The following is a 55,869-nucleotide window of genomic DNA, read 5'->3' on the forward strand; positions in this document are numbered from 1 at the left end:
TCGTCTCGCCGATCAGGTCCGCCTACAAGCTGACCGCCAGCCCCTCCCTGACCAGGTTCCTCGAAGGCGTCAGGGACGGCGTGTTCATCGGCTGCCGCTGCGGCGTCTGCGACAAGGTCTACGTCCCCTACCGCCTGTCGTGTCCCGAATGCGGCAACCCGATCACCGAGGAGGTGCCGCTGCCCGACACGGGCACCATCACCACCTTCGCGATCAACAACCTGCCCGACCCGCGCGCCCCCGAGGTGCCCTTCGTCTCCGCCTACATCCTGCTCGACGGCGCCGACATCCCGATGATCGCCCTGGTCGGCGGGATCCCCGCCCACGAGGTACGGCAGGGCATGCGGGTGCGCGCCGCGTGGGTGCCGGAGCAGGAGCGCACCCTCTCGATGTCGAACATCAAATGGTTCGCCCCCACGGGCGAGCCGGACGTGGAGTTGTGATGCGTGACGTGGCCGTCGTCGCCTTCGCCCAGACCAGGCACACCGCCCACGACACGGGCCTGTCGGAGCCCGAGCTGATCCTGCCGGTCATCAGAGCGGTGCGGGAGCAGTCCGGCCTGTCGGCGTTCGGCTTCACCTGCTCAGGCTCGTGCGATTATCTCGCGGGCGCGCCCTTCTCGTTCGTGTCAGCGCTCGACGCGCTGGGCGCGTGGCCGCCGATCTCCGAGTCCCACGTGGAGATGGACGCCGCCTGGGCACTCTACGAGGCCTGGGTACGGCTTCAGCACGGCGACGTCGACAGCGCGCTCGTCTACGGCTTCGGCAAGTCGTCGCTCGGCGACCTACGCACGATCATGACGCTCCAGCTCGACCCCTACTACCTGGAGCCGCTGGGGCTGGACCAGCTGTCCTTCGCCGCGCTCCAGGCGGGCGCGCTCGGCGCGGACCGCAAGGCGCTCGACGAGATCGCCAGGCGCAGCCGTACGGACGGGCTGAGCAACCCGAACGCGCTCCACCTGCCGCTCGACGAGGGCGAGCCGGTCGTGGAGCCGTTGAAGGAGTGGGACATCGCGCCGATCACCGACGGGGCCGCCGCGGTGGTACTGGCGGCGGGCGACCTCGCCAGGCGGATCCACGCCAGGCCCGCCTACATCAGGGGCATCGCGCATCGCATCGAGCCCCACTACCTGGGCATGCGAGACCTGGCCAGGTCGGCCTCCGCCGCCGACGCGGGACGCGCGGCGGGCGTCGGCAAGGGAGCCGTCGACGTGGCCGAGTTGCACGCGTCCTTCAGCCACGAGGAGATCATCCTGCGGGAGGCGCTCGAGCTGCCGTCCTCGACGGTGATCAACCCGTCGGGCGGGCCGCTGGCCGCCAACCCCGTCATGGCCACGGGGCTCATCAGGATCGGCGAGGCGGCCCAGCGGATCATGGACGGCACCGCCGGCCGTACCGTCGGGCACGCCGCCGGCGGCCCCTGCCTGCAGCACAACCTCGTGACCGTGATGGAGGCGGGATGAGGATCGGCACGCGTTCCAGTCGGACGAGGATCGGTGAGCGGCATGGGTAACCGATGTGCGGTGGTCGGCGTCGGCCAGACGCACTACACCACCAAGCGCAGGGACGTCTCCATCGCCGGTCTGGTGCGCGAGGCCGCGCTCAGGGCGCTGGAGGACGCGGGCCTGACGTTCAAGGACATCGACGCCGTCGTCATCGGCAAGGCGCCCGACCTGTTCGAGGGCGTCATGATGCCCGAGGCCTACCTCGCCGACGCCCTCGGCGCCGCAGGCAAACCGATGATGCGCGTCCACACCGCCGGCAGCGTCGGCGGCTCCACGGCGCTGGTGGGCGCGAGCCTCATCCAGGGCGGCGTGCACGAGCGCGTGCTGGTCGTCGCCTTCGAGAAGCAGTCCGAGTCGAACGCCACCTGGGCCCTGTCCACGCATCTCCCGTTCAGCGCATCCCTCGTGGTCGGCGCGGGCGGCTACTTCGCCCCGCACATCCGCGAGTACATGCGAAGGACGGGCGCCCCCGGCCACATCGGCACCCTCGTCGCCGTCAAGGACCGCCAGAACGCGCTCAAGAACCCCTACGCCCACCTGAGGATCCCGGGGATCAGCCGCGAGATGGTCGAGTCCACGCCCATGCTGTGGGAGCCCATCCGCTACCTGGAGACCTGCCCGTCCTCCGACGGCGCGTGCGCCGTCGTCCTCTCCTCCGAGTCCGCGGTCACCGGCCATCCCGCGTGGGTCCACGGTACGGCGATGCGCTCCGAGCCGATTTTCCGCGCCGGACGCGACACCGTGAACCCGCAGGGCGGCAAGGACTGCGCCGCCGACGTCTACCGCCAGGCCGGCATCGCCGACCCCCGTCGAGACATCGACGTCGCCGAGGTCTACGTGCCGTTCTCCTGGTATGAGCCGATGTGGCTGGAGAACCTGGGGTTCGCGGCCGAGGGCGAGGGCTGGAAGCTCACCGAGTCGGGCGCGACCGCGCTCGACGGCGACATCCCGTGGAACGCGTCGGGAGGCGTGCTGTCCTCCAACCCGATCGGCGCCTCGGGGCTGATCCGTTTCGCCGAGGCGGCGCTGCAGGTGCGAGGGATGGCGGGCGAGCACCAGGTCGACGGCGCCCGCCGCGCTCTCGGTCACGCCTACGGCGGCGGCGCCCAGTTCTTCGCCATGTGGATCGTCGGCTCCGACAAACCCTGACACCGCTCGTCCGCTCCACCCCCTTGAGACCACGCCAGGCCCCCGGCGAACCGGAACCTCGGACCCGAGGGCCACCCGCGGAGGAGGCCCCGATGGAGTTCAACCACGCCGACCTGTTCGAAGGCCTCGCCGACGCCATCGGGGACCGCGTCGCCGTGGTCTGCGGCGAGCGCAGGCTCACCTACGCCGAGCTCGACGCGCACGCCAACCGCCTCGCCCACCACCTCCACGACCAGGGGGTACGGCCCGGCGACCACGTGGGCACGCAGCTCTACAACGGCATCGAGTACATCGCCACGCTCCTGGCCACGCTCAAGCTCCGCGCGGTGCCGGTGAACGTGAACTACCGCTACGTCGAGGCCGAACTGCTCTACCTCTACACCGACTCCCGCATCGTCGCGCTCGTCTACGACGTGGAGTTCGACGAGCGGGTCGCCGCGGTCGCACCGCAGGCTCCGGAGCTGCGCCACCTCATCGCCGTGGGAGGGGAGTCGGCGATCGGTGCGGCGGTGCCGTACGAGAAGGCGCTGGAGGGCCGGCCGGACACGCGCGGGTTCGAACCCAGGTCGGGCCAGGACGTCTACATCATCTACACCGGCGGCACCACCGGCATGCCCAAGGGAGTGATGTGGCACTCGGAGGACCTGTTCATGGGCTTCGGCGGCGGCAACCCGTACGGCGAGCCGCGCGAGAGCCCCGAGCAGGTGATCGAGGAGGCGGCCAGGGCCGATCCGCTGATCATGATGGCGGTGGCGCCGCTGATGCACGGGGCGGCGCAGATGGCCACGTTCATCAGCTGGTGGATGGGCGCGACCATGGTGTACGTGCGCAGGTTCGAGGCCGCCGACGTGCTGCGCACGGTCGAGCGGGAGAAGGTGCAGTCGATGAACATCACCGGCGACGCCATGGCCAGGCCCCTGGCCGACGAGATCGCGGCGGGGACCTACGACCTGGGGTCGCTGTTCGTGATCAGCTCCACGGGGGCCATTCTCACCGGCGCGGTCAGGGACCGGCTGCAGGAACTCCTGCCGAACACGATGATCCTGGACAACTTCGGCTCGACCGAGTCGGGATTCACCGCCTCGGGGGTGGCGGGGTCCTCGCCGGAGAAGGGGCTGCGCTACCAGCCGAACTCCACGGCCAGGCTGGCGGTGCTGGACGAGCGGCTCCAGCCGGTGAAACCGGGCGTGCTGGGGACGGTGGCGAAGGCGGGAAGGATCGCGTTCGGGTACTACAACGACCCGGACAAGACGGCCAGGACGTTCGTGACGGATGAGGAGGGGACGCGCTGGCTGCTCACGGGCGACCTGGCGACGGTCGAACCCGATGGGACGATCAACATGTTCGGCAGGGGATCGCAGTGCATCAACACCGGAGGGGAGAAGGTGTTCCCCGAGGAGATCGAGGCCGTGCTCAAGGGGCATCCGGCGGTGTTCGACGCGGTGGTGACCGGCGTGCCGGACGAGCGGTGGGGCAACAGGGTCGCGGCGGTCGTCGAGGCGCGCAAGGGTGTTCCGGTCACGCGGGAGGAACTGGACGCGCACTGTAGGAACAGCCTGTCGGGGTACAAGGTGCCCCGGACATACGCGTTCGTGGACGAGATGGTGCGGTCACCGGCGGGCAAGGCGGACTACCGCTGGGCTCGGGAGCAGGTCCTGATCCAGGAATGACCCGATCCAGGGCCGGGTTCGAACGGATGCCTCGAAGCGGAGAGGCACGGAAACGAAGGGATCCCGCGCCGGGCGTCGGCGCGGGATCCTCGGGGCACAGGGTCAGGCCTTGGCGGGTTCGCCCGTGAACGCGGCGGCGGCGCCCAGACCCAGGTAGATGACACCGCTGCTCACGTCGAGACGGCGACGCGCGCGGGTGGAGCGGCGCAGGCGCCCTGACAGGGCCGAGGCGAGCAGGGCGTAGGCGCCGTCGCTGGCCATCCCGAGGGCGATCCACACCACGCCCAGCAGGATGATCTGCGGGGCCACGGGCCCGAGCTCGGGCTTCACGAACTGCGGCAGGAACGCCAGAAAGAAGATCGCGGTCTTGGGGTTGAGGACGTTCACCACGAACCCCTCCCAGAACACCCTGGAGCGCGAGTGGCTTCTCACCGTCGCGAGCTCGCCGTCGTCGGACCTGGTCATGAGCTTGCGGATGCCGAGCCACACCAGGTAGGCGACGCCCAGCCACTTGACGACCATGAACGCCGTCGCGCTCGCCGCCAGCAGCGCGCTGATGCCGAGTGCGGCCGCGGCCACGTGGACGATGGAGCCGGTGTGAATGCCGAGCACCGACACCAGCCCTGTGACCCGTCCTTGCGCGACGCTCCTCGTGACGATGAAGACCACGGCGGGTCCAGGGACGAGCAGCAGGGCCATGGTGGCCGCGCAGAAGACGGCGAGGGTTGCGAAGTCCGGCATTCCGCCATGGTAGGAACGTCCTTCTCCGCAGGACAACGGTATTTCGGCCACTGAGACGGACGTGACGCGCCAGGCGGCGCGCAGGGCGTGGACGAGGGCGGTCGTGACCGGGCAGGCCCGAGGGAGGGCGTCCGGGAGCGCGGCGGTGGCTCAGCAGGCGGCGCGCAGGGCGTGCAGGAGGGCCGCGGTGGCGGGCGGCAGGGGAGGGGCGCCGTACGTGGCCGCGTACACGTGCCGGGTGGAGCCGGGGATCTCGGTCGCCGACACCGCTTCGTGCCGGTGGGCGCGCAGCGCGAGCCCCGGCAGGACGGTCACCCCCATCCCCGCCGCGACCAGCGCCTGCACGGCCACGATGTCGTCGCTGGTGAACGAGATCGACGGTTCGAAGCCGACCTGCGCGCACAGCTGCAGCAGGTGGCTCCTGCACCTGTCGCAGCCGCCGATCCACCGTGACGTCGCATGGGAGGCCAGCGTTCCGTGGCCGTCGGGCGTGACGAGGTAGCTCGGGTCGTCCAGCAGGTGGGTCATGCTCGTCCCGACCTCCTCCGGTGCCGTGTCGTCGTACCTGAAGATCACCGCGACGTCCACGCGTCCCGCGCGCAGCAGCCTCAGCGCCTCCGGCGGTTCGGTCTCCGTGAGGGTGAGCTGGAGCCCGGGATGCGTGGTGGCCAGTCCGGCGGCCGCGGCGGGGATGAACGTGCCGAGCGCCGAGGGGAAGGCGGCCAGCCGTACCCGGCCCGTGCGCAGGCCGACGTGGGCGGCCAGCTCCTCCGAGGCGGCGTCGAGGCGGCCGATGATCTCCGCGGCGCGGTCGGCGAGCAGCTTGCCCGCCTCGGTGAGGCGGATGCCCCTGCCGACCCTCTCGATGAGCTTGGCTCCTGTCTCGGCCTCCAGCCTCGACAGGTGATGGCTTACTGAGGGCTGCGAGTAGTGCAGCGTCTTGGCCGCCGCCGTGAGCGAGCCGGTGCGCGAGACGGCCAGGAGTACCCGGAGTCTGACCACATCAAGCATATCTATCAATATGCCAAAAAACTTCTGTTGGACCTATCGGTCTATATAGAGGAGCGTGAAAGGTATGGACGAACTGCTGCGAGCAATCAGGAAGATCACCGCCAAGGGGCTCGACCCGCGGCACACCGCGTTCGCCGTCGCCGACCTGCTGAGGGCGAACCTCCCCGACCCCGCCGACCTCCTCACACCGGAGGAGCTGCTCGGCCATCCCGACCACTATGTCTCCACGGTTCGCCACGCCGAGAAGGACTTCTCGATCGTGACCGTGGTCTGGGGGCCCGGCCACGAGACGGTGATCCACGACCACGTGGCGTGGTGCGCGTTCGGCGTGCTCAGCGGGAACGAGTACGAGACCCTCTACCGCGACATGGGCGACCACCTGGTCGAGATCGGCCGCGCGGACAACCCGCCGGGAGACGTCTCGGGCTTCGCGCCGCCCGGGGACATCCACAAGGTGCGCAACACCAGCGGCGAGATCGGCGTCTCGCTCCACGTCTACGGCGCAGACCTGAGCGCCTCAGGCACCAGCGTCCGCCGCGTCTACGACCTGCCCGTCCGATCCCTGACCGCTTCGGGCTCCGCCTGACCGCGTACGGCGCGGCCGAGCCCTCGACGTCGGGCGACGCCCGCTCGACCTCGATCACGCGCGCCTCGACGGAGCCGCCAGGCGGCCCCGCCTCGTCCATGGCGCGCGCTTCCTGATCTTCCTCCACGCCTCGCGGTAGCGCGGACGGCGCCGTCAGTGTCCCGTCGGGAGGGCTTCCGTGAGCTTCATGGGCCCCTCTCCCGGCGCTTCGAGCTCGGGCAGGTCGGCGGCCTCCATGACCAGATCACGCGGCGGTGCCTCGACGGTCACCTTGGCACCCCACCCGGTGAAGCGCAGGTCGGCGCGCACGCCCATCCTGATGTGCTCGTTCGTCCGGTAGGAGAAGCCGGTAGCAAGGCGGGTGACCCTGCCCTCGGCGTCGAACCAGAGAGCCCATGCGAGCTTCCCGCCGGTCCCCGTCCGCACGCCGAGGGGCCGGCCGGGGATCTTGCGGATGTCGATGGCGCCCCTCGCCGAGCGAGGGCCCGTCGACGAGGCCGTGGCGAGCAGCGCCTTCAGTGCGCCGGGCTGGAAGAGATCGACGGTGAGATCCGCGGGACCGGGCGCGGAAAAGCGGTTGCGCAGCCACTTCTTGTCCAGCGGCAGCCTGCCGACCAGCTTCCCGCCCGAGACGTACTCCGTGCCCTTGACCCTGATGAGGAGGGTGGGGAAGCTGAACTCCGTGCCCAGGGCCTCGGTGCCTGGCGGCCTGTGGAAGGTGGTCGAGTCGTCGGTGTCGACGCCCCCTCCCTTGCGGAACCCGACGACGCGGTCGGTCCTGTACGTGTTGGCCTGCCTGCCGTCGAACGTCATGCGGGTGACCGCGGAGACGGTGACGCCCCTGCCGGGGGCCATCTCGGCCTGGAGCGCCTTGACCGGGTCGGGGGCGGCGGCGTGGGCGGGCAGCGGCGCGAGCGCGACGAGACCCGCGGCGAGGCCGGCGATGTAGCTCTTCATGCGGTTCCTTCGACATCCTGGGGGCGAAGAGGAATCGTGCCAAACGAAGATCACGAACCCGTCTCGAACCGGAGCGCGCGGGAGGGTCAGAAGTTGCTGATCACCGCGGTGAAGACCTGGTCGATGCTTCCCGTCTCACGGGAGTCGTAGGCGGCCGCGCTGGTGGTCTCCGAGATCTTCCGCAGCACGTCGAGGTCGGCGTCCTCGCCGTACGCGATGGTGAAGACCCTGATCGTCCGCCCGCGCAGCTCGGGCAGCAGCCTCTCCAGCGCGATGGTGTTGGTGACCTCGTTCTTGCCGTCGGTCAGGAACACCACGGCGTTGATCGCCTTGCCCTCCTTCATGGCCGAGACGTGCTGGTAGGCGGCCAGCGTCGTGTTGTAGAGCGCGGTGCCGCCCCTCGGCGCGAGCCCGCGGATGTCGTGGGTGAGCTCGGACCTGTGGGTCCTGGTCATGGGCCCGATCGGCGACAGCTCGGCGTGGTCGCTCGCGAAGTGCCACAGACCGACTCTGTCCTGGCTGCCGAACTGGGGGAGCGCGTTGACGGCGGCCTGTCTGGCCAGGTCCAGCTTGGTCCTGCCGGTGCCGGGCACGTCGGCGCCCATCGAGCCCGAGGTGTCGAGCACCACCAGCACGTTCGCGGGCTTGCGCAGCTCGCCCCAGCTCCGCAGCAGCTTGTCCAGCACCTTCGGCGCCGGAGGCCGCAGGACCACGGCCGGCTCGTCCGGGAGGAGGCCGTTCTCCTCGGTGATCAGCTTGCCTGCCTTGCCGTCGTGGCCGCGGAAGGCGTACTCGGCGAACCGCGCCTGCTGCTCGGGCTCGCGCAGATACTCGAGAAAGCTCCTGGCGGTCGCCCGCCTGGCCTTGTCGGCCCAGCTCAGCACCGCGTACGGGCTGTCGGAGAAGAGCGTGCCGTCCTTGGGGTAGACGGCCACCAGCGGGACCTTCGGCTTGTCGTGCTTGCCGAGCGTGGCAGGGTCGCCGGTGGGATTGCCCTGGTTGTAGTCCCACACGGACTTCTCCTCGACGGTCACCGCCGAGATGTAGCCGAGTCCCTCGCCCGCGTCGTCGGCGCGCTGCAGGTTCGACAGGAACGTCAGCGTGGTGTCGCCGTAGTGGACGATCGAGCGCTCGAGATCCTGGATGAAGCGGCGGGTCTTCGCGGCGGCGACGTCCTGCTCGGTCAGGTCGCCCGACAGGCCGCCGGTGGCGGCGAAGTAGGCACCGATGGTGGCGTTCATGCCGCTGGTGGAGAAGTTGGGGTTGGTCTTGCCGAGCCTGAACTGGCCCCACTCGGGGTGACCGTACGCGGCCCAGCCCTTGGGATCGGTGGCGAGCCTGGCCAGGTCGGCCCAGCCGATCGCCTTGTCCGGCCAGCCCAGGGCCTCGGCCATCGGCTTCGGCATCGCGATCACCAGCGGGGACGTGGCGATCGAAGGGTTGTCGGGGCCGACGATCCGGCCCTTGTCGTCGTTCTCGGCGCGCTGGCGGACCACGTTCAGCCAGCTGCTGCTGGCGGGCGACCACACGTCGGGACGGGGGCCGTCACGGCGGACGTCCCATCCACGGGCGAACGCCTGCAGCGCGGAACCGCTGGTGGTGATCCTGACGTCGGCGCAGTACTCGGCCTTGTAGGACTTGGCGAGCTCGCGTAACAGCCCCGCCTTCTCCACCGAGGCCAGCACCGTCAGCTTGGCTCCGCACGCCTGGGGCGGCGTTTTCTCGTCGTCGATGCCGCCGAAATACACCCGCAGGCCCACGATGAGGGCGCCTGCCAGGATGACCGCCACGACGAATGGTGCGAAGCTGCGCCTCATATCAGTTCTACGAACCTCTCATGGTCCGAAGTTCCGCGATCAGATCCCGCAATACCGACCAGCCGGTCATCTCCCCTGTGGTGACGTAGCCGACACTCCGCGTCGGTGGCTCCGCGCCCAGGTCATCCGTCGCCACCTTCGGCGAACAGCCGATCAGCGACAGCAGCGGGACGATCGCCGCCCCCAGCCCGTGGCCGACCATCGACACCAGCACACCGTCGTCCTCCACCGTCATCTGCCCCGCGGGCAGCCACTCCTGCCGCTTCCACCAGCGGCTCGTCTCGGCCGAGCAGTTCTCGTGCCAGTCGATGATCGGCAGGCCGCGCGGGTCGGGATGGCCCGCGGGATAGGCGAAGACGTACGGCTCGGCGAACAGCTCCTTGACCACCAGCCCGTCGACGTGGACCGGAAGGGTGGTGACGCCGATGTCCGCCCTGCCGTCGAGCACCTCGCCCGCGATGCCGCGCCCGATGTCCCGCACGATCCGCACGTCCACCGTCACCTTCGGATGGCGTGCCCCGAACCTGGCCAGCGCCGTCGGCAGCAGGTGGAAGGCGGCGCTGCGGAAGGCGGCCAGCCTGATCGTCCCGGTGGCCGGACCGCCGGCGGCGCCGTAGGCTTCGGCCTTCATCACCTCCAGCATGCGCAGCACCCGCCGCGCGTGACCCGCCACGACCTCGCCGGCGGGCGTCGGCGTGGCGCCATGCCTGCCGCGCTGGAACAGCACCGTGCCGATCTTCCTCTCGGCGGCGCGGACCGCGTGCGAGACGGCCGACTGGGTCAGGCCGAGGTCCACCGCGGCCGAGGAGAAGCCGCGCTCCCGCTCCACGGCGACGAGGGCCCGCAGCTCGCTGAGCGTGAGGTCGTCCATCCATGAATCCTATTCATGCAAGGGGCTCATGTATCGACGAAGCCCTCTACCTGGGCCTTTCGGCCGTTCGTAGCGTTGCCGTACCTGATCTCATCGAAGGGGGATGACGGCCGTGCGCGCTGTCCAGATCACGAGTCTCGGCGGACTCGACCGGCTCCACGAGGCGGAGCTGCCCGACCCTGTGCCCGGCGACGGCGAGGTGCTCGTCGACGTCGAGGCCGCAGGAGTGAACTTCGCCGACATCGAGCGGATCGCGGGCACCTACCTGCCGCCCGAGCTGCCGTTCGTGCCGGGCGGCGAGGTCGTCGGCCGCACCGCCGACGGCACCAGGGTGATGGCGTTCGCCAGAGGGGGATACGCGACCAAGGCGGTCGTCAAGGACCCCGTGGAGATCCCTCCTGCGATGGCGGCCGGCGAGGCGCTCGCGCTGCTCGTGCAGGGGCTGACCGCCTGGCACCTGCTCCGCACGGCCGCCAGGGTACGGCAGGGCGACAGCGTGGTCGTCAACGCGGGGGCGGGCGGGGTCGGCCACCTGGCCGTGCAGCTCGCCAAGGAGTTCGGCGCCTCACGGGTGATCGCGACCGCCTCCACCGAGGCCAAGCGGGAACTGGCGCTGTCCCTCGGCGCCGACGCGGCGGTGGACGGCTCGGCGGACGGGTACGCGGCGCGGATCACCTCGGCCAACGGCGGGCAGGGAGCCGACATCGTGCTCGACGCCGTGGGCGGCCCGGTGTTCGACGCCGCCGTCGACGCGCTCGCGCCCTTCGGCAGGATCGTCGCCTACGGGACGTCGTCGGGCGTGGACCCCTCTCCGGTCGACGTCGACCTGCTGACGAACAGGAACGCGTCGGTGACGGGGTTCTGGGTGGGTCCGACGCTGCGGATGCCCGGCATGCTGGACGAACCGCTGCGGGAGCTGGTGCGGTTGACGGTCGAGGGACGGCTGCGGCCGGTGGTGGGCGGGGAGTACAAGCTCGCCGACGCGCGGCCGGCGCTGGAGGACCTGGCGGCCCGCCGTACCCATGGGAAGATCGTCCTTCTTCCCTGACAGGCCCGGCCGCGCCTTACCGCACGCGTCCGTGCAGGAGCTCGACCAGGGTCCTGTGCGTCTCGTCGAGCGGGCGTTCGGGGTGCAGGGCGCGCCGCTCGATGGTGACCGTCAGCACCATGCCGAAGATCGCGGTCGCGGCGGTGTCGACGTCGAGGTCGTGCCGTACCGCGCCCTCGTCCACGGCCCTGCGCAGGACGTCCGCGTAGACGCCGAGCACCTCCTTGCGGAGCTTGGCCACGGCCTCCTGCCACGCGGTGCGCCACATCTCGGCCAGCAGCACCCTGGCCAGGGCGCCGTACCGTTCGAAGAACTCCAGCTGCCCGCGCACCGCCGCGTCGAGGGCGGCCAGGCCCGTGTCGCCGACCGCCGCCTCGCGCAGTGCCTGGGCGAGGCGCTCGATGCTGTGGTCGAGGAGGTCGGAGAACAACGCCTCCTTCGAGCCGAAGTTGTAGAAGACGGTGCCCTTGGCCACGCCCGCGCGCTCGGCGATCGCGTCGACCGTGGTGGCCGCGTAGCCCTGTTCGGCGATCAGCTCGATCGCCGCGCCGAACACCTTGAGGCGCGTCTCCGCCCTGCTCACAGCGACAGCTCCGGGTGCAGGCGCTTGACCGACCAGGTGCGGCCCTTGTTCACGGCGAGGACCGTGAGCGCGAGGCCGAGGACGAGGAACAGGGTGAGCACGCCGCCAGCCTGCCACACGACGGTCAAATCGCCGCCACTGATCAGCCGGCGCAGCGCCGACACCAGCCAGCTCATCGGCAGCCATGGCGAGATCGTCTGGAAGAAGCCGGGCGAGGTCTCGATCGGGTAGGTGCCCGCGGCCGACGTCAGCTGCAGCATCAGCAGGGCCAGCGCGACCACCCTGCCGGGCGCGCCGAGCAGCGCGTTGACCGCCTGGACGATCGCCATGAACGCGCCCGTGGCCAGCAGCAGCAGCCCCGCGACGCCCGCCCAGTGCGCCGCCTCCAGGCCGAGCGCGAACCTCAGGACGGCCAGCAGCACGCCGACCTGCGCCGCGCCGAGCGCGAAGGCGGGGATCCACCCGGACAGCGCCACCCGTAGCGCGCCTGCCGTACCGGCGAGAAGGCGCGGGTTGAGCGGACGCAGCACCATGTAGGCCATCATCGCGCCCACCCACAGCGCCAGCGGCACGAAGAACGGCGCGAATCCCGTGCCGTAGTTGGGCACCTCGTTGTCGACGGACGTGGCCAGCCGCACGGGGTCGCTCATCATGTCGGTGCGCCCGTCACGCTCGGACTTGCTGTAGTCGGGGATCTGCTCGGCCCCGTCGGACAGCCCGTCGGACAGGTCCTTGGATCCGTCGGTGAGCTTGCCCGAGCCGTCGTGCAGCTTGCCGACCCCCGTGTGGAGCTGGTCGGCGCCGTCGTTCAGCCGGCCGACGCCGGTGCGCAGCCGGGTCGCGCCGTCGGTCAGCTTGACCAGGCCGCCGCCGAGCTTGCCGAGCCCGTCGCTGACCTGCTGGGAGCCGTCGGCCAGCTTGCCGACGCCGGTCGTCAGCTTGCCCACGGCCGTGCCCGACTTGGTGATGCCGGCGTTCACCTGGGCCGCGCCGTCGGCGAGCTTGGCCAGGCCCGCGTCCAGCTGGTTGTACTGATCGCGCAGCGCCGCCACCTGCGGTCCCACCTTGGGCGCGGCCTCGGCCACCTTGCGCGCGTTCGCGGCCAGTTCCCTGGCCTCCCGCTGCAACGCCGCGAGACGTTCGCGCGCGTCGGAGCCCGTATCCTGCCGCTGACCCGCCGAGGACACCCTGTCGACGACCGACTGCGCCGACGAGGCCGCCGCCCCGGCCAGCCGCCGCAGCTCGGGGTCGGCGTCCGGGTGCGACTCCAGATAGTCCTGTACGGCCTGCGCCTTGCCCGCCGCCTCCTCGGCCGCCCCGCTGACCCTGTCCGATCCCTGGCCCTGCGCCGAACCGAGCCCGTCGGCGATCGCGTCGAGCCCGTCGGCGATGCGGTCGGCGGCCTCGCCCACGCGCGGGCCCCACTCCTCCAGCACCGGGACGTACTTGTCGGCCGCGGTGTTGACCTTGCCCGAGTTCGCGTGCACCTGGTCGTAGACCTGCTTGTTGCCCGCGGCGACCTTCGCGGCTCCGTCGCCCAGCTTGGTCAGCCCCGTGCCGAGCTGGGTGAGGCCGTCCTGGGCGGTGGCCAGGCCCTTGGTCACCTTGGCCGAGCCGGCCGCCAGCTTGCCCGTGGCGGTGTTGGCGCTGCCCAGGCCCACGGTGAGCTGCTGGGCGCCGTCCTTGGTCCTACCGAGCCCCGCCGACAGCTGCTGCGTGGCGTTCTCCGTCTTGCCGAGCCCCTTGTCGATCTTGTTGGCGCCCTTGTGCAGCTGGTCCGCGCCGTCGGCCGCCTCGGTCGTCTTGTCGTGCATGTCGCCGATGGAGACGAAGACCTGGTCGAAGTAGTCGTGGACGGCGGTCTGCGCGGCCGCCGCCCTGACCTCGTTGAAGACCGCGTCGGAGATCGAGCTCATGATGTAGGAGCGGCCCGCGTCCACCTCGACGCCGAGCTGGGCGGGGCTGGGCGTGCCGTCCTGCGAGGGTGAGGCCAGCCGCGAGCTGAAGTCCGCGGGGACGGTGAGCGACAGGTAGTAGCTGCCGTCGCGCACGCCGTCGGCCGCCTGCGAAGCGGTGGTCGGGTGCCAGTCGAAGACCTCGCGCTCCTTCAGCTCCTCGGCGAGGTCCTGGCCCGCGTGCAGCGTCCTGCCGTCCGCGTCGGCGGGCCGGTCCTCCATCACCAGGGCGACGGGCACCCTGTCGAGGTGGCCCTGCGGGTCCCAGAACGACCATAGGTACAGCCCCGCGTACAGCAGAGGCAGCATCACCACACCCGCGATCGCGGCCCTGGTCAGCCGGGACCGTGAGAACCTGCGCAACTCCTTCATCACAGCTCCACGAGGTGGTCGTAGCGGGCGGGCGGGGTCACGCTGGAGGCGACCACGGTCGTGGGGAGGTCCCTGAGCAGGTTCCACAGCGCGATCTGGCGCTCGGGCGGCAGGCCCGCGTCGATGTTGTCGGCGACGATCAGGGCAGGGGAGTCGAGCAGGGCGAGCGCGACGCCGAGCCGTACCCGCTGCTCCCTGTCGAGCTCCCGCACGAGCGTCCGCCGGTCCACGTCGAGGCCCGCCCCCTCGAGGGCCTCGGCGTGGTGCTTGCGCCCCCTGCGGCGCTCGTGCAGGTGCTCGTGGACGGTCAGCGCCTTGTCGAAGTCGGTCACCCCGTCGACCAGCGCCAGCGCGGCGACCCTGCGGATCGCATGCGGCCTGGTGTGCCCCGCCACGTGCAGGGTGCCCGCCGTCGGCTTCATCCGGCCGGAGAGCGTCAGCAGCAGGCTCGTACGGCCGCTGCCGGTCGGGCCCGCGACCACGGTCAGCGTGTTCTCGCCCGCTTCGAGCGAGACGTCGGCGAACACCCCTTCCACCGACAGACCCTTCGCGACGATCACCACGACTCCCCTTTAGAACTGACCAGTCAGTACAAAAGTTAGCGCATGGGACGGCGACGAACGTCCCCGGATCTGTGTGATGATGCCCACGCGCCCACTGAAAGGTCATGCCATGGCACGGACGATCGCGACCGCCCGCCGCGTGGAGTTGCCCGAGCTGCTCGACTTCCTCCGCCCCCGGCACCGCGGCCTGCTGAGCACGACGCGCTCCACCGGGCGGCCCCAGCTCTCACCCGTCACCTGCGGCGTCGACGAGGAGGGCAGGATCGTCGTCTCCACCTACCCGGCGAGGGCCAAGGCCCGCAACGCCGGGCGTGACGAGCGGGTGTCGATCTGCGTGCTGTCCGACACATGGGACGGGCCCTACGTCCAGGTCGACGGCCGCGCCGAGGTCCTCGGCATGCCCGAGGCCCTCGAACCGCTGGTGGAGTACTACCGGTGCATCTCGGGCGAGCACCCCGACTGGGACGAGTACCGCGAGGCCATGCGCCGCCAGGACAAGTCACTCATCCGCCTTCATATCGACGCATGGGGCCCCATCGCCACCGGCGGCTTCCCTCCCGCTATCGCAGCGGGATGAGGTACGAGATGAATCCGCGGTTCTCGGCCACCTGGTCGTAGAGCCGCCGCGCCGTGGCGTTCGACTCCTGCGTGTGCCAGTAGACGCGCCCGCAGCCGCGTCCCCTCGCCTCCTCCGCCACCGCGGCGATCAACGCCCGCGCCACGCCCCTGCCGCGCACGTCGGCGGCGGTGAACAGGTCCTGCAGGTAGCAGACGTCCGCGTCGGGCGCCGAGGTGCTGGGGTGGAAGAGGAAGTGCGTGATCCCGACCAGCCGCCCGCCCAGCCTGGCGCCGAGCGCGTGCATCCTGGTGTCCTTCTCGAACTCCTCCCACGCTCGCCGGTACATCTCGTCGGGCTCGGTGCGCTGGTAGAAGTCGATGTAGGCGCGGAACAGGGCCTCCCACGCGGGCCTGTCGGACGGGTGGAGCCTGCCGATGCTGATCATGTGCGCTTCCTGGTGGGTACGGCCACGAGCGGACCAATCTACGGACGAGTGGCCTGGCACGACACACCCACTTCCCGCCGAAACCGCAGGACCACTACCTCTTTCCCTGCCGCGGCCGGGACTTCCCAGCCGCGGTCGGGACTTCCCGGTCGCGGTCGGGACTTCCCGGTCACGGGCGGGACGGCGGCTTCCCGGTCGCGGCGGCGGGTCATGCTCCGGCGGCGGGAAGCCGGTCGAGCGCGATCCCGAAGCGGTCGAGGTAGGCGGGCAGGAGCTCGGCATCCTGCAGGACGCGCTCGGTGCGTTCGCCGTGCACGGTGTGGATCAGCCTGCGGCCGCTGATCGTGATCCTGCCCTCGGCCGTGCGCATCGAGCAGACAGGAGACCTGGTGAAGTGCGACTGCGGGGAGGTCGCCTGCCACCAGGCGGTCGGGACGAAGTCCTCCAGCTCGTACGGCCGGGCGGTCAGCCGGTAGCTCTGGTCGCCCTTGTGCACGATGTCGAGGTCGCCGTGGCCGCTGGCGGCCGGCACGACCTGGAACACGCCCCCGTCGTCCTTCTGCTCCGCGCGCTCGTCGAGCCGCAGCGGCTCGTCGGCGAAGTCGCCGAAGCCGACGTCGACCAGCCACGGCTCGTCCAGATCGACGCGCAGCGCCATGTGGTCGAACAGCGGGCCAGGCCTGCTGCCGTGGAAGACCCTCGCGGCCAGCAGCGTCACCCGATAGCCCAGCGTGGTCAGCAGCTCGGCGAACAGCCCGTTCAGCTCGTAACAGAAGCCGCCGCGGCGGCGGCCGACGACCTTGTCGAACAGCGCGTCGCGCTCGAGGGAGATGGGCTCGCCGAGGTGGATGCTCAGATTCTCGAACGGCACCGCCGTCAGGTGCGCGAGCTGGAGGGCTCGCAGGCCGTCCGCGTCAGGCACCGCGGGCCGGGTTGCGCCGAATCTGTCCAGGTACCGGGTGATCTGCGACTCGTCCATGGGCCAAGCCAACCACGCGCCACGCGCGCGGGCACGCACCGGATCGTGCCCAGGCCGAGCGTCGACGCGCCCTCGACGCGGGTGCGCTCGCGAGAGGCCGGGGAGTCCGCACGCAAGGGGGGCGGGGGAGTCCGCGCGCGAGGGGGCGATGTCCGCGCGAGAGGGGCCGGGGAGCTCGAAGACGCGTCGTGCGCCTCCGACTCCCCGGCCCCTCGCCGGCGATGATCCGATCAACCCGGGCCACGGCCCAGGGTCGTGCTCTCGCGTGTCAGATCCCCAGGGCGGAGGGCGAGCCGTACTCCGCGAGGAAGAGGGCCTCGGTGGTCGCCGTCCTGCGCAGCTCCTCCAGGTTGACCCGCTCGTTGGGCGCGTGGATCGCCGCGTCCTCGTCCTCCGCGCCGAACAGCAGGATCTCGGCGAGGGGGAACTGCTTGAGCAGCGTGTTGACCAGCGGGATCGAGCCGCCCGCGCCCACGTCGCGGGGCGCGCGGCCGAAGGCGCGCTCCATGGCCCTGTTGAGCGCCGAGCGGGCCCTGCCGCCCGAGTCGGCCTGGAAGCCCGACCCGACGACGAAGTCGCTGAAGCTCACCTTCACGCCCCACGGAGCGACCTGCTGCAGGAACTCGGTGATGGCGTCGAGCGTCGTCTTGGGGTCGCCGGCCGGCGGGATGCGGACGGTCACCCTGGCGCGGGCCGCAGGCTGGACGGCGTTGATCGCGCCGGAGACCGTGGGGACGTCCATGCCGGTCACGGTGATCGCGTAGGAGGACCACAGGCGGTCGGCGAGCGAGCCGGAGCCGACGAGGGAGACGCCCTCGAGGACGCCCGCCGTGTTCCTGAACTCCTCCTCTGAGGGGCCGGTGCCGAGGAAGGTGCCGCGGGGCAGGCCGGGGACGCGGATGTCGCCGTTGTCGTCGTGCAGCGCGGTCAGCATGCGCATGAGCGCGGCCAGCGCGTCGGGGGCGGCGCCGCCGAAGGAGCCGCTGTGGACGGGCTCGCGCAGCGTGCGGGTCTCGATGGTGAAGGCGGCCATGCCGCGCAGCGAGGTCGTGACGGCGGGGTCGCCGACGCGCGGGTTGCCGGTGTCGGCGACGATGATCGCGTCGGCGCGGACCAGCTCGGGGTTGCGCTCGACGAAGGCCTCCAGGCGCTCGCCGGCGTACTCCTCCTGACCCTCGATGATCACCTTGATGCCGACGGGGAAGCGGCCGTGGAAGGCGCGCAGCGCGGCGATGTGGGAGATGATGCCCGATTTGTCGTCGGCGGTGCCCCTGCCGTACAGGGCGCCGTCGATCAGGGTGGGCTCGAAGGGCGGGGTGCGCCAGGCAGCGGGGTCGCCTGCGGGCTGCACGTCATAGTGCGCGTACAGCAGCACCGTGGGGGCACCGGGGGGAGCGGGGGCCTCGCCGAAGACGGCGGGGAAGCTGCCCTCCACGGGAATCTGCTGCACGTGGGACAGGCCCACGCCGCGCAGCAGCTCCTCGGTCACGGCGGCGGCGGCGAGGACGGGCTCCTCGGGGTGGCCGGGGAAGGCCACGGAGGGGATGGACGCCAGCCGCTTCAGGTCCTCGATGGCCTGGGGCATTCCCGCCGCGACGGCGCTCTCTAGCTGGTCAGGAGTCACGGGTTGTCCCCCGGTGTCGTTCTGGACAGTACGTCTCATTGCATCACAGAAGGTTCCACATGGTGGAAACGGGTCTAGCGCGCCATGCGGATTTCGTCGATATTACAGAGGCGATCTGCGGATCCCGGATTTCTTGCAGAGTGCTGCCACGCTTTCGCTTGGCAACACCCCATGTGAACATGCACACTGTGGGGAGTTCAGACACGAGGGAAGATACCGATGACGCAGCCCGAAAACGACGTTCTCAAGGCCGCTCAGGACAACCTGTGGTTGCATTTCACCCGCCACAGCTCCTACAAGGAGCACGAGATCCCCACCATCGTGCGGGGTGAAGGCGCCTATATCTACGACATCCACGGCAAGCGCTACCTCGACGGACTGGCGGGCCTCTTCGTCGTCCAGGTCGGCCACGGCCGTAGCGAGCTGGCCGAGGCGGCCGCCAAGCAGGCGCAGGAGCTGGCCTTCTTCCCCCTGTGGTCCTACGCCCACCCGAAGGCGGCCGAGCTCGCACACCGGCTCGCCCAGGAGGCCCCAGGCGACCTCAACAGGGTGTTCTTCACCACGGGCGGCGGCGAGGCGGTCGAGACCGCGTGGAAGCTGGCCAAGCAGTACTACAAGGTCACCGGCAAGCCGCTCAAGCACAAGGTCATCAGCCGCCAGATCGCCTACCACGGCACCCCGCAGGGCGCCCTGTCGATCACCGGCATCCCGGCCTTCAAGCAGATGTTCGAGCCGCTCGTGCCCGGCTCCATCCGCGTGCCGAACACCAACCACTACCGCGCCGACGAGATCACCGGCATCAAGGGCATGACGCCCGAGCAGTACGGCCTGTGGGCCGCCGACCGCGTCGCCCGCGCCATCGAGATGGAGGGCCCCGACACCGTCGCCGCCGTCTTCGTCGAGCCGGTGCAGAACGCCGGCGGCTGCTTCCCGCCGCCGCCCGGATACTTCCAGCGGCTGCGCGAGATCTGCGACGAGTACGACGTGCTGCTGGTCTCCGACGAGGTCATCTGCGCGTACGGCCGGCTCGGCACGATGTTCGGCGGCCAGAAGTTCGACTACACGCCCGACATCATCACCTCGGCCAAGGGCCTGACCTCCGGCTACTCGCCGCTCGGCGCCATGATCGCGCACGACAGGCTGTTCGAGCCGTTCAAGGACGGCGCCGAGATGTTCGCCCACGGCTACACCTTCGGCGGGCACCCCGTCTCCGCGGCGGTCGCGCTGGCCAACCTCGACATCTTCGAGCGCGAGGACCTGCTCGGCCACGTCAGCCGCAACGAGGGCGCGTTCAAGAGCACCCTCGAGAAGCTCAAGGACCTGCCGATCGTCGGCGACGTCCGCGGCTCCGGCTACTTCTGGGGCATCGAGCTGGTCAAGGACAAGGTGACGAAGGAGACCTTCAGCGCAGAGGAGTCCGAGCGGCTCATCCGCGGCTACCTGTCCAACGCGCTCTACTCCAACGGCCTGTACTGCCGCGCCGACGACCGCGGCGACCCCGTCATCCAGCTCGCTCCTCCGCTCATCGCCGGGCAGAAGGAGTTCGACGAGATCGAGTCGATCATCCGCAACGTTCTGGTCGAAGGCCTGAACCTCCTCTAAAGCACCCCCTTCTCAGGAAAGGATCCACCCATGAAGATCGGCGTTCCCGCCGAGGTGAAGAACCACGAGTACCGCGTCGCGGCCACCCCGGCCGGCGTGCACGAGCTGGTTCGAGGCGGCCACGACGTGCACGTCCAGCGGGGCGCCGGTCTCGGCTCGCACATCACCGACGAGGAGTACCTGGCCGCCGGTGCCAAGATCCTCGACTCCGCCGACGCCGTCTGGGGCGAGTCGGAGATGGTGCTCAAGGTCAAGGAGCCCATCGCCGAGGAGTACCACCGCATGCGCGAGGACCTGGTGCTCTTCACCTACCTGCACCTGGCCGCCGGCAAGGACTGCGCCGACGCGCTGCTCAAGGCGGGCACCACCGGCATCGCCTACGAGACCGTCCAGGTCGGCAACACGCTGCCGCTGCTGGCCCCGATGTCCGAGGTCGCGGGTCGCCTCGCCCCGCAGGTCGGCGCCTACAACCTCATGCGCTTCAACGGCGGCCGCGGCGTGCTGCCGGGCGGCGTCCCCGGCGTCGCCCCCGCCAAGGTCGTCGTCATCGGCGGCGGCGTCTCCGGCCTGAACGCGGCCCAGATCGCGGTCGGCATGGGCGCGGACGTCACCGTCCTCGACACCAACATCGACCGCCTCCGCTTCATCGACGCGATCTACCAGGGCCGGCTGAAGACGCTCGTGTCCACCTCGTACGCGCTGGAGCAGGAGGTCCTCAAGGCCGACCTGGTCATCGGCGCGGTCCTCATCCCCGGCGCGAAGGCGCCGACGCTGGTCTCCAACGACCTGGTGTCGCGCATGAAGCCCGGCTCCGTGCTCGTCGACATCGCGATCGACCAGGGCGGCTGCTTCGAGGACTCCCGCCCCACCACGCACGCCGAGCCCACCTACCAGGTGCACAACTCGATCTTCTACTGCGTGGCGAACATGCCGGGCTCCGTGGCGAACACCTCCACGTACGCGCTGACCAACGCGACGCTGCCCTACGCGGTCAAGCTGGCCAACCTGGGCTGGAAGGAGGCGCTGAAGGCGGACGGCGCGCTCGCTCTCGGCCTCAACACCCACGGTGGCAAGCTCACCAACGAGCCGGTCGCCGAGGCCCTCGGCCTGCCGTACGTGCCGGTGGCCGAGGTTCTGGCCGCCTGACGGCCACCCGCGACCATCGTGAACGCCCGCCGGCCTGCCGCCGGCGGGCGTTCGCGCGTGATGGCCCTCCGCTAGCGGGTCCCCAGGCGGTGACGAAGGTCGCGGGCCGTGGCCAGCACGTGCTCCACCTCCGAAGGCGTGGGCCACGGCGACGTGCCTGGGCGCAGGATCGTCGCTCGAACCGACGCCAGGTGCTCCACCGCCGACGGGCGCAGCCCGCTCCGCTCCGCCAGCCACGTCACCACGTCGGCGTGGTCGCGCAGTGGCCGGGTCAGCAGATCCCACGTGCCGAGGATCTCCGTCAGGTCCCGCACCCGCAACGTCACCCCGCCTCTGCGCCCCGTCGCCGCGGCCGCCAGCTCGGCCCGCGCCGACAGTTCGGGTTCGGCGAGCCGGTCCCACGTGGGCGGTGGCGGGTCGGCCAGCCACTTCTCCGCCTCGTGCGCGTTACCGGTGGCCGACAGCAGCCCGCCGAGCTCCATCGCCGCCCGGTGGTGGCCCGCCATCGCCGCCTGCCTGAACCAGTGCTGGCCGCCCTGAAGGTCGCCGAGCTCGGCGATGAGCAGCAGGCCGAAGTTGAAGGCCGACTCCGCGTCGCCGCTGGCCGCCGCCCTGCCGAACCAGTGGCTGGCCCCCTGCGAGTCGGACAGCTCGACGCACACGAACCCCGCCATCCGCTGGTCCTCCAGGCGTCCTGCCTGCGCGGCCCGCTCGAACCACGCGCGGGCCGTACGAAGGTCCCTGCGGGACAGCGCGATGCCGCCGAGCTGGGAGGCCGCGCCTGGATGCTCGCTCTTGGCGGCCAGCCGGTAGTACGCCTCGGCGCCCTCCGGATCGCGGGAGGCCTGCAGGAACAGGCCGAGATGGTAGGCCGCGTCGGCGTGGCCGCCGCGGGCGGCGTACTCCCAGCAGCGGACCGTCTCCTCCTCCTCGCCCACCTGGTACGACAGGAACCCGAGGTCATGGGCGGAGGCGACGTCGCCGTCCGTCGCGGCCCTGCGGTGCCACTCGCGGGCGAGGGGCAGCTCGCCCCCGTCCTCGCAGATCAGCGCCAGCCGCCTGGCCGCCGCCCTGGACCCGGCGTGGGCGGCCGTCTCGAACCACCTGCGGGCCGCGTCGATGTCGCCGCGCTGCTCCAGCAGCAGCGTCGCCAGGTTGACGGCGGCCTCGGCGTCGCCCGTCCCAGCCGCCAGCTCGTACCAGCGGACGGCCTCCTCGAGCGTGCCGTGCTTCTCGTGCCAGACGCCCAGGTTGTAGGCGCTGTCGATGTTGCCGCCCGCCGCGGCCCGCTCCCACCAGTGCCTGGCGGCCGAGCGGTCGCCACGCTGGGCGTACAGCTTGCCCAGCCGGTGCGCGGCCTGGGCGTCGCCGTGCTGGGCGGCGACAAGAAGGTCGGGCTCGTCTCCTGAGCGGGGCGCAGGCACCGGCTCGGACGTTTCGACAGCGTGCCCGGCCGGCGCCCCCACCTCCCGCTCGTTCTGCCACCACGTCATTGCGCCAGAGTGACATGTGATGAAGCGATCGCGGAGTGTAATCGATGAGAACGGGCGGCGTGCGGTTACGACTTCAGCACGGACGAGCGCTGGAGGTACTCCTCGTCGTCCATCTCGCCGCGGGCGTAGCGCTCGGCGAGGATCTGCTCGGCCGACGCGGTACGGCTGGGCGGCGGCCCGCCCCAGCCGCCCCAGCGGCCACTTCGCCTGGCCTTGACGAAGAGCGTCACGGCGGCGATCCAGAACAGGATCCAGAAGATCGGGAAGATGGGCCAGAAGCTGTGCATCGCTGGTGTCCTTTCTTGACGTTGGAACCAGCCTGCTCGCCCGGTGGGCCCGCCGAATCGGACAGCGGTCGCGTTCGGGGATACGACGGGCGGCGTATCCCCGGGCCAGGCGGGATACTCCTCGCCGGGCCGGATCGCGGGATCGCTAGAGCCAGCCGGGCCTGACCAGGCCGGACTCGTAGGCGATGACCACGAGCTGCGCCCGGTCGCGCGCGTGCAACTTCATCATCGCCCTGCTCACGTGCGTCTTCGCCGTGGCCGGGGACATGAACAGCTTGGCCGCGATCTCGTCGTTCGTCATCCCGGTGCCGACCAGCGCCAGCACCTCCCGCTCGCGCTCGGTCAGCAGGTCGAGGCCGTCGGCGGCGACGGGCTCCTTGGCCCGCGTCGCGTACTCGGCGATCAGCCGCCTGGTCACGCTCGGAGACAGCAGCGCCTCGCCGGCCGCCACCACCCGCACCGCCTGGATCAGCTCGGCCGGCTCGGTGTCCTTGACCAGGAAGCCGCTGGCCCCGCCGCGCAGCGCCTCGAAGACGTACTCGTCCAGTTCGAAGGTGGTCAGGATGATGATCCGCGGCCCCGGCGGCATCTGCCTGGTCGCGGTCAGGCCGTCGGTGCCCGGCATGCGGATGTCCATGAGCACGACGTCGGGCGCGTGCTCGCGCGACAGCCGCACCGCCTCCGCCCCGTCGGCGGCCTCGGCGACGACGCTCATGTCGGGCTGCGCGTCGAGCAGCGCCCTGAAGCCCGCCCGCACCAGCGCCTGGTCGTCGGCCAGCAACAGCTTGATCATCCTGTTTCCTCCGGTAGTGGCAGCCTGGCCTCGACCTGGAACCCGGTCTCCTTCGGCCCCGCGACCAGCGTGCCACCGAGCGCGGAGGCGCGCTCGCGCATGCCGGGGATGCCGTTGCCGCTGCCCTCCTCGGCCAGTACGGCAGGCATCGACGACCCCGTGTCGGTGACCGTGATGACCAGCTCGGCCGCGAGGTACTCCAGCCGCACCGACACCCGCGACCCTGGAGCGTGGCGAGCGGCGTTGGTGAGCGACTCCTGCGCGATGCGGTAGGCCGCCCGCTCGACCTGCGCGGGCAGCGGTCGCGCGCCGACCTGCTCGAGCGACACGTCGAGCCCCGACCGCTCGACCAGGTCGCCCAGCCGGTCGAGCCCGGCGGTCGGGGACCGGGGCGCGCCCTCGCGCAGCACGTTCAGCACCGAGCGCAGCTCGCCGAGCACCTCCTTGGAGGCGCCCTTGATCGTGGTGAGCGCGGAGCGGGCCTGGCCTGGGTCGTCGTCCATCAGGTGAAGGGCGGTGGAGGCCTGCACATGGATGAGCGAGATGTTGTGCGCGAGCACGTCGTGCAGTTCCTGCGCCATCGTCAGCCGCTCCTCGCTGGCCTGCCGTCTCGACTCCTCCTCGGCCACCCGCGCCCGCTCGGCGCGGCTTTCGATCCGGTACCTGGCCAGCTCGCCCGCGGCGAGGATCAGCGTCATCACCGCCACGATCGCCAGGATGTGCCACAGGCCGCGCGACGGCGGGTCGACCAGCCAGGTCGAGTAGATCAGGAAGAAGACCGTCGTCAGGGCGGAGGCGATCAGCGCGAGCTTTCTGCGCCCCTCGGTGACGGTCTGGAAGAGCATGATGATCGGGCTGACGAAGACCGGGCCGTAGGGGTAGCCGCCCCACAGGTAGAGGCAGGTCGCCGCGAGCGTGAGAGCGAGCGACGTCTTCGGGAACCGATGCCTGAAGAGCATCATCGCGGGCCCGACGAGCAACAGCACGATGGCCGTCGCATCGACCTTCTCGCGGTCGGTCTGCCCGTAGTACGCCCCCTGGGAGGCGATCACCTGGAACACGGCGACCACCAGGGCGAGATAAGGGGTCTTGCGCACCTGTCCACGCTAGACGACCCCGGAAGGACACGACATCCTCCCGATGTCGCAGGGGGCCCTACCACCACCGGCGTACCTGGTCCATTGTTGGGATCATGCGCCGACACATCCTCGCTCTCGTCGCCGTCACACCGCTCCTCGTCGCCGCGCCCGCCTTCGCGGGGCCGGCGGATCACAAGCCGCCGCCTCCTCAGCAGAAGCAGCCCGTCGCCGAGGGGTACGGCGGGGCCGTGGCGACAGTCGACCTCGACGCCAGCAGAGCCGCGCTGGAGGTGCTGAAGAAGGGCGGCAACGCGATGGACGCCGCGGTGGCGGCGGGGGCCGTGCTCGGTGTCACCGAGCCGTACTCCGCGGGCCTGGCCGGCGGCGGGTTCATGGTCTACTACGACGCCAGGCGGGGCAGGGTCCATTCGATAGACGGTCGGGAGGCCGCGCCAGCCGCGATGGCGTCGACCTCGCTGCAGGGCATCCCGTTCGAGGAGGCCGTGACCAGCGGCCTGTCGGCGGGCGTGCCCGGCGCGGTCGCGCAGTGGGATCTGGCCCTGCGCAGGTTCGGCACGACCAGCCTGCGTGACGCGCTGAAGCCCGCGATCGAGGTGGCGTCCAAGGGCTTCGTGGTCGACCAGACCTTCCACGACCAGACCGCCGCGAACGCCGCCAGGTTCAAGGACATCTCCTCCACCGCCAAGCTCTACCTGCCGAACGGCGCGCCACCGCCCGTCGGGTCCGTGTTCAGGAACCCCGAGCTCGCCGACACCTACCGCGAGCTGGGCAGGCGCGGCCCCGAATGGCTGTACGGCGGGCGGCTCGGCCAGGAGATCGTCAGGACGGTCAAGAACCCGCCGATCACCCCAGGCGCGACCCGCAACGTGCGGCCGGGCCTGATGGAGGTCTCCGACCTGACCGCCTACCGGGCGCTGACGCGGGAGCCGACGCGCGTCGACTACAACGGCATGCAGGTGTACGGCATGTCGATCCCCTCCTCGGGCGGATCCACCGTCGGCGAGGCGCTCAACATCCTGGAGGCGCTGCCCACCATCGGCCTCCACGAGTACCTGGAGGCGTCGCGCCTGTCCTTCGCCGACCGCGGCAAGTACGTGGGCGACATCCCGAACGTGCCCCTGGCCGAGCTGCTCAGCGACGGCTTCGCCAAGGAGCGCGCCTGCCTGGTCGGCGATCGCGCGATGGCGCACCCCGCCGCACCCGGCACGCCCGACGGCACCTACACGGGCTGCGGTGAGCCGCTGGACGAGGCGGCCACCCCGCCCGCGGACGAAGGGCCCGAGACGACCCACCTGGTGGTCGCCGACCGCTGGGGCAACGTGGTCGCCTACAACCTCACGATCGAGTCCACCGGCGGCAACGGCATCGTGGTGCCGGGCCGCGGAGTGCTGCTCAACAACGAGCTGACCGACTTCACCTTCGGCCCCGCTCCCGGAGACCCGAACCTGCCCGCGCCCGGCAAGCGCCCCCGCTCGTCCATGGCTCCGACGATCGTGCTGGCCCACGGCAAGCCGGTGCTGGCGGTCGGCTCGCCCGGCGGGTCGACGATCATCACGACCGTGCTGCAGATCCTCGTCAACCGCTACGAGTTCGGCATGAACCTGCCCGACGCGCTCGCCGCGCCGAGGGCCACCCAGCGCAACACCGCGCAGACCCAGGCCGAGCAGGGCTTCCTCGACCGCTACAAGGCCGAGCTGGAGGCCAGGGGCCACACCTTCACGCTGAACCCGGAGATCGGCGCGGCCACCGCCCTGGAGTTCACCGGAAGGGGCAGGATCCAGGCCGTGGCCGAGCCCGTACGGCGGGGCGGCGGCAGTGCCATGGTGGTGAGAACCCCATAGCTCGCCGTAGTCGCCCGATCACGTAGAGATCTATCGTGCGGGGGTCCGCGTCTCGCCACGAGAGGAACCCCCGCATGCACACGGTGTTCGCTTCCGCCCTGATCGCCGGCGCCCTGGCCCTGCCCGGAGCGCCGGCCGAGGCCCCCGCCCCGCCCCCGTGCCGGGCGGACGTGTGCCTGTGGACGGGAGCCGGCTACACGAGCGAGCTCTTCACCTGGCGGGCCGCCGACGGCAACGTGCACATCGGCCCAGCGCACGCCGACAGGGTGGGCTCGTTCGTGGCCGACACCGAGGTCTGCTTCGTCGACACGGGCGAGTCCGAGTGGAGCTGGAACGAGCGGCGGCGGGCGGGCGGCGGCGACTACAGCCCCAGCTACTTCCGGCGTTTCGGCCACCAGATGGACCGCATCGCGCCCGCTCGCTACTGCTAGCGTCCGGCCGCGGTGAACACGGCCGGTGACAGCGCCGGCTAGTAGATCAGCTCGAAGGCGTCGGGCTTCATCCTCCTGGTGCGTGCCCAGTACTCGAAGGTGAAGCCCGGCCAGATCGTCCTGTTGACGCCGTGCTCGTCGAGGTACCAGGACCGGCACCCGCCCTCGCTCCACACCAGGCGGTTGAGGCGCTCCTGCAGCCGCTCGTTGAAGGCCCGCTGCCGCTCGGGCCTGACGTCGATGGCCCTCGCCTGCGTCCTGGACAGCAGCCGAAGACAGTCCATGACGTACCGGACCTGCGACTCGATCATGAAGACCACCGAGTTGTGGCCGAGTCCGGTGTTGGGCCCGAGCAGGAAGAACAGGTTGGGGAAGCCCGCGGTGGCGATGCCGTAGTAGGCCTCGATGCCGTCCTGCCAGGCGTCCTGGATCTTCACGCCGTCCCTGCCGACGATCCGCTGCTCCTGCAGCGCGTCCGTGACCTTGAAGCCGGTGCCGTACACGACGACGTCGGCCTCGTGCTCCCTGCCCGTGACGTCGACCACCGCGTGGCCGCGCAGTTCGGCGATGCCGTCAGTGACCAGGGAGACGTTCGGCCTGCTCAGCGCGGGATAGTAGTCGCTGGAGATGAGGATGCGCTTGCAGCCGATCGTGTAGTCGGGGGTGAGCCTGCGGCGCAGCTCGGGGTCGGGCACCTGGCGTTCGAGGTGCCGCAGGGCCAGGTTCTCGTGGAAGGCCATCAGCCTGGGATCGACGGCGAAGCCGAGCGCTCTGGTCTCCAGTGTCCAGTAGATGCCGTTGCGCAGGGCGCGGGCGGCTCCGGGGAGCTTGAGCAGCCGCTTCATCCGGTCGGGGACGGCGAAGTCGGGTTTGGGGTGGATCCACGGGGGCGTGCGCTGGAAGACGGTCAGCTGGGCGGCCTCGGTGGCGATCTGGGGGACGAACTGGATGGCGGAGGCGCCGGTGCCGATGACCGCCACGCGCTTGCCCTTGAGGTCGACGCCGTGATCCCATTCGGCCGAGTGGAACGCCGGCCCCGCGAAGGTACCCGGGATGTCCGGGAATTTCGGTACGTGGAGGGCGCCGATGGCGGAGATCACCGCGTTCGCCCGCAGTGTCTCGCCGTCCGACGTGGTGATCTCCCATTCCCTGCCGGCGTACTCGAGGCTCACCACCTGCTTGCCGTACCGGAGGTGAGGGTCGATGCCGTACTTCCACACGCACGCCCGCATGTACTCCCAGATCTCCTCCTGCGGGGAGAACATCCGCGACCAGCCGGGGTTGAGCTCGAAGGAGTAGGAGTACATGTGCGAGGGGACGTCGCACGCGCACCCGGGGTAGGTGTTGTCACGCCAGGTCCCGCCCAGGTCGTCCGCCTTCTCCAGGATGACGAAGTCGTGGAACCCGGCCTCCTTCAACTTGATCGCCATGCCGATCCCGGCGAAACCGGAACCGATGATGACGATGCCCGGCTTGTCACTGGCTTCCACGGGACCTCCTGTAGGACTCGAACTCGGCATGCGCGGGTGACAGGGCGATGTAGTCGAGGGCGGCCTTCAGGTCTCCTTCCTGGCTGGGATGGAAGCCGGGGCGCAGGTACCGGGGCACGGCCAGCGCCAGGCTGCGCATCGTCGGCACCCTGCCCTGGCGCGCGCGGTGGAAGAAGTGGGTCCACCTGGCCTCGACGCGCCCCGCCACCACGGGATCGTTGGCCAGCAGGAACCCCGCGCCGCGCTTGACCAGGTAGACGAGGACGGGCCCGGTCGCGAGCATCGTGCGCGCCCTGCGGGCGTAGGAGCCGTCGAGGTGCGTGAACAGGTCGAAGGCCACACTGCGGTGCTCGACCTCCTCGGCGCCGTGCCAGCGCAGCAGGTCCATCATCACGGGGTCGGAGCCCGCCTCGTCCAGCGGCTTCGCGTGCAGGATCCAGTCGCCGAGCACCGCCGTGTAGTGCTCGATCGCCGCGATGATCGCCAGTCGCTCCTTCAGCCAGAATCTCGCGGCCATCGGCGGCATGGTGTGGTCGCCGAGCACGCGCTCGAAGAGCCACTCGATGTTCTCGACATAGGACGTGGGGTCGAGGCCCTGCTCCTTCATGCGCTCCAGGACGCGCTGGTGAGCCACCGCGTGCGTGCCCTCCTGCCCCATGAAGCCCTTGACCTCGGCCCTCAACGTCTCGTCCCTGACGTACGGCAGTGCCTGCTTGAAGACGTGCACGAACCACCGCTCGCCCGCGGGCAGCAGCATGTGCAGCACGTTGATCAGGTGTGTGGTGAACGGGTCGCCCGGCACCCAGTGCAGCGGGGTGTCCTCCCAGGAGAAGCGCACTCTGCGCGGCTGGATCATGCCGCCCTCCATCGGTGGACGTGGGGGAGGTCGTCGTCGAGCCAGAACGCGTCGTCCTCGGTGACCACCAGGAGCTCCTCGAACTTGGCCCCCACGGTGCCGTCCTCGGTGCCGAGATGGGGTTCGACCGCCCACAGCCCCGGCGTGGGCGGATGCGCCGAGGCCCTGCCGCCCGCCCAGAGCGGCGAGCGGCCCTCCAGGCGCTCCTTGACCAGTTCGCGGCCGATGGTCCTGAGAGTCCTGAGACCGAAGGAGTCGAAGACGACCAGCCGGGGTCCGCCCACGCGGATCCGGTCGACCCGGTGGCCGATCACCCGCCCCGGGTAGACCTGGTGGCGGTTGGTGCGGCCCTGCTCCTTGATCCGCTCGTCGACCGCCCGGTAGATGTCCTGGAACGTGCGGCGCCGCCGTACCAGGTCCAGGATGTGCGCGCGATGGGCCGACAGGTCGCGATCGAGGCGGGTCCAGGCGGCGTTGCCGCCCAGACAGCCGGAGAAGCCGATGTCGGCGACGTAGCCGTCCATGACCGGCGCGGCGTCCAGCACGTACGGCATGCCGGGTTCGAGGCGGCGGCCGGTCGGAAGGAACTGGGTCGGGATCCTGAAGTTCCTGAACGCGGTGCGCTCGCCGAACCAGGCGAACGGCACGTGGAACCAGTCGTCGACGCCGTGGCGCTCCAGCCACCGGCGCAGCGCGGCGGCGGCCATCCGCTCGCTCACGCCGGGTTCGAGCCGGGAGGCGACGTGCTCGGCGCCCTGGTAGGCGAGCCGTTGCAGCTCGCGGAACCTGTCCAGGTCGACTCTATTGGACACAAAGTCCAATGTAGTTGGACATGCGGGGCCAGGTCCAGAGGAGGTGACCGTACGGAGGGGATGCGGGACCCGGCGTCACGGTGTCCCGAAACGACAAAAACCCGCCGCGACCTCGTCGAACGGCGGGTGAAGGCCCCTGGCGGCTAGACCAGGAGCATGTAGGCGATCACGCCGACGATGGCGACGGCGAGCACGACCGCGATGATCGGCAGGGCGGCGGAGCGCTTGGGGGCGGCCGCCGACTCCTTCTCGGACCGCTCGGCGAACGCGCGGAACTGCTGGGTGTTCCCCGAGGGGTCGATGTGCTGGTCAGACATGCGATGCACTCTAGCGGGGTCGGCTGGTGGATTTGCACCTTTTAGCATGACTCGGTGGAGGGCAGTCGATTATCGGACCGCTGACATGGCCGGATAGCGTGGACGCATGCTCAGAACCCTGCTCGCACCCCGCATGCTCGGGCTGCACGTGCTCGCGATCGGGGTTCTCGTCTCCTTCATCCTGCTCGGCCGCTGGCAACTCGGCGTCTTCGAGGACTCGGGCAAGCCGGCCAGCGCCACCGACCCCGCGCCCGTCGCCGTCGAATCGCTCAGCAGGGTCGGCACCCAGATCGAGGGCACGTCGGTGGGGCGGCGCGTCACCGCCTCAGGCTCCTACGACGCGGCGCGCCAGTTGCTCGTCGCCGACCGCAGGCCCGACGTGGCCGCGCCGGGCGGCAACGTGTCCAGAGACCAGGGCTACTGGGTGCTGACGCCGCTCGCGCTGCGCGACGGCACGCTGATGCCGGTCGTGCGGGGCTGGGTCGCCAAGTCCGACGACCCCGGCATCGCCGTCCCGCCGGGAGAGGTGACGGTGAGCGGGCGGCTGCGGTCGCCCGAGGGCACCGACAGCGTCCAGCGGCGGGCCGAGGGCGTCCCCGAGGGGCAGGTGCAGACGGTCTCGACGGCCGAGCTGATCAACCTGTGGCGGGGGCAGAAGGTGCGCAACGGGTTCGTGGTCGCCCAGACCCCCGGCCTCACACCCGTCAAGGTGTCGGCCCCGGTCACCGGCGGCACGCTGACCTGGCGCAACCTGGCCTACGCGGCCAACTGGTGGATCTTCGCGGGGTTCGCCGTGTTCATGTGGTTCCACTTCGTCCGCGACGCCGTACGCTCCAGCAAGTCCCCCGAACCCGAAGCCGTCCTAGAAAGTTGATGATCGTGGAGTCCGCACTCAAGCCCTTCCGGGTCCTCGCGTACATCGTCGGCACCATGCTGCTCGTGCTCTGCACGGCCATCGTGCTGAGGTACGGCTTCGACGTCCCGGAACCCTCCAAGATCGTCTCGCCCATCCACGGGTTCCTCTACATGCTCTACCTCGTCGCGGTCATGAACCTCGGCATGAAGGCGCGCTGGAACTGGGGCTACATGCTGGGCATCATGCTCGCGGGCACGGTGCCGCTGCTGTCCTTCTACGTCGAGCGCCGGGTGACCACCAGGGTGCGGGAGGCCATCGCGGCCTGATGGCCTCCTCGTACGGCCGGCTCTCCTTCTCGCGCGGCGGGCTCCCCTTCCCGGGCGCCCGCCTCTCCTCCCGCGCTAGCCGCCGATCCCGCGCCTGCGGGCCCTCTTGAGCCGCTCACGCTGCGAGGGGTCGAGCATCATGTAGCCGACCACGGGCGCGGCGACCACGCCGAGCACGACGAGCAGGGTGAGCCAGCCGGGCAGGAAGAGCCACGAGAACAGGACAGCGATACCGGCGCCGATGGCGTACTTCTGGACGGGCGACATCCTCAACATCCCTCCGAACGCGGAGCACGTGCCCCGCCTCTCCACATTCTGCGTCGTCGGTTCAACGATCGGGAGCCTTCGCGCGGTTCCATCCGCGATATATCTCATTTTTTCCGTACGGCGCCCGCGCCGTGGCGGCCCTCCCGACCGTCGCTCTCCCGACCGTTGCTCTCCCGACCGTTGCTCTCCCGACCGTTGCTCTCCCGACCGTTGCTCTCCCGACCGTTGCTCTCCCGACCGTTGCTCTCCCGACCGTTGCCCTCACGGCTGGGACGAACTGGACGCCGCGGCGATCGTCTTCAGATCGAGACGCAGCTCATCGGCGGTGAGGCGCTGGCGCGGCGAGCCCGACAGCAGACGGAACAGCACGGGAGCCAGGACCCCCGCCCGCGTGAGCGGTGCCCCGGGCGCGGGCGCGCGCCCCTCGACGGCCGTGAACAGCGTCGCGCCGAGCGACCAGAGATCGGCGGCAGGGCCCACGTTCCCCTCGGGGGCGGTGTAGGCGGACGTCCCGGACGCCGGCGAAGGATCGGCCAGCGTCACCTGCCCACCACCGCCCACCAGGATGGTCTCCGGCCGCAGGTCGCCGTGGAACCGGCCCGCTTCATGGAGCGGGGCCAGCAGGTCGAGCACTCCCAGGCCGACCGCCGCCGCCTCCTCAGGGGCCAGCGGGCCCGCGGCGTGGAGGATGTGCTCCAGGGGGCGCGGGGGTTGCTCAGGGCCGCCCTCGGGCCGGCTCGACCTGCCCTGCGGCTGGTCGGTGAGCACCAGCGGGCCGGTGAACGTCGGCCGCCTGAACGGGGCCGTCGTCTCGACGATCGGCACGGGTTCCGGCTCGCCGGGCATCGAGGCGAGCACGGGCGGTGCGGCGTCGTCGGTGACACCCCAGCTCAGGGGCGCGGCGGGAGGCGGCTCGCCGGGCTGGCCCCCGTTGGGCGGCCCCCAGGGTGTGGGCCCGTTCCCGCCGGGCGGTCCCCACTGCTGCTCCTGCGGGACGTTCTGCGGCGGACCCCACGACCCCGGCCCGTTCCCGTCGGACGGCCCCCACGTTCCAGGGCCGTTCTCGCCGGGCGGCCCCCATGCCGCGGGAGCGTTCTCGCCGGGCTGCCCCCATGCGTCGGGGGCGTTGCCGGGCGGCGCCCACGGACCGGGAGCGTTGCCGTCGGGCTGCCCCCATGCGTCGGGGGCGTTGCCGGGCGGCGCCCACGGACCGACGGCGGCGGGCTGCGGACCCCACGAGCCAGGAAGGTCGCCAGGGTGAGGAGCGGGATGCTCGGGCCCGGGACCCGGCTGTGGTGGCTGGGACACGATGGCCGAGGGATCGACGGGTCCGTGCGGAGGACCCCACGGGCCCGCCGGAGCGTCGACGGGCACCGGCCCTCCCACCACGGGAGGAGCCGCGGGCATGGGACCCCACCCGGCGGGCGGACCGGCAGGCTGTGAGGCGGCCGCCTTGCCGTCCTTGGGGCCCCGTCGCAGGACCCGGCGGAGCAACGAGGGCTTCCCTGCCGGCGCGGGGCCGTTCCCCGCATGCGCGGGGCCGTTCCCCATCGGAGGGTATGGCTGACCGGGACCGACCGGCATACCCCCAGGACCCGGTTGCGCACCCACGGGACCCTGGGCCACACCTCCAGGACCGACGGGTCCATGAGCCGCACCGCCAGGACCGACGGGCGGTCCGGCGGGTCCATGAGGTGCACCGCCAGGAGCCATGGGCGGGCCGGCGGAACCTGGAGCCACGCCACCAGGTCCCACGGGAGCTTGGGCCGCATCACCTGCGCCCGGCACCCAGGAGGCCGGAGGGGCACCCACGGGATCCGCAGGGTGCTCCACCGGGCCACCTAGCACCCCGTCGGGCCCCAGCGGGTCGAGTCCCGGGTCGTAGGGCGCCTGTTCGTAGCCCAGCGGGTCGAACCCCTGCCCCTGGTGCGACCCTTCCGGTCCCATAGGGCCGGAACCCGGACCGTGGGGTGCACCCTCGGGTCCCGGACCACCGAATCCCGGATCGCCGGGTGCTTGCTCGGGTCCTGGGGTGTAGAAGCCCGGATCGCCGGGTGCTTGCTCGGGTCTTGGGATGCCGAATCCCGGACCGCTGGGTGTTTGCTCGGGTCCTGGGGCGAAGAAGGCCGGATCGCCGGGTGTTCCCTCGGGCCCTGGGGTGCCGAAACCGCCGAGTGCTTGCTCGGGTCCAGGGGTGTGGAAGGCCTGGGCTGGCGGCGTGGCCGTCGGGTCGGTGGGGGTGGTGTAGGGCGTCGCGGGTGGGCCGGAGGCATCGGCTTCCGGTGCGGCGTGAGGGCCGGACGGGGCCCACGATGCGGCGTGTGGATCGGTGGCGGCGTCCCCGGTGACAGGCGAGTCCACCGGGGCCCCTGGTGTCACGAGTCCAGGGGGAGGCGGCGCGACGGTCTCGAAGGGAGCCGGCGCGACGCTCTGCGGGGCTTGCCCGGCATTCTGCTGGAAGGGAGCCAGGTCTGGATCGGTGGTCTCGGACTTCGGCGCGGGTCTGGTCGCTTCCAGGGCGTCGAGGTGGAGGGCCTCGTGGCGCATCGCGGGGCGGGTGACCTCGAGCGGGTCCTGGTGAGGTGTTCCCGCCGGAGGCGCCGGGCGGATGGCCACGACCCTGGTCTTCTCGGCGTCATCGTCGTCGGCGGCCGTGGGTGACCACGGGCTCGACGCGGGGGTCGCCACCGGGTGCGCCGGGGTGAACGGGTACGGCACGGGCGCTGGCAACGGGTGCTGCCCTGATCCGGGAGCGCCGGTGGCCGGTTCAGGAGGCGCGGACAAGCCCGAGCCGGACGGCGCAGGGGAGGACAAGCCCGCCTCGGGCGCGGAAGGCCCGGGTCCGGATCCTGGTGCTGAAGGGTCGGGTGCGAAGGGGGCAGGGCCGGATCCCGGTGCTGAAGGGTCGGGCGCGGAAGGCCCGGGTCCGGATCCCGGTGCTGAAGGCTCGGGGTCGGGTGCGAAGGGCGCGGGGCCGGATGCCGGTGCTGAAGGGTCGGCTCCGGGTGTGAAGGGGGCCGGGGCGTGCGGCGGAGCGGAAGAGTCCGTGGAGGGGGACGGGTCGGGGGGAGCGGGCTGGTCGGAGGAGGGAGAGGCGGGCGCGGGTTCCCACGGCGCGGGCGACGACGCGGAGGAAGGAACGGCAGGGTCCGGCGAGGTACCGGGAGCGGACGACGGTTCCCAGGGCGCCGACCCCGGCGTGGCGGAGGGATGCGACGACGCGGAGGGCGAGGGCGTGGACGCCGTCCACGGCGAGGGCGTGGAGGGCGACGACGCGGAGGGCGAGGACGCGGACGGCGTCGACAGCGAGGACGCGGAGGGTGAGGTCGCGGAGGGGGGCGGGGTGGCGCCGGCGAGGTCGGCGAAGACGGCGGCGACCGTCTCGGCGGACGGCCGGGCGGCAGGGTCGGGATGAAGCATGTCGGTCAGCAGAGGGCCCAGCGCCCCGCCGATCGGCTGCCCCGGCTGGGGAGGGCGGCCCTCGAGCCCGAAGTGGAGCGTCGCGGCCAGCGACCACAGGTCCGCGGCCGGCCCGACCCCTGGGGGCCGGAACGGGGTGGCGACGCCGAAGCCCGTCAGCACCGCCCGACCGGTCGGCGTGAGGACGACCGTGGACGGCTGGATGTCGCCGTGTACGACCCCGACCCCGTGGACGGCGCGCAGCGCCGCTACCAGGTGCACGCCGATCCTGGCGACCTGGACGGGTGGGAGCGGGTGCCGTTCAAGGACCGTCTGCTCCAGCGTGCGTCCCTGGGGAAGGTCGACGACCAGCCATGGCGTGCCGTCCTCGACGATCACCTCGTGGACCGCCTCGATGGAGGCGTGCCCGAGCCCGGTGACCAGCCCGACCTCGCGCCCTACCGCGCCGCACAACTCCCTGCGGGCCGAGGGGTCGGGCGGGAGCCGTACCTCTCTGATCCCGACGTCGCGGCGCATCAGGTCGTCGGCGGCGAGCCAGAGGGACCCGGCGCCCAGGGGGTTCAGCAGCCGATAGCGTCCGGCCAGCCGGCGTTGGCCGTTCATGGTGATATCTCCGTCCAAACGCGTGCAGCGACACAGCACGATAGCGGTTTGTCGGGAAATGCCACCATCACAGTTGACGGGTAAAGGCGGCGCGGTAGGCGGTCGGCGTGAGTCCTGCCCTGGCCGTGAGGTGTTTGCGGAGGGAGTCCGCGCTGCCCAGGCCGCTGCGGGCGGCGACCTGGTCCATGGGAAGGCTGGTCGTTTCGAGGAGCTCGCGCGCGCGGTCGACGCGTTGATGGAGCAGCCACTGCAGCGGGCTGAGCCCGGTCTCGGCGTGGAAACGCCGGGTGAGCGTACGGATGCTGGTGCCGGCGTGGACGGCGAGGTCCTTGAGCGTGAGGGGCCGGTCGAGCAGGGACAGGGCCCATGCGCGGGTGTCGGCGAGTGAGGTGCCCTGCTCGGGCGGCAGCGGGGTCTCGATGAACTGGGCCTGGCCGCCGGGCCGTACGGGGGAGACGACGGCGAGGCGGGCGGCGGCGTTGGCGGCGGCGGCGCCGAAGTCGAGCCTGACCAGGTGGAGGCACAGGTCGATGGCGGCGGCCGCGCCTGCCGAGGTGAAGACGCCCCTGTCCTCGACGTAGAGGACGTCGGGGCGGACGTCGACGGACGGGAAGCGGGCGGCCAGGTCGCCGGCCAGCCCCCAGTGCGTGGTGGCCGCACGCCCTTCGAGCAGACCCGCCTGCGCGAGCACGAACGCGCCGGTGCACAGCGAGGCGACGCGCGCCCCGTCGGCGTGCGCCGCGCGGAGGGCGTCGAGCGTGTCGGGGTGGGCGTCCTCGCCGCCGCTGCCGACGGCGATCACGGTGTCGGCGCCCTTCACGGCCTCGAGCCCGTCGGGGACGTGGATCTGCGGGCCGCCGATGGTCGCCATCGTCCCCGGTACGGCGGTGCAGACCTGGATCTCGTAGCCGGTCGTGCCGCTGAAGACCATGTGCGGGATCGACACGTCGAAGCTCATCACGGGCGGCGTGATGACGACCGCGATGCGGTGCATGGCCAGATCCTCCGGATGGTTGGCATTCAGGCCACTATCGCATGACACGCCGGATCGCGAGGGTGGAGCCATGCAGAAATTTCATGTCATCACTGGTGCGGGTGCGACGGCGAACCGTACGGCGAGGCTCCTCGTAGAGGACGGCGAGCGGGTGCGCATGGTCAGCCGCAAGGGAGCGGGACCCGAGCACCCGCTGATCGAGCGGGTCGCGGCCGACGCCTCCGACACCGCCGCGCTCGTCGACCTGCTCGACGGCGCCGACCACCTGATCAACTGCGCGGCCCCCGCCTACCACCTGTGGACGGCGGAGTTCCCCGCGCTCGCGGCCTCGCTGCTGGAGGCGGCCAAGCGGACGGGCACGCCGTACGTGATGCTGGGCAACCTGTACGGCTACGGCCTCGTGGAGGGCCCGATCAGGCCCGACCTGCCGCTGAGGGCGAAGGGCCCCAAGGGCAGGGTGCGGGCGGACATGTGGGAGTCGGCCGCGGCCTCGGACGCCCAGGTGACCGAGGTGCGGGCCGCCCAGTTCTACGGCGAGGGCGCGGTGTCGGTGTTCAGCCTGATGGTCCAGCCGCAGGTGCTGGCGGGGGCGACGGCGCTCGTGCCGCAGCCGCTCGACGTCCCGCACAGCTACTCGGCCATCGGTGACACCGCCCGCACCCTGGTCGCCGCGACCAGGGACGAGAGGGTGTGGGGGCGGGCCTGGCACGTGCCGGTGGTCACGCTGTCGGTCCGCGAGCTGGCCGGCAGGCTGGCCGCGATGGCGGGCGTCGCCGAGCCGAGGCTCGACGTCATGAACGACAGGGACATCGCGCTGCTCTCGCTCACCGCCCCCTTCTGGAGCGAGCTGAACGAGGTCCTGGTCAAGCCGGGACACCCCTTCGTCGTGGACTACTCCGAGACCGAGGAGGTGCTGGGGGTCAAGCCGTCGTCCGTCGACGACGTGCTCGCCGAGGTCGTCCACGCCTCGTGAGCCTTGATCAGCTTGCCCCACAGCAGCGACCTGTCGGCGGCGGGCAGGGTGATGCCGAAGACGTCCTCCATGGCGCGGAAGTAGTCGGCGGAGCTCTCCATCGTGGTCGAGCCCGCGTCGTCGCCGATCCTGGTCAGCACGAGGCCGCGCAGGATGTCGGCGCCTGAGGCGTCCCTGCGGTTGAGCGTCGCCACCCTGACGAAGCCGGACGTCGGCGAGGTCGACAGGTGCTCGTGCATCGTCTCGAACGCTGACATCTCCGCCGGCTCCATTCCGAAGTCCATGCCGGCGAACGAACCCCGCGGATCGTGGTCGAAGCGCCATCCGCCGGGCGCGACCTCCGAGCGGCGCAGGCCGTACTCGAAGGGGCCCTGCCGGTAGCGGCCCTCGGCCAGCGGCAGCGGCTCGTGCAGCGCGTCGCCGAGCCCCGCGTCCACCAGCCACTCGTCAGGACCGTCGGACGAGGGCAGCCGCACGGTCAGCACCAGGTGGTTGCCGGTGACGCCGGGCTCGGCGCCGTGGTTCTGCACGCCGCCGACGTGCCTGGTCACCTCGTAGCCGAGCGCGGCCAGCAGTGCGGACATGGCGCCGTTCAGGTGGTAGCAGTAGCCGCCGCGACCGCGCAGGATCCGCGCCGCCGACTCGGCGGGGTCGAGCGTGGTCGGCCGGTCGAGCCAGATCTCCAGCGCCTCGTACGGCACGCGCTCGACGTGCGCGGCGTGCAACGCGCGAAGGTGGTCCACGGAAGGCGGCGCGCTCTCCAGGCCGAGCCTGCGCAGATATGCGGTGATGTCCACGACGGACAAGTCTGCACGGGATGTGCACATCTTGGGGAGTGTCGTCTGCACACGTCCCTTCTACGCTGCTGTCCGTGGCAGACCAGCGACGCATCCTCGTGGTGGAGGATGACGAGACGATCGCGCTTGCCGTACGCAACCGGCTGGCCGCCGAAGGCTTCGACGTGCGCGTCGCGGGCGACGGCGAAGCGGCCCTCATCGCGTACGGCAGAGCGGAACCCGACCTGGTGATCCTGGACCGGCTCCTGCCGGGACTGGACGGCCTGGAGGTGTGCCGCAGGATGCAGGCGGCGCGGCCGGTGCCCGTCCTCATGCTGACCGCGCTCGGCGAGGAGACCGACGTGCTCGTCGGGCTCGGCGTGGGCGCGGACGACTACCTCGCCAAGCCGTTCAGCATGCGCGAGCTGGTGGCCAGGATCCACGCGCTGCTGCGCAGGGTCGAGCGGGCCGCCCAGCTGGCGATCGAGGACACCGTGATCAGGGTGGGCGAGGTCGAGATCGACACGGCGGCCCGCAGGGTGTTCGTGCGCGGCACGGAGGCGCAGCTCACCCGCACCGAGTTCGACCTGCTGCGCCGCCTGGCCGAGCGTCCCGGCCAGGTCTTCGAGCGCGACAGGCTGCTCTCGGACGTGTGGGGGTTCTCCGAGGCGGCCGCCACCAGGACCGTCGACAGCCACGTCCGCGCGCTGCGCCGCAAGCTCGGCTCCGACGTCGTGCGCACCGTGCACGGCGTCGGCTACGCCCTGGTGCGCCGATGAGGCCCCTCGACTTCCTCGGTCGCATCAAGGTCAAGCTGGGCATCGTCATCGTCCTCGCGGTGGGCACGGCGTTCGTGGTCAACGAGGTCGGGCTGAACGCCGGCGCGTCCCGCGAGGCGAGGATCGCCGTCGCCAGCATCCTCGCGCTGATCATGGTGCAGGTGCTCGCGCACGGCATGACCAAGCCGCTGCGCCAGCTCGCCTCCGCGGCCCAGACCGTCGCCAAGGGTCACTACACGCTGCGCGTCCGTGCCACCTCCCGCGACGAGGTGGGCGAGCTGGCCAGGGCCTTCAACGCGATGGCCGCCGACCTCGGCGAGGTGGACAGGCAGCGGCGCGAGCTGGTCGCCAACGTCTCCCACGAACTGCGCACGCCCATCACGGGCCTGCGCGCGGTCCTGGAGAACGTGGTCGACGGCGTCTCCGTCGCCGACCCCGTCACCATGGGCACCGCCCTCGCCCAGACCGAGCGCCTGGGCCGTCTGGTCGCCCAGCTCCTGGACCTGTCACGGCTCGACTCGGGCGTGCGGCTCCTGGAGGCGGAGCCCGTCGCGCTGGAGCCCCTGCTCGAACAGGCGGCCCGCGAGGCGGCCATGGCGAGGGACGACGTCACGATCAGGCCCGTCTGCGCGCCAGGCCTGGTGGTGCGGGCCGATCCCGACCTGCTGGCGCAGGTGCTGGCCAACCTCCTCGACAACGCGGTACGGCACAGCCCCCGCTCCGGCCTGGTGACCCTGTCGGCGCACAGGCAGGGCACGGGGGTGCGGCTCCTGGTGGCCGACAGGGGCCCAGGCATCCCCGAGGGAGCGCGGACCAGGGTGTTCGAGCGCTTCTCCAGACTCGACGCGGCGAGGGCCGCCGACGCGGGGGGCTCGGGGCTCGGCCTGGCGATCGTGAAAGAGATCGTCGAACTGCACGGAGGATCCATCCACATCGACGGCGGCGAGGGGTGCCGCATGGTCGTCGACCTTCCAGAGAGGATCACCATGGAACCCGACCTGGCGCGACTGGGGATCGCCCACACCCCCGAGAGGTCCGAGGCGGACCCTCGGGAAGATCCACAGGACAAGGGGGGCGACCCGGTGGAGGAGGGTCCCGCCGAGGCGACGGAGCCCTTAAGGGAGCCGCGGTGGGAGCCGGCCCCGACCTGGCAGGTCCCTGTGCACCCGCAGCCGCAGCCCAGACCGGCGGGCTCGGTGGGGCGCACCATGCTGTGGACCGTGGTCGGCCTGGCCGCCGGTTTCCTCATCGGGCTGTTCCTGGCGTTCTTCATCGGGTTGTTCTTCGGGACAGCGGCGAGCATCCTCGTGATGCTGGTGGTCAGCGCCACGGGGGCGGCCGTCGGCTCGGCGATCGGGTCGGCCAGGGGGCAGGCGCTAGCTCCGCCGTACCCGGCGATGACCCACCTGCCGCCACCCCCCGCGCATCCGGCGCCCATGCAGGGACCCGTCCTCGCGGGGGCCGCGGCCACGAGTCCCGCGGCCGAAGGTCCCGCGCCGGGCGGCTCGGCGGTAGGCCCTTCGTCGGTAGGCCCCTCGGAAGGAGCTCTCTCAGCAGGGGCCGCCTCAGCAGGGGCCCTCTCGGCAAACGCCCCCTCGGCAGGAGCACCCTCGGCCGGAGGCCATCCGGCTGGACGGCCTGTGGCCGAGGGCCGCGCGGCCGGAGGCGTCTGGGCAGGGGGGCCGCCGCAGGGGCCGAGGCCGCCCGCGCCGCCGTACGTGCCGCCACCCCTGTTCCCCAGGCCCGAGCTTCCCGACACGCCGCGCTGGCTGCTGCCGGCCGCGCTGGGCGTGGGCGTGTTCGCCGCCGTCGCTCTGCCGTACGCCAGGGCGGGCCTGGGCATCGCGCTGGTCGCGCTCGTGCTCGGCGCGGCCGCGCTGCCCGCCGTCCTGCGCAGGGCCACCCCGTGGACCCTCGCCTTCGGCCTCATCGCCTACGCGCTCGTCGCGATGGTCGCGGTCAGGGACGCGGACTGGCTGGTGATGCCGCTGCTGGCGGCGGCCTTCGGCCTCGGCGCGCTGGCCGTCTCCGGAGCGGGCCGCGGCTGGCTGGCGCTGATCAGGGGCGGCATCTCGGTGGCCCTGGCCGTCTTCCCCGTCCCCTGGTTCCTCGCGGGCCCGCTGAAGACGCTGACCGCGCGGCGGCGCGTCATGCCACTCGTGGCGGGGCTCGGCATCACCGCGGTCCTCCTGGTCGTGTTCGGCCTGCTGTTCGCCTCGGCGGACAAGGTCTTCGCCTCCTTCCTCGACCGGCTGCTCACCGCCCCGGAGTGGGCCGGCACGCTCCCGCTGCGCCTGTTCGTCTTCGTGGTCTTCGCCGTGCTGATGGCCGCGGCCGTCCTGGTGGCCATGCGTCCCGTCTCCGACCCGGTCAGCCCCTCGTTCAGGACCAGGCTGAACCGCAGCCTGTGGGTGGTGCCGCTCACCGGGCTCAACCTGCTGTTCGCCGCGTTCGTCGCCGTCCAGGTCACCGCCCTGTTCGGCAGCAACGCCTGGCTGCTGCGCACGACGGGCCTGACGTACGCCGCCTACGCCAGGCAGGGCTTCTTCCAGCTCATGGTCGTGAGCGTCTTCGTGCTCGCCATCGTCGCCGTGGTCAGCAGCGTCGTGCGGGCCGAGCGCGGCGACCGCTGGGCGCTGGCGATCCTGCTCGGCGTGCTGTGCGCGTTCACGATGGTCATCCTGGTCTCCGCGATGCATCGCCTCGACCTCTACACCGACGCCTACGGCCTGTCGCGCCTGCGCGCCTCGGTCGCTGCCACGATCTGGTGGCTCGGCGCGGTGTTCGCCGCCGTCCTCGTGGCCGGCGGCGTACGGCTGGCCGGCCGCAGCTCGGCGTGGCTGCCGAGGACCATCGTCCTGATCACCGGGCTGGGCCTGCTGACGTTCGCCGTCTGGAACCCCGACCTCCAGGTCGCCAGGACCCAGGTCGACATCAGGGGAGTGGCGCGCATCGACCAGGACTACGTCGGCGACCTCGGCGCGGAGGCCGTCCCCGAGCTGGACCGGCTCCCCGAGCCGTTGCGCAGCTGCGTCCTCGCCGACGTGGTCCGCGTCAACGGCCTGGCCGAGACCGACGCGTGGAACGGCTGGAACCTCGCCAGGGCCGAGGCCCGCGCCCTGCTGGCCAAGCACCCCGTGGTGCCGAACACGACCTGCGCCACCGCCTCGGGCAGGGGCTGACACGGCCCCTGGCCGGTCAGGGGACCCAGTGGTTGCCGGTGACGGTGATCATGGACTGGAGCCGGACGGTCGCGGCGAAGTAGTCCTCCCTGCCCGGCTTCGCCGCGGTCATCGACCGCCACAGCGCGTCCAGCCAGGGCTGCGCGGACGGGTCGGTGAGGGCGGCGACGGCGAACGGGGCGACGAAGGCGGGCTCGGGCCCCTCCTCGATGGGGGTTCCGTCGAGCCGGTAACCGGCGGCGATCTTCTCCGGGTCGCCGCCGGTCCTGCCGGACACCCACCGCGACAGCCTGCGGGCCGCCTCGGTCGAGGCGGGGTCGCCGCTGGTGACCGCGTCGGCGCCGATACGCCACGGGTCGCGCAGGGCGTTCCAGCTGTAGTCGCCGTCGTGCTCGCTCTCCAGCACCTCGCCCTTGACGGCCCTGCCGTCCTTGACGAAGTCGGGCAGCAGGCCGGGGAAGGCGGCGATCGCCTTCTGGTGGGCCTCGCGGATCGCCCGCCACTCCGGGTCGACCTTCTCGAAGGCGCGGAAGTGGTCGAGCATCCAGTCGGAGGTGCGTGACACCTTCGACAGCGGGTCGTCCGAGGTGGCCCAGTCACCGAGCTTCATCAGGCGGGTGTCGGGGTTCACCTCGGACGCCTTGATGGCGGCGATGCGCTTCACGGCCTTCGCGCGGTAGTCGCCGCCCCACTGCCGATCGGCCATGAGCAGGCCGTAGGCGACGTCGAGATCGCCGTCCGTGGCCGAGTCGGAGCCGTTGACGCTCGTGCACGTCCTGTCCTGCTCGGCGGCCAGCAGATCGGGGTCGTTCACCGAGGGATGGGCCTCGACGTAGCGCAGCACGCCGTCGAACAGCGGCCTGTCGCCCATGGTGGCGGCGATCACCAGCCCGTAGCCCTGCGCCTCCCCGACGTAAGGGTGGTCGGCGTCGGGCGAGATCACCTGCAGGGAGCCGCACTTCGCGGTGACGAACGCGGCCTTCCACTCCTCGTAGAAGGCGCGCACCCGCTCGTCGAGCGTGCGACGGTCGCCTGTGGGGCGCAGCGTTCCCTTGGCGTAGGCGACGCGGTGGCTGCCGAAGGGGACGCCCCGCGCCGCGGCCGTGCTCCTCGCGGCAGGCGGCTCGGCAGATGGCGCGGCAGCCGGTGCGGCAGCCGTCGGGGCGGCCGGCGGTCCCCCCGCCGAGGATCCGCAGCCCGCGCCTCCCACGAGAACGACGGCGGCGGCGAGTCCGGCCACGGCGCGCATGAAACTCCTCGAGTAAAAAGACAGAGTCCCGCAACCTGCGTTTCTCCCATGAAATGCGGCGCAAGAAATGCAGCAAATCAGAGTAATGGTTGAATCTGCGTGTGACGTTCGACGTGGTCATCAGTGGCGGGCGGGTGCTCGACGGCACCGGGGCTCCGGCGTTCAGGGCGGACATCGGGATCACCGGAGAGCGGATCACCGCGATCGGCCGGCTCGAGGAGGTCGACGCGGGGCAGCTGATCGACGCCACGGGACACCTGGTCATGCCGGGTTTCATCGACTGCCACGCCCACGGCGACGCGCTCGTCTTCGACGGCCAGGTGCAGCTGGCGGCGCTGCGCCAGGGCGTGACGACCTTCGTCCTCGGGCAGGACGGCCTGTCCTACGCGCCAGGCTCGGCCGCGACCGTCGGCTACGCCACCCGCTACTTCGCCGCGGTCAACGGGGTGCACCCCTTTCTCGACGACGCGGCCGGCGTGGCCGACCTGCTGGCCGGATACGACAGGGCGACCGCGCTCAACACCGCCTATCTGCTGCCGCATGGCACCATCCGCTACGACGTCATGGGCGCCTCCTCCGAGCAGGCCACGCCCGAGCAGCTCGCCCTGATGCTCGGCCACGTCGAGCGCGGCCTCGCCGAGGGCGCGGTCGGGCTGTCGAGCGGCCTGGAGTACCTGCCGGGGCGCAACGCCTCCTCCGCCGAGCTCGCCGCGCTCTGCCGGCCGCTCGGCGCGCTGCCGTACGTCACCCACATGCGCGCCTACGGCACCGGCGCGGGCGTCGGGATGGCGGAGGTGGTCGAGATCGCCAGGACCTCGGGCGCGCCGATGCACGTCTCCCACCTGCACGGCCCCGCGGACGTACTGCTGCCGCTGGTCGAGGACGCGCTCTCCGGCGGGATCGACCTCACCTTCGACACCTACCCCTACCTGCGCGGCAGCACGATCCTCGCGATGATCGTCCTGCCGCCCCAGGTGCCGGCGGCCGAGGTCGACAGGGCGCTCGACGTGCTCGAGTCGTCCTCGCTCGAGGACTGGTGGCCGACCCTCGACGACCTGTGGCCGCGGCTGACGGTGTCCCACGCGCCAGGCGAGGAGTGGGCCGAGGGCCTGACCATCGTGGAGGCGGCGGGACGCAAGGGGGTCACCCCGGCGGAGTTCTGCCGCAGGCTGCTGGTCGACACGCGTCTGGAGGCGGGATGCGTGGTGGCGCGGCCCGACGAGGGGCCCGAAGGGGAGGAGTCGGTGCGGCGGATCCTGCGGCACCCCGCGCACACCGGCGGCTCCGACGGGATCTACGTCGGCGGGCACCCGCACCCGCGGGGCTGGGGCGCGTTCGCCCGCTTCCTCGGCGTGCACGTCAGGGAGCTGGGAGACTGGACGTGGGAACAGGCCGCGGTGCACCTGGCCTCGCACCCGGCGCGCAGGTTCGGGCTGCTCGACAGGGGGCTGCTGCGGCCGGGGCTGGTGGCCGACGTGGTGGTGGTCGATCCCGCGACGGTGGCGGACCTGGCGACGTACGCCGCGCCGCGCACACCGGCGACCGGGATCTCGGAGGTGCTGGTGTCGGGGGTGCGGGTGCTGTCGCGCGGCGCCCTGACCGGCCTCACCCCTGGACGCGCGCTGCGCCCCACCGCGTGACCTTCCGTACGGCACGCCGCCCTGTCGCCGTCGCGGCGCCCGGCCACGCGCGCACGAGGAGCGTCCCTTCGGCGGGCGCGCGCCGGTGACCACGCAGGCGCGTGGGGCGGCTTGCCGTACAGGACGGGGCCGGACAGGCCCGTGAGAATCGCGGTCCGCGGCGGAAAGGTAGGGTCTGTGCGATGAAGGGGATTCGGTCGGGGGCGGACTTCCTGGGACAGCCCGTGTTCGGTGGCGCGTTCACCTTCCCGCTGATGGTCGTCAAGCGCAGCGCGCTCGAGCACGACATCGCCACCATGGCCGCCTTCACCCGCGACCACGGCATGCTGCTCGCGCCCCACGCGAAGACCCACATGTCACCGGAGATCGCCCGGATGCAGCTCGACGCGGGCGCGTGGGGGCTGACGGTCGCGACCCCCAGCCAGGCGATGACCGTGCGCGGATTCGGCGCGTCGCGGATCATGGTCGCCAACCAGGTCGTCGATCCGGCGGGGCTGGCCTGGGCCGCCGCCGAGCTGGACCGCGACCCCTCCTTCGAGTTCGTGAGCTTCGCCGACTCCCGCGCGGGCGTGGACATCCTGGCCAGGCACGCGGGGACGCGGCCCTTCCCCGTGCTGGTCGAGCTGGGTCACCACGGCGGCAGGGCCGGGTGCAGGAAGCTCGAGGACCTGCTGGACCTCGCGGCCTACGCGCAGGCGACCGAGGACGTGGAACTCGCGGGCGTGGCCGGGTACGAGGGGGCGCTGAAGACCGCCGAGGACGTCAGGAAATATCTGGCGATCCTGCAGAACGCCGTCGACTACCTCAGGGCGCCGATCCTCAGCGTCGGCGGCAGCCAGTGGTTCGACGTGATCGGCCGCGAGCTCGTCACCGCCCAGACCAGGATCATCCTCAGAGCCGGCGCCTACGTCACCCACGACGACGGCTACTACCGCGAGCGCACCCCCTTCAACCGCGTCGAAGGCTCGCTCGAGCCGGCCTTCGAGATCTGGGCGCACGTGCTGTCCACTCCCGAGCCCGGCCTGGCGATCATCGGCATGGGCAAGCGCGACGCCCCCTACGACGAGGGCCTGCCCGTCCCGCGCAGACCAGGACTCACCGTGGTGAAGATGCAGGACCAGCACACCGTCGTCCAGGGCACGCTCGAAGTGGGCGAACTGGTCGCGTTCGGCATCTCGCACCCCTGCACCGCCTTCGACAAGTGGCGCGTGCTCCCCCTCGTCGACGACGACTACACCGTCGTCGGCACGATCAACACCCACTTCTAGGAGATCCGGTGAAGAAGGAACTCAGGACCGCCGACGGCGCTCCTCCCGTCGGCGCCTACTCGCAGGGCCTCGTGGTCGGCGACTTCGTCTACACCTCGGGCATGGGCCCGCTCGACCCGCGGACCGGCGAGATCGTCGGCGACGACATCGAGACCCAGACGCACCAGACCATGAAGAACCTCGGCGCGGTCCTCGCCGCCCACGGCCTCGGCTTCGACGACGTGGTGAAGGCGACCGTCCACCTGCAGCACCTGCACCGTGACTTCCCGGCCTACAACGAGGTCTACAAGTCCTACTTCACCCAGCCGTACCCCGTCAGGACCACGGTCGGCTCGGAGCTGATGAACATCCTGGTGGAGATCGACTTCGTCGCGCACAAGAGCGCGTAGGGTTCGCCTGTGGACAGTTCCGTGTACGTCTTCGCCGAGGATCTGCGCAGCGAGGGCATGGAGAAGACGCTCGACAGGATCCGCGGTTACGGCGTGGGCGGCGTGACCGTCGGCGTCGTGCACCACCGCACCCGCGACGTCACCCCGCACGGGCTGTCCAGGCTCACCCTCCGCCACGACGGAGCGCACTTCCCGCTGCCCGAGGACCTGTTCGGCGAGCTGCGCCTGCGGCCCGCCCCCGGCCACCTCGACGTCCTCGAAGGGCTGCGCGAGGCCTGCTCCTCGCGCGGCCTGAAGTTCCACGGCTGGACGGTGTTCCTGCGCAACGAGGCGATCGGGGTCGAACACCCCGACGTGACCGTGCGCAACTGCTTCGGCGACCGCGGCTACCCGACCGACCTGTGCCCCGCCCACCCCGACGTGAGGCTCTACGCCGTCGCGCTGGCCAGGGCCGTGGCGAGGCTGGGCGTCGACAGCGTGGTCGCCGAGTCGCTGCACTACCGCCCGCTCAAGGCCGAGCGCTCGTTCGTCCCGCTGGGACCCATGGACGCCTACCTCATGGCCCTGTGCTTCTGCGACTTCTGCATGCGCAGGGCGAGCGACCTGGGCGTCAACGCCGAGGTCGCCCGCGACGAGTGCTCGCGCATCGTCGGCGCGGTCCTGGACGGTGAACCGCCCGCGCAGGGCGAGGTCACCAGGGCGGCGCTGACCGCCTACGCCGGGCCCGACGTCGTCAACTACGCCCGCGCCCGCTCCGAGACCGTCACCTCCCTGGTGTCCGAGGTGTCGGCCGCGGTCTCCGCCGAGGGGTCGCAGCTCACGTTCGTCGACGCCACGGGCGCCGTCAAGGGCTACAAGCACGGCCTGCCCTCGCCCGGCCTGGCCGCGCACGACGCGTGGCAGCTCGGCGTCGACCTGGTCGCGCTCGGCGACCTCGTGCCGTCCTTCAGCGTCCTGGCCTACGCCCGCGATGCGGCGAGGGTCGCCGACGACGTTGCCGCCTACCTGCGCTCGGTCGGCAAGGACCGCGAGGTGCGGGCCGTCGTCCGGCCCGGACACCCCGACAGCGACACCGCCGACAGGCTCCTCGCCAAGGTACGCGGCGCCAAGGCCGCGGGCGCCGCCGCCGTCGACTTCTACGCCTACGGGCTGGTGCCGTACCCGACCCTGGACCGGATCCCCGCCGCCCTCAGTTGAGACCGCCGAGCAGCATCGGCAGCGCCCTCTCCAGCTCTCTCGTCCAGTACGGCCAGCGATGCGTGCCGGGGCCGTACAGGTTCGCGGTGACCTCGACGCCCGCCTTCCTGGCCGCCTTGACGAACGCGCGGTTCTCCTTCTCGATGAACTCCTCGCCGCCGTCCTTCGGCGTGTTCCTGCCGTCGAGCGGGCCCGGCTCGCCGTTGCCGCAGGAGACGTAGACGGGGATGTCCTTCAGCTTCTCCGCGAGCGCGGTCGGGTTGTGCGCGGCCAGGTCGTCGCCCCACAGCTTGTCGGGGTCGTCGCCGGAGCGCGCGGTGAGGTGGTCGAGGTCCTGCCTGCCGACGTCGACCAGGCCGGAGAAGGAGGCGGCCGCCCTGAACATGCCGGGATGCCTGGCGGCGTACGACAGGGCGCCGAACCCGCCCATCGACAGCCCCGCGATCGCCCTCCTGTCGTCGCCGCCGTACCTCCGCTCGACGAGCTCGCGGACCTCGGTGAGGTGGAAGGTCTCCCACTGCGGGCCGTCGAGCCAGTCGCTGTAGAAGCCCGCGTAGCCCGCCTCCGGCATGACCACGATCGCCCTCGCGTCCCTGGTCACCTCGTCGGCGCGGCCGTCGGTCACCCACGCGGTGCCCGCGTACCTGCAGCAGCCGTCGAGCAGGTAGAGGACGGGCCAGGCGGTTCCCGGACGCCAGCCGGTGGGGAGCAGGATCTGGATCTCAGCCCGCCCGCCGACGGCCGCGGAGTCGACCTCCAGGGTGACCAGGCGGCCTTCCCTCTTCTCGCTGACGATCACGAGCCCGCCCGCGGCCCGCCGCGTGGTCGCCGGGGCTGTAGGGGCACTCGGTTCGGTGGTGCTCGTGGCGGTCCGGGCCATGCTCGGTCCGGTGGGGTCGGGGGCGGTTCGGGCGGCGCTCGGTTCGGCGGGGCTGGGGGCGGCTTGGGCGGTGCCCGGTTCGGCGGGGTTCGTGGCGCTCTGGGCGGTGACCGGACCGGCGGCGCGCGGGACTGTCATGGGCGTGGCGGTGCACGCGGTGACGGTCAGCACCGTGACCAGGGACGTGGCGAGCAGGCGTCGGACCACTGCGGCTCCTCGAGAGTCGCGACACATCCTCCCTTGTCAGGACCTGGGTGTCACCCCGTCCAGTACCGCCGACACGGCCCGCTCGGCGAACCCCGGCTCCACCGGCGCCCCCCTGAACACCGCCCGCACCCACACCGCCCCCGCGAGCAGGTCCACCACCAGCATCGGATCGGTGTCGTGCACCAGCTCGCCCCGCGCCCGTGCCCGCTCGAAGATCTCCCGCTCGCGGGCGAACCTGTCGGCGAAGAAGCCCCGCACGTTCAGCTCCGGATGGTGGACGGCCGCGCCGAGCGCCGCCACCGCGATGTCGCTCGACGGCGGGTCGGTGAGGAGCGCGATCACATTGTCGACCAGGGCTTCCAGATCGCCGCGCAGCGTGCCGGTGTCGGGCGGGTCGAAGGCGAGCGCGTCGGCCTCGACCAGGGCGGCGGCGAGGAGGGCGGGCTTGGACGGCCACCAGCGGTAGATGGTCGTCTTGTTGACTCCCGAGAGCTCGGCGACACCCTCGATGGTCAGGCTCTCGTAGCCGCGCTCGGCGAGGAGGGCGAGAGTCGCGCCGAAGATCTCCTGCTGCTTGCGCGGTGCCATGCGGCCGATCATAGCAACGCACCGTTGCGTGGCGCCTGCCGTACCGTCGGCACCCGGCTCTGCCGCGCTCGACACCGTGTCGCCCGGTTGGCGTCGCGCGGCCCGCGTCGCGCGGCCGGCGTCGCGCGGTCGGTGTCGCTCGGGTCGGCTTGGGGCAGGGTCAGGCGGCGCGCCTGCCCGTGAACGCGGTCGCGACGCCCAGCGCGATGTAGACCAGTCCGCTGAAGTAGCGCAGCCCCCTGGCCCGCTTCGCCAGCCGCCCGCTCAGCGCCCCCGCCATGAACGCGTACAGGATGTCCGACAGCAGCCCCAGTAGCAGCAGCGTCCCGCCGAACAGCACGATCTGCATCGCTGGAGAGCCCGAGCCCGGGTCCACGAACTGCGGCAGGAGCGCGAGGAAGAACAGGATGACCTTGGGGTTCAGCACGTTCACCAGCACGCCTTCGAGGAACACCTTGCCCAGCGGCTGCGGCTCGGCCGTACGGGTCGTGAGCTCGTCCTTGCTGGTCAGCGTCCGCACCCCGAGGTACACCAGGTAGGCCACGCCCGCCCACTTCACCACCCCGAACCAGGTGGCCGACTGCGCGATCAGGTACGAGAGGCCGCCTGCGGCCGCCGCGATGTGCACCAGCGTTCCCGTCTCCACCCCGAACGCGCTGGCCAGCGCCGCCGCCCTGCCCTGCGAGAGCCCGCGGGCGGCGATGTAGAGGTGGTTGGGCCCTGGGATGAGGACCAGCGTGAGCGAAGCGGCGAGAAAGAGCAGCATGTGGGTAAGGTATGAGACCTTTGGTCCATAGTTATAGACCAATGGATGGTGAGTTCCCTGGTCCAATCGGAATGTCGCCCAGGCGTGGCATAGTGGCCGGGTGAACGGGCTACTGATCGGGCGATCCGCTGAGCTGGGCGGGCTCGTTCGCGTGCTCGAGAACGCCTTGGACGGCAGGGCCGGCGTCGCCCTCGTCGGCGGCGACGCGGGCATCGGCAAGACGCGCCTGGCCGCCGAACTGGTCGCCGAGGCGCGCCGGCGCGGCCTCCGCGTCATGGTCGGGCAGTGCGCCGAGCTCGGCGACGCCCTGCCGTACCTGCCGCTGGCCGACGCGCTGCGCGACCCCGCGCTCGCCGAGGCCGTCGCCGCCCGCCCCATCCTCGGCCGGTTGCTCGACGACGGCAGCGCCGCGGCCTCCTCTTCCGGGCTGACCCAGCAGCGGCTGTTCGGGTCGCTGCTCGGCATGCTGTCCGACGTCCAGCCCGTGCTCTTCGTCATCGAGGACCTTCACTGGGCCGACCGCTCCACCCGCGACCTGCTGGTCTTCCTCAGCCGCATGCTGCAGTCCGAGCGGGTCTGCGTCGTCGGCACCTACCGCACCGACGACCTGCACCGCCGCCACCCGCTGCGTCCCGTGCTCGCCGAGCTCAAGCGGCTGCCCTCGGTGACCGCCGTGGAGCTGCGCCCGCTCGGCTCCGGCGAGATGTCCGACTACGTGGCGACACTGGGGGAGGTGGGCGCGCGCGGTCTCGGCGAGATCGTCTCCCGCGCCGACGGCAACCCCTTCTACGCCGAGGAGCTGTTCGCCGCCATGGCCGAGGGTGAGGCCCTGCCCGACAGCCTCGCCAGCCTGCTCCTGTCCCGCGTCGAGCTGCTGTCCGAGCCGGGCCAGCGGGTGCTGCGCGCCGCCGCCGTCGCCGGCCGCAGAGTCGAGGACTCGCTGCTGCGCGAGGTCTCAGGGCTGCCCGTCGGCGAGTTCGAGGAGGCCGTCAGGGAGATCGTCTCGCGCGGCCTGCTCCTGGTCGAGGGCTACGGCTACGCCTTCCGCCACGCGCTCCTGCAGGAGGCCGTCTACACCGACCTGCTGCCGGGCGAACGCACCCGCCTCCACAACACCTTCGCCACGCGGCTCACCTCGCCCGCCGAGCTCGCCCACCACCACCTCGCGGGCCACGACCTCGTCGGCGCCCTCACCGCCTCCGCCGAGGCGGGCCGTATCGCCGAACGGCTCGGTGCCCCCGCCGAAGCCCACCGCCACTACGACCAGGTCCTCGAGCTCTGGGATCGCGTACCCGACGCCGAGCTTCGCGCGGGCGAGCCCAAGCACGTCCTCGCCATGCGCAGCGCCATCGCCGCCGCCGACAGCGGCGACAACCACGGCGCCATCGCCCGCCTGCGTGCCGTCCCGCCGACCCCCGAGGTCCAGGAGCGCCTGGCCAACTACCTGTCGGAGATGGACCAGGAGGACGAGGCCATCGCCGTCGCCGAGTCCGCCGTCGCCACCGCCACCGAGCCCGCCGTCCTGGCCCGCGCCCTCGCCACCCTCGCCCGCTGCCTGGCCTGGAGCCACCGCCACGCCGAGCACGAGCCCCTCGCCGAACGCGCCCTGGCCACCGCCCGCTCGGCAGGCGCCGCCGACGCCGAGGCCAGCGCCCTGATCACCCTCGCCTCCGCCGCCCAGCTGCGCGGCGAGTGGGTCCGCGCCGAGAACCTCTTCTTCACGGCTGCCGCCCGCACCTCAGGCAACCTCGCCATCGACCTGCGCGCCCTGTTCAACCTCACGCGCGTCCACTACGAGCTCGGCCGCCTCGACAAAGCCGCCGAGGTCGCCGACCGCGGCATCGCCCTGGCCGCCGAGACCGGGCTGTCCTGGAGCACCTACGGCACCGACCTGCGTTTCCTCCGCTTCCTCATCCACTACGTCTCAGGCCAGTGGGACGACGCCGAGGCCATGGCCGCCGGCTTCCCCACCCGCGTCGGCACCGTCCCCGAGTCCGTGCTGTCCTCGTTCGCGCTGTTCATCGAGGTCTCCCGTGGCCTTCCTGGCGTCGGTGAGCGCCTGGCCTGGCTCCAGCCGTTCTGGCCGGACCCGCTCGTCACCTACATGTCCCGCAGCCTCGCCGCCGAACACTCCCTGTGGAACGGCGACCCCGCCGCCGCCCTCGAACACATCGAAGCGGTCATGGACATCCTCACCCCGAGCGACCCAGGAACCCTCCGCGTCGCGGCGACCGGGCTGGCGGTGCTGAGCGAGCTGGGCCGTACCGAAGGAGCCGACGAGCTGATCGCCCGCGCCCGCTACGCCGCCTCCACCGGGCCCGACGGCGAGCGGGGCGAGATGGGCCTCGAAGGCCGAGCGTGGCGGCTGCGCGCCGAGGCGGAATGGTCACGCGCCCTCGGCCGCACCGACCCCGACCAGTGGCGCGAGGTGGTCGAGGCGTTCTCCTACGGCTTCGTCTACGAGGTCGCACGCTCCCGCTGGCGGCTGTCCGAAGCCCTGCTTGCCACCGGCGACAGGACGGCGGCCCAGGAAGAATGGGCGCAGGCCCGCGAAACCGCATGGAAGCTCGGCGCCGTGCCCCTGGCCACCGCGCTCGAAGAATACGGCCGCCGCGCCAGATTCGTCGGAGCGACCTCGACAGGAGGGCTCACGGCTCGCGAAGTGGAAGTGCTGGCACTGGTCGCCGAAGGGCTGGGCAACAGGGAGATCGGCGAGCGGCTGTTCATCGCGCAGAAGACGGTGAGCGTCCACGTCTCCAACATCCTGGGCAAACTCGACGCCTCCACCCGCACCCAGGCAGCCGCCATCGCCCGCAAACAGGGACTCCTGCCCTAGGCCTTCGCCCTCGCGGCCAGCTCCCTGACGACCTCGATCAACTCAGCCGGATCGAACGGCTTGGTGAGGTAGGCGTCGACCCCGATCCCCATGCCGCGACGCCTGTCGGACTCCTGGGCCCTCGCGGTGATGAGGACCACCTTGATGTGCGCGGTGCCCTCCTCCGTCCGCAACCTCGACGCCGTCTCCCAGCCGTCGAGCCGCGGCATCATCACGTCGAGAGTGATGACATCGGGCATCACGTCCATGACCCGATCCAGGCAGTCCTGGCCGTCGGTCGCGGTCGCCACCTCGAACCCCTCCAGGGTCAGATTGACCGCGATGAGCTGCCGGATGACCTCGTCGTCGTCTACTACCAGTACCCTGCCCAGATCCTCGCCCACGGCCGCCAAGGTAACCCGTGGAGAGGGGGTCACGTGCGGTTTTCGATGGATGTGTGCCGGGAGCTTTAACGTGGTGCAGAGTGGTGGGCGGATGCTGGTAACGTTGTCAGTCGTCGAGCCCCCTTAGCTCAGGGGATAGAGCACCGGCCTCCGGAGCCGGGTGCGCAGGTTCGAATCCTGCAGGGGGCACACTCGATCTAGCTAGTGATACACGCACTGACCTGCAGAAATGCAGGTCTTTTGCGTTTCTGGGGTGTGCCACCGGACGCGGTAGATGGCAAGCATGTGCCCGTGATCACATACCAGCCGCGTACCGATCTTGGTCGCGACCGGATGGCCATGGAGCAGCACGCCACCTCAGCGCCGTACCGACGCAACTCACACACAAGCGTCTCCACCTCCGCGCTCATCTGCGTCGGAGACGACAAAGGGCGCCGCGAGCGATCCACGAAAACGGCCAGCCGGCGACCCGATACCGAGACAACGTCTGCCGGGCCATCCCGGCCATCCCGGCCATCCGGCCTCGCCGGCGACCTGAGTCACCGATCCACCGGCCAGCACAGTCAGAACCGCCCGATACCTCTGCTCGACAATGGACACATCCGCCAGGGCCAATCCTGGCCTCCTGGCGCGCGCCGCCCGCAAACGACGCACGAAAGATCGGCCGACAACGGCACCCGTCAAACATGTCCTGGGACTGACGCGTCAAGCATGTCCCGGGACAGGACACAGGACAGCTGACGGCGTGTCAGGTCTCAGGACCTGTGCGACAGATCCGGCTCGGGATGGCTATGTAAGTGAGGACTGGTACCAGATGTCGGTCAGGTGGGGCTCCACCCATCTGAGCCGGAAAACGTTGTCGGTGAGTTTTGGTACCAAGGGCGTCCGGCCGGTGAGACGATCGGGGTGCTCCGCATGGCGAGGGGGCACCGATGGCCAACAAGGGCAAAGCCGAACTGTTCGCGGCGATCCGTCGGGACGCTCGGCTGGAAGGCATGTCGGCGCGGGCGCTGGCCCGTAAGTACGGTGTGCATCGGCGGACGGTGGCCCAGGCGTTGGCCTCGCCCTGGCCGCCGGAGCGGAAGAAGCCACCTCCGCGCCCGTCGCGGCTGGATCTCTACAAGCCGGTCATCGATGCAATGCTGCGGGCCGATCTGGACGCCCCGCGCAAGCAGCGGCATACCGTGGTCCGCATTCGGAACCGGCTGGTGGAGGAGCACCAGGCGGTGGAGGTCTCCTATCCGATGGTCCGCGACTACGTGCGGCAGCGGCGGGCGGAGATCCGGATGGAGGCAGGCCGCGGGCCGGTGCCGGGCTTTATCGAGCAGACTCATCGTCCGGGTGTTGAGGCCGAGGTGGACTTCGGGGATGTGTGGATCCGGCTGGCCGGCAAGCTGACTCGCTGCTACCTGTTCTCCTTCCGCCTTTCGTGGTCGGGTAAGGCCCTGCATCGGATGTTCCTGACCTGCTCGCAAGAGGCGTTCTTCGAGGGCCACGTCCACGGGCATGGCGTGCGGTCGGCCAGCTGGTGCGGCCTTGGAGTGTCTCGCGTTTCAGCGTGGCGTTGAAGCTCTCGGCCGCCGCGTTGTCGGCGCTGGTCGCCTTCGGCCGGCGCTGTGAGCAGGCTGGCGTCCGTCCGTCGACGGGCCGAACCGGGACGTGCTTCGACAATGCGATCACCGAGAGCT

General features: G+C 71.3%; 51 protein-coding genes, 1 tRNA gene and 2 pseudogenes (2 of these 54 cut by a window edge). 25 read left to right on the forward strand and 29 right to left on the reverse strand.

Translation table 11 applies throughout. The annotated features are described in order from the left end of the window. The 4 genes from ACFSKW_RS09810 to ACFSKW_RS09825 form a co-directional block, all read left to right on the forward strand. Positions 1–443, forward strand: the 3' portion of a protein-coding gene (locus tag ACFSKW_RS09810; RefSeq protein ID WP_379571394.1) for a Zn-ribbon domain-containing OB-fold protein. 466 nt of this gene lie to the left of the window's left edge; 443 of the gene's 909 nt are visible here — the last part of the coding sequence; its start codon lies off the left edge, out of view; it ends in the stop codon at positions 441–443. Continuing rightward, positions 443–1,462 (forward strand): lipid-transfer protein, encoded by a 1,020-nt coding sequence (locus ACFSKW_RS09815; protein WP_379571396.1) that lies wholly within the window; start codon positions 443–445, stop codon positions 1,460–1,462. The genes ACFSKW_RS09810 and ACFSKW_RS09815 overlap by 1 nt, the downstream gene beginning before the upstream one ends. Before the next feature lie 42 nt (positions 1,463–1,504). Next, entirely contained in the window at positions 1,505–2,653 is a 1,149-nt protein-coding gene (locus ACFSKW_RS09820) for a thiolase domain-containing protein (protein WP_379571397.1), read from the forward strand. Between the two features lie 92 nt (positions 2,654–2,745). After that, entirely contained in the window at positions 2,746–4,323 is a 1,578-nt protein-coding gene (locus ACFSKW_RS09825) for an acyl-CoA synthetase (RefSeq protein ID WP_379571399.1), read from the forward strand. A gap of 102 nt (positions 4,324–4,425) precedes the next feature. Here the strand turns inward: ACFSKW_RS09825 and ACFSKW_RS09830 are convergent, their stop codons facing one another. Beyond that, positions 4,426–5,064, reverse strand: coding sequence for a LysE family translocator (locus ACFSKW_RS09830; protein WP_379571401.1), 639 nt, complete (start codon positions 5,062–5,064; stop codon positions 4,426–4,428). Between the two features lie 150 nt (positions 5,065–5,214). Continuing rightward, the gene (locus ACFSKW_RS09835; protein ID WP_379571403.1) at positions 5,215–6,075 is read right to left on the reverse strand and encodes a LysR family transcriptional regulator; all 861 of its coding nucleotides are present in this window, start codon (positions 6,073–6,075) and stop codon (positions 5,215–5,217) included. 64 nt (positions 6,076–6,139) lie between these two features. Between ACFSKW_RS09835 and ACFSKW_RS09840 the strand changes: the two genes are divergently transcribed. Next, positions 6,140–6,661 carry a cysteine dioxygenase family protein gene (locus ACFSKW_RS09840; RefSeq protein ID WP_379571405.1) on the forward strand — a complete coding sequence of 174 codons (522 nt, stop codon included), beginning with the start codon at positions 6,140–6,142 and terminating at the stop codon, positions 6,659–6,661. 153 nt (positions 6,662–6,814) lie between these two features. On the opposite strand, the gene ACFSKW_RS09845 is transcribed toward ACFSKW_RS09840, so the two are convergent. The 3 genes from ACFSKW_RS09845 to ACFSKW_RS09855 all read right to left on the reverse strand — a co-directional run bounded on the left by ACFSKW_RS09845 (position 6,815) and on the right by ACFSKW_RS09855 (position 10,306). Beyond that, positions 6,815–7,618: a hypothetical protein gene (locus tag ACFSKW_RS09845; RefSeq protein ID WP_379571407.1), complete on the reverse strand. Its 804-nt coding sequence runs from the start codon at positions 7,616–7,618 to the stop codon at positions 6,815–6,817. An 86-nt stretch (positions 7,619–7,704) separates the two neighbouring features. Continuing rightward, complete coding sequence (locus tag ACFSKW_RS09850) at positions 7,705–9,435, reverse strand: extracellular solute-binding protein (protein ID WP_379571409.1); 1,731 nt, start codon at positions 9,433–9,435, stop codon at positions 7,705–7,707. A 7-nt stretch (positions 9,436–9,442) separates the two neighbouring features. Beyond that, positions 9,443–10,306: a LysR family transcriptional regulator gene (locus ACFSKW_RS09855; protein WP_379571411.1), complete on the reverse strand. Its 864-nt coding sequence runs from the start codon at positions 10,304–10,306 to the stop codon at positions 9,443–9,445. A 103-nt stretch (positions 10,307–10,409) separates the two neighbouring features. On the opposite strand from ACFSKW_RS09855, the gene ACFSKW_RS09860 reads away from it, so the two are divergent. Continuing rightward, positions 10,410–11,354: a quinone oxidoreductase family protein gene (locus tag ACFSKW_RS09860; protein WP_379571413.1), complete on the forward strand. Its 945-nt coding sequence runs from the start codon at positions 10,410–10,412 to the stop codon at positions 11,352–11,354. Between the two features lie 16 nt (positions 11,355–11,370). Here the strand turns inward: ACFSKW_RS09860 and ACFSKW_RS09865 are convergent, their stop codons facing one another. Genes ACFSKW_RS09865 through ACFSKW_RS09875 form a run of 3 tightly spaced genes read right to left on the reverse strand, consistent with a single transcriptional unit; the run spans position 11,371 to position 14,824 of the window. Then, on the reverse strand, positions 11,371–11,937 hold the full coding sequence (locus tag ACFSKW_RS09865; RefSeq protein ID WP_379571415.1) for a TetR/AcrR family transcriptional regulator: 567 nt from the start codon (positions 11,935–11,937) through the stop codon (positions 11,371–11,373). Further along, entirely contained in the window at positions 11,934–14,264 is a 2,331-nt protein-coding gene (locus ACFSKW_RS09870; protein WP_379571417.1) for a YhgE/Pip family protein, read from the reverse strand. The genes ACFSKW_RS09865 and ACFSKW_RS09870 overlap by 4 nt, the downstream gene beginning before the upstream one ends. Then, complete coding sequence (locus ACFSKW_RS09875; protein WP_379571419.1) at positions 14,264–14,824, reverse strand: ATP-binding cassette domain-containing protein; 561 nt, start codon at positions 14,822–14,824, stop codon at positions 14,264–14,266. Before ACFSKW_RS09875 ends, ACFSKW_RS09870 begins: the two co-directional genes overlap by 1 nt. Before the next feature lie 112 nt (positions 14,825–14,936). Here ACFSKW_RS09875 and ACFSKW_RS09880 point away from each other — a divergent pair, with 112 nt between their 5' ends. After that, positions 14,937–15,404, forward strand: a complete 468-nt coding sequence (locus ACFSKW_RS09880; RefSeq protein WP_379571421.1) for a PPOX class F420-dependent oxidoreductase — start codon at positions 14,937–14,939, stop codon at positions 15,402–15,404. Here the strand turns inward: ACFSKW_RS09880 and ACFSKW_RS09885 are convergent. The 3 genes from ACFSKW_RS09885 to ACFSKW_RS09895 form a co-directional block, all read right to left on the reverse strand. Then, on the reverse strand, positions 15,388–15,831 hold the full coding sequence (locus tag ACFSKW_RS09885) for a GNAT family N-acetyltransferase (RefSeq protein ID WP_379571423.1): 444 nt from the start codon (positions 15,829–15,831) through the stop codon (positions 15,388–15,390). The genes ACFSKW_RS09880 and ACFSKW_RS09885 overlap by 17 nt on opposite strands. A 208-nt stretch (positions 15,832–16,039) precedes the next feature. Further along, complete coding sequence (locus ACFSKW_RS09890) at positions 16,040–16,810, reverse strand: arylamine N-acetyltransferase family protein (RefSeq protein WP_379571425.1); 771 nt, start codon at positions 16,808–16,810, stop codon at positions 16,040–16,042. A gap of 268 nt (positions 16,811–17,078) precedes the next feature. Further along, positions 17,079–18,434 (reverse strand): dipeptidase, encoded by a 1,356-nt coding sequence (locus ACFSKW_RS09895; protein WP_379571427.1) that lies wholly within the window; start codon positions 18,432–18,434, stop codon positions 17,079–17,081. 219 nt (positions 18,435–18,653) lie between these two features. On the opposite strand from ACFSKW_RS09895, the gene ACFSKW_RS09900 reads away from it, so the two are divergent. After that, entirely contained in the window at positions 18,654–20,036 is a 1,383-nt protein-coding gene (locus ACFSKW_RS09900; RefSeq protein WP_379571429.1) for an aspartate aminotransferase family protein, read from the forward strand. Between the two features lie 30 nt (positions 20,037–20,066). Next, positions 20,067–21,182, forward strand: coding sequence for an alanine dehydrogenase (gene ald, locus ACFSKW_RS09905; protein WP_379571431.1), 1,116 nt, complete (start codon positions 20,067–20,069; stop codon positions 21,180–21,182). Positions 21,183–21,253: 71 nt separating this feature from the next. Here the strand turns inward: ald and ACFSKW_RS09910 are convergent, their stop codons facing one another. From ACFSKW_RS09910 to ACFSKW_RS09925, 4 genes are all read right to left on the reverse strand, one after another. Continuing rightward, the gene (locus ACFSKW_RS09910; protein WP_379571433.1) at positions 21,254–22,675 is read right to left on the reverse strand and encodes an SEL1-like repeat protein; all 1,422 of its coding nucleotides are present in this window, start codon (positions 22,673–22,675) and stop codon (positions 21,254–21,256) included. A gap of 65 nt (positions 22,676–22,740) precedes the next feature. Beyond that, positions 22,741–22,962 (reverse strand): SHOCT domain-containing protein, encoded by a 222-nt coding sequence (locus tag ACFSKW_RS09915; RefSeq protein ID WP_379571435.1) that lies wholly within the window; start codon positions 22,960–22,962, stop codon positions 22,741–22,743. A 145-nt stretch (positions 22,963–23,107) separates the two neighbouring features. After that, entirely contained in the window at positions 23,108–23,755 is a 648-nt protein-coding gene (locus ACFSKW_RS09920) for a response regulator transcription factor (protein WP_379571437.1), read from the reverse strand. Then, positions 23,752–24,852 carry a sensor histidine kinase gene (locus tag ACFSKW_RS09925; RefSeq protein ID WP_379571439.1) on the reverse strand — a complete coding sequence of 367 codons (1,101 nt, stop codon included), beginning with the start codon at positions 24,850–24,852 and terminating at the stop codon, positions 23,752–23,754. The genes ACFSKW_RS09920 and ACFSKW_RS09925 overlap by 4 nt, the downstream gene beginning before the upstream one ends. A 95-nt stretch (positions 24,853–24,947) precedes the next feature. Between ACFSKW_RS09925 and ggt the strand changes: the two genes are divergently transcribed. After that, on the forward strand, positions 24,948–26,696 hold the full coding sequence (gene ggt, locus ACFSKW_RS09930; protein ID WP_379571441.1) for a gamma-glutamyltransferase: 1,749 nt from the start codon (positions 24,948–24,950) through the stop codon (positions 26,694–26,696). A gap of 74 nt (positions 26,697–26,770) precedes the next feature. Next, positions 26,771–27,127 (forward strand): hypothetical protein, encoded by a 357-nt coding sequence (locus tag ACFSKW_RS09935; protein WP_379571443.1) that lies wholly within the window; start codon positions 26,771–26,773, stop codon positions 27,125–27,127. 38 nt (positions 27,128–27,165) lie between these two features. Here ACFSKW_RS09935 and ACFSKW_RS09940 read toward each other — a convergent pair whose 3' ends face one another. The 4 genes from ACFSKW_RS09940 to ACFSKW_RS09955 form a co-directional block, all read right to left on the reverse strand. After that, positions 27,166–28,647 carry a flavin-containing monooxygenase gene (locus ACFSKW_RS09940; protein ID WP_379571445.1) on the reverse strand — a complete coding sequence of 494 codons (1,482 nt, stop codon included), beginning with the start codon at positions 28,645–28,647 and terminating at the stop codon, positions 27,166–27,168. Continuing rightward, entirely contained in the window at positions 28,604–29,473 is an 870-nt protein-coding gene (locus ACFSKW_RS09945; RefSeq protein WP_379571447.1) for a metal-dependent hydrolase, read from the reverse strand. Before ACFSKW_RS09945 ends, ACFSKW_RS09940 begins: the two co-directional genes overlap by 44 nt. Then, on the reverse strand, positions 29,470–30,285 hold the full coding sequence (locus tag ACFSKW_RS09950; RefSeq protein ID WP_379571449.1) for a M24 family metallopeptidase: 816 nt from the start codon (positions 30,283–30,285) through the stop codon (positions 29,470–29,472). Before ACFSKW_RS09950 ends, ACFSKW_RS09945 begins: the two co-directional genes overlap by 4 nt. 143 nt (positions 30,286–30,428) lie before the next feature. Next, positions 30,429–30,602, reverse strand: coding sequence for a hypothetical protein (locus tag ACFSKW_RS09955; RefSeq protein WP_379571451.1), 174 nt, complete (start codon positions 30,600–30,602; stop codon positions 30,429–30,431). A 106-nt stretch (positions 30,603–30,708) separates the two neighbouring features. Between ACFSKW_RS09955 and ACFSKW_RS09960 the strand changes: the two genes are divergently transcribed. Both ACFSKW_RS09960 and ACFSKW_RS09965 read left to right on the forward strand, forming a co-directional pair. Further along, positions 30,709–31,476 carry an SURF1 family protein gene (locus ACFSKW_RS09960; protein WP_379571453.1) on the forward strand — a complete coding sequence of 256 codons (768 nt, stop codon included), beginning with the start codon at positions 30,709–30,711 and terminating at the stop codon, positions 31,474–31,476. Between the two features lie 5 nt (positions 31,477–31,481). Beyond that, positions 31,482–31,784 (forward strand): DUF3817 domain-containing protein, encoded by a 303-nt coding sequence (locus tag ACFSKW_RS09965; RefSeq protein WP_379571455.1) that lies wholly within the window; start codon positions 31,482–31,484, stop codon positions 31,782–31,784. A gap of 75 nt (positions 31,785–31,859) precedes the next feature. On the opposite strand, the gene ACFSKW_RS09970 is transcribed toward ACFSKW_RS09965, so the two are convergent. Both ACFSKW_RS09970 and ACFSKW_RS09975 read right to left on the reverse strand, forming a co-directional pair. Then, positions 31,860–32,051, reverse strand: a complete 192-nt coding sequence (locus tag ACFSKW_RS09970; RefSeq protein ID WP_379571457.1) for a hypothetical protein — start codon at positions 32,049–32,051, stop codon at positions 31,860–31,862. A gap of 261 nt (positions 32,052–32,312) precedes the next feature. After that, entirely contained in the window at positions 32,313–33,425 is a 1,113-nt protein-coding gene (locus tag ACFSKW_RS09975; RefSeq protein WP_379571531.1) for a hypothetical protein, read from the reverse strand. A gap of 1,672 nt (positions 33,426–35,097) precedes the next feature. On the opposite strand from ACFSKW_RS09975, the gene ACFSKW_RS09980 reads away from it, so the two are divergent. Then, positions 35,098–35,466, forward strand: coding sequence for a hypothetical protein (locus ACFSKW_RS09980; RefSeq protein WP_379571533.1), 369 nt, complete (start codon positions 35,098–35,100; stop codon positions 35,464–35,466). 188 nt (positions 35,467–35,654) lie between these two features. On the opposite strand, the pseudogene ACFSKW_RS09985 reads toward ACFSKW_RS09980, so the two are convergent. Both ACFSKW_RS09985 and ACFSKW_RS09990 read right to left on the reverse strand, forming a co-directional pair. After that, positions 35,655–36,074: pseudogene (locus ACFSKW_RS09985) on the reverse strand (protein kinase family protein); the annotation flags it as partial. A gap of 67 nt (positions 36,075–36,141) precedes the next feature. Further along, entirely contained in the window at positions 36,142–37,068 is a 927-nt protein-coding gene (locus tag ACFSKW_RS09990) for a GlxA family transcriptional regulator (protein ID WP_379571459.1), read from the reverse strand. Between the two features lie 70 nt (positions 37,069–37,138). On the opposite strand from ACFSKW_RS09990, the gene ACFSKW_RS09995 reads away from it, so the two are divergent. Next, positions 37,139–38,041, forward strand: coding sequence for a Rossmann-fold NAD(P)-binding domain-containing protein (locus ACFSKW_RS09995; protein ID WP_379571461.1), 903 nt, complete (start codon positions 37,139–37,141; stop codon positions 38,039–38,041). Here ACFSKW_RS09995 and ACFSKW_RS10000 read toward each other — a convergent pair. Then, positions 37,960–38,838: an arylamine N-acetyltransferase family protein gene (locus ACFSKW_RS10000; protein ID WP_379571463.1), complete on the reverse strand. Its 879-nt coding sequence runs from the start codon at positions 38,836–38,838 to the stop codon at positions 37,960–37,962. The two genes, ACFSKW_RS09995 and ACFSKW_RS10000, sit on opposite strands and share 82 nt — an antisense overlap. Positions 38,839–38,912: 74 nt before the next feature. On the opposite strand from ACFSKW_RS10000, the gene ACFSKW_RS10005 reads away from it, so the two are divergent. Next, positions 38,913–39,596, forward strand: a complete 684-nt coding sequence (locus ACFSKW_RS10005; RefSeq protein ID WP_379571465.1) for a response regulator — start codon at positions 38,913–38,915, stop codon at positions 39,594–39,596. Next, positions 39,593–42,778 carry a DUF4153 domain-containing protein gene (locus tag ACFSKW_RS10010; RefSeq protein ID WP_379571467.1) on the forward strand — a complete coding sequence of 1,062 codons (3,186 nt, stop codon included), beginning with the start codon at positions 39,593–39,595 and terminating at the stop codon, positions 42,776–42,778. The genes ACFSKW_RS10005 and ACFSKW_RS10010 overlap by 4 nt, the downstream gene beginning before the upstream one ends. A 16-nt stretch (positions 42,779–42,794) precedes the next feature. Here ACFSKW_RS10010 and ACFSKW_RS10015 read toward each other — a convergent pair whose 3' ends face one another. After that, complete coding sequence (locus ACFSKW_RS10015; protein WP_379571469.1) at positions 42,795–44,027, reverse strand: glycosyl hydrolase family 8; 1,233 nt, start codon at positions 44,025–44,027, stop codon at positions 42,795–42,797. A 101-nt stretch (positions 44,028–44,128) separates the two neighbouring features. On the opposite strand from ACFSKW_RS10015, the gene ACFSKW_RS10020 reads away from it, so the two are divergent. From ACFSKW_RS10020 to ACFSKW_RS10035, 4 genes are all read left to right on the forward strand, one after another. Then, positions 44,129–45,667, forward strand: coding sequence for an N-acyl-D-amino-acid deacylase family protein (locus ACFSKW_RS10020; protein WP_379571471.1), 1,539 nt, complete (start codon positions 44,129–44,131; stop codon positions 45,665–45,667). A 182-nt stretch (positions 45,668–45,849) separates the two neighbouring features. Next, positions 45,850–46,935 (forward strand): alanine racemase, encoded by a 1,086-nt coding sequence (locus tag ACFSKW_RS10025; RefSeq protein ID WP_379571473.1) that lies wholly within the window; start codon positions 45,850–45,852, stop codon positions 46,933–46,935. Positions 46,936–46,943: 8 nt separating this feature from the next. Beyond that, entirely contained in the window at positions 46,944–47,324 is a 381-nt protein-coding gene (locus ACFSKW_RS10030; protein ID WP_379571475.1) for a RidA family protein, read from the forward strand. Positions 47,325–47,333: 9 nt separating this feature from the next. Further along, a complete protein-coding gene (locus tag ACFSKW_RS10035; RefSeq protein WP_379571477.1) occupies positions 47,334–48,521 on the forward strand; it encodes a hypothetical protein in 1,188 nt (395 codons plus the stop codon). On the opposite strand, the gene ACFSKW_RS10040 is transcribed toward ACFSKW_RS10035, so the two are convergent. The 3 genes from ACFSKW_RS10040 to ACFSKW_RS10050 form a co-directional block, all read right to left on the reverse strand. Continuing rightward, a complete protein-coding gene (locus tag ACFSKW_RS10040) occupies positions 48,514–49,608 on the reverse strand; it encodes an alpha/beta hydrolase (RefSeq protein WP_379571479.1) in 1,095 nt (364 codons plus the stop codon). The genes ACFSKW_RS10035 and ACFSKW_RS10040 overlap by 8 nt on opposite strands. 36 nt (positions 49,609–49,644) lie before the next feature. After that, the gene (locus tag ACFSKW_RS10045) at positions 49,645–50,196 is read right to left on the reverse strand and encodes a TetR/AcrR family transcriptional regulator (RefSeq protein WP_379571481.1); all 552 of its coding nucleotides are present in this window, start codon (positions 50,194–50,196) and stop codon (positions 49,645–49,647) included. 160 nt (positions 50,197–50,356) lie between these two features. Beyond that, positions 50,357–50,962, reverse strand: a complete 606-nt coding sequence (locus ACFSKW_RS10050) for a LysE family translocator (RefSeq protein WP_379571483.1) — start codon at positions 50,960–50,962, stop codon at positions 50,357–50,359. 100 nt (positions 50,963–51,062) lie between these two features. Here ACFSKW_RS10050 and ACFSKW_RS10055 point away from each other — a divergent pair, with 100 nt between their 5' ends. After that, positions 51,063–53,798, forward strand: coding sequence for an ATP-binding protein (locus ACFSKW_RS10055; RefSeq protein WP_379571485.1), 2,736 nt, complete (start codon positions 51,063–51,065; stop codon positions 53,796–53,798). Here the strand turns inward: ACFSKW_RS10055 and ACFSKW_RS10060 are convergent. Next, positions 53,795–54,181 (reverse strand): response regulator transcription factor, encoded by a 387-nt coding sequence (locus ACFSKW_RS10060; RefSeq protein WP_379571487.1) that lies wholly within the window; start codon positions 54,179–54,181, stop codon positions 53,795–53,797. The genes ACFSKW_RS10055 and ACFSKW_RS10060 overlap by 4 nt on opposite strands. A 117-nt stretch (positions 54,182–54,298) precedes the next feature. On the opposite strand from ACFSKW_RS10060, the gene ACFSKW_RS10065 reads away from it, so the two are divergent. From ACFSKW_RS10065 to ACFSKW_RS10075, 3 genes and pseudogenes are all read left to right on the forward strand, one after another. Beyond that, positions 54,299–54,370: transfer RNA gene (locus tag ACFSKW_RS10065), tRNA-Arg, on the forward strand. A gap of 743 nt (positions 54,371–55,113) precedes the next feature. Then, positions 55,114–55,749 carry a hypothetical protein gene (locus ACFSKW_RS10070; protein ID WP_379571489.1) on the forward strand — a complete coding sequence of 212 codons (636 nt, stop codon included), beginning with the start codon at positions 55,114–55,116 and terminating at the stop codon, positions 55,747–55,749. Between the two features lie 29 nt (positions 55,750–55,778). Beyond that, positions 55,779–55,869 (forward strand): annotated as a pseudogene (locus ACFSKW_RS10075) (IS3 family transposase); its annotated part runs 203 nt beyond the window's last position; the annotation flags it as partial.

Origin of the sequence: Nonomuraea mangrovi, from assembly GCF_042681425.1 — a bacterium.
Lineage (GTDB): Bacteria > Actinomycetota > Actinomycetes > Streptosporangiales > Streptosporangiaceae > Nonomuraea > Nonomuraea mangrovi.

Bases quoted from the DNA above. Each gene is read 5' to 3' on its own strand.
- ACFSKW_RS09815 (WP_379571396.1), top strand. From the start codon at position 443: ATGCGTGACGTGGCCGTCGTCGCCTTCGCCCAGACCAGGCACACCGCC.
- ACFSKW_RS09820 (WP_379571397.1), top strand. From the start codon at position 1,505: ATGGGTAACCGATGTGCGGTGGTCGGCGTCGGCCAGACGCACTACACC.
- ACFSKW_RS09825 (WP_379571399.1), top strand. From the start codon at position 2,746: ATGGAGTTCAACCACGCCGACCTGTTCGAAGGCCTCGCCGACGCCATC.
- ACFSKW_RS09830 (WP_379571401.1), bottom strand. From the start codon at position 5,064: ATGCCGGACTTCGCAACCCTCGCCGTCTTCTGCGCGGCCACCATGGCC.
- ACFSKW_RS09835 (WP_379571403.1), bottom strand. From the start codon at position 6,075: ATGCTTGATGTGGTCAGACTCCGGGTACTCCTGGCCGTCTCGCGCACC.
- ACFSKW_RS09840 (WP_379571405.1), top strand. From the start codon at position 6,140: ATGGACGAACTGCTGCGAGCAATCAGGAAGATCACCGCCAAGGGGCTC.
- ACFSKW_RS09845 (WP_379571407.1), bottom strand. From the start codon at position 7,618: ATGAAGAGCTACATCGCCGGCCTCGCCGCGGGTCTCGTCGCGCTCGCG.
- ACFSKW_RS09850 (WP_379571409.1), bottom strand. From the start codon at position 9,435: ATGAGGCGCAGCTTCGCACCATTCGTCGTGGCGGTCATCCTGGCAGGC.
- ACFSKW_RS09855 (WP_379571411.1), bottom strand. From the start codon at position 10,306: ATGGACGACCTCACGCTCAGCGAGCTGCGGGCCCTCGTCGCCGTGGAG.
- ACFSKW_RS09860 (WP_379571413.1), top strand. From the start codon at position 10,410: ATGACGGCCGTGCGCGCTGTCCAGATCACGAGTCTCGGCGGACTCGAC.
- ACFSKW_RS09870 (WP_379571417.1), bottom strand. From the start codon at position 14,264: ATGAAGGAGTTGCGCAGGTTCTCACGGTCCCGGCTGACCAGGGCCGCG.
- ACFSKW_RS09880 (WP_379571421.1), top strand. From the start codon at position 14,937: ATGGCACGGACGATCGCGACCGCCCGCCGCGTGGAGTTGCCCGAGCTG.
- ACFSKW_RS09885 (WP_379571423.1), bottom strand. From the start codon at position 15,831: ATGATCAGCATCGGCAGGCTCCACCCGTCCGACAGGCCCGCGTGGGAG.
- ACFSKW_RS09890 (WP_379571425.1), bottom strand. From the start codon at position 16,810: ATGGACGAGTCGCAGATCACCCGGTACCTGGACAGATTCGGCGCAACC.
- ACFSKW_RS09900 (WP_379571429.1), top strand. From the start codon at position 18,654: ATGACGCAGCCCGAAAACGACGTTCTCAAGGCCGCTCAGGACAACCTG.
- ald (WP_379571431.1), top strand. From the start codon at position 20,067: ATGAAGATCGGCGTTCCCGCCGAGGTGAAGAACCACGAGTACCGCGTC.
- ACFSKW_RS09910 (WP_379571433.1), bottom strand. From the start codon at position 22,675: ATGACGTGGTGGCAGAACGAGCGGGAGGTGGGGGCGCCGGCCGGGCAC.
- ACFSKW_RS09915 (WP_379571435.1), bottom strand. From the start codon at position 22,962: ATGCACAGCTTCTGGCCCATCTTCCCGATCTTCTGGATCCTGTTCTGG.
- ACFSKW_RS09920 (WP_379571437.1), bottom strand. From the start codon at position 23,755: ATGATCAAGCTGTTGCTGGCCGACGACCAGGCGCTGGTGCGGGCGGGC.
- ggt (WP_379571441.1), top strand. From the start codon at position 24,948: ATGCGCCGACACATCCTCGCTCTCGTCGCCGTCACACCGCTCCTCGTC.
- ACFSKW_RS09935 (WP_379571443.1), top strand. From the start codon at position 26,771: ATGCACACGGTGTTCGCTTCCGCCCTGATCGCCGGCGCCCTGGCCCTG.
- ACFSKW_RS09940 (WP_379571445.1), bottom strand. From the start codon at position 28,647: ATGCCGAGTTCGAGTCCTACAGGAGGTCCCGTGGAAGCCAGTGACAAG.
- ACFSKW_RS09945 (WP_379571447.1), bottom strand. From the start codon at position 29,473: ATGATCCAGCCGCGCAGAGTGCGCTTCTCCTGGGAGGACACCCCGCTG.
- ACFSKW_RS09955 (WP_379571451.1), bottom strand. From the start codon at position 30,602: ATGTCTGACCAGCACATCGACCCCTCGGGGAACACCCAGCAGTTCCGC.
- ACFSKW_RS09960 (WP_379571453.1), top strand. From the start codon at position 30,709: ATGCTCAGAACCCTGCTCGCACCCCGCATGCTCGGGCTGCACGTGCTC.
- ACFSKW_RS09970 (WP_379571457.1), bottom strand. From the start codon at position 32,051: ATGTCGCCCGTCCAGAAGTACGCCATCGGCGCCGGTATCGCTGTCCTG.
- ACFSKW_RS09990 (WP_379571459.1), bottom strand. From the start codon at position 37,068: ATGCACCGCATCGCGGTCGTCATCACGCCGCCCGTGATGAGCTTCGAC.
- ACFSKW_RS09995 (WP_379571461.1), top strand. From the start codon at position 37,139: ATGCAGAAATTTCATGTCATCACTGGTGCGGGTGCGACGGCGAACCGT.
- ACFSKW_RS10010 (WP_379571467.1), top strand. From the start codon at position 39,593: ATGAGGCCCCTCGACTTCCTCGGTCGCATCAAGGTCAAGCTGGGCATC.
- ACFSKW_RS10015 (WP_379571469.1), bottom strand. From the start codon at position 44,027: ATGCGCGCCGTGGCCGGACTCGCCGCCGCCGTCGTTCTCGTGGGAGGC.
- ACFSKW_RS10025 (WP_379571473.1), top strand. From the start codon at position 45,850: ATGAAGGGGATTCGGTCGGGGGCGGACTTCCTGGGACAGCCCGTGTTC.
- ACFSKW_RS10045 (WP_379571481.1), bottom strand. From the start codon at position 50,196: ATGGCACCGCGCAAGCAGCAGGAGATCTTCGGCGCGACTCTCGCCCTC.
- ACFSKW_RS10050 (WP_379571483.1), bottom strand. From the start codon at position 50,962: ATGCTGCTCTTTCTCGCCGCTTCGCTCACGCTGGTCCTCATCCCAGGG.
- ACFSKW_RS10070 (WP_379571489.1), top strand. From the start codon at position 55,114: ATGGCCAACAAGGGCAAAGCCGAACTGTTCGCGGCGATCCGTCGGGAC.